This window comes from Burkholderia sp. NLJ2, from assembly GCF_049487195.1.
In the GTDB taxonomy this organism is placed as follows: domain Bacteria; phylum Pseudomonadota; class Gammaproteobacteria; order Burkholderiales; family Burkholderiaceae; genus Burkholderia; species Burkholderia pyrrocinia.
Genome location: NZ_CP137808.1, coordinates 799124 through 856794, shown reverse-complemented (window position 1 = coordinate 856794; position 57671 = coordinate 799124). Strand labels below are relative to the sequence as shown.

The window sequence follows — 57671 nt, the reverse complement described above, 5'->3', positions numbered from 1 at the left end:
TGCTCGGGCTGATCGGTCAGCACGAGCAGGATCGGGCGGCGATACACGCGCGCGATCGACAGTGCGGCCATGCCGGGCGCAGACACGATCAGCGGCGCGTGTGCGGCACGCATCGCCCAGTCGGTATCAACGCCGGTCCAGCCGTCGTGCCCGGCGTAGCCCTCGCCGACGCGGTGTGCCGCGAGCCCCGCGTCGCGCATACCGGCCGACAGCGCATCGGCGAGCGCGACATCGCGAAAGTGCGGATTCAGATAAACAGCGGCGGCAGCCAGCTCCGATGCCGGCAGTTCGGCGACGACCGGCACCGGCGTCGGCAACCGGCAATGCCCGCGCGGTCGCTGCGCATCGTCGGCCACCTCGTACGCAAAGTCGTGTTCGATGCAGCACAGCGCCGAATCGATCTGCCAGTCGACGATCCGCGCAAACGCACGCGCCAGCGCGCGCGGCAACCGTGCGTCGAAATTCTCCGTCAGCGCACGGCGCAGGCTGCCGCCGTACACATGAACGATGCGGCGGCGCCAGCCCGGCACCGCGCCCATGAACAGCAGCGCCGGATGAAACGAATCGTTGATCACGAGATCGGCATCGCGAACGATCGCACGCAGCCGCGCGATGTCGCGCAGCATGCGCGTCGGCGTGAATACGTAGTGCGCGACATTGCGATCGGTCGCGTCGCGCAGCATGTTCTGCCGCGCGTCGAACTGCACCGCGTAGTGACGGGACAGCACGGGAGCGTCGATGCCGAACGCGGACAGGAATGCCTGCCCCGCATCGGACGTCGTCAGCACATCGACGTCCGCGTCGGCCTTGCGCAACGCATGCACGAGCAGTTGCGCGCGCATCAGGTGGCCGCGCGCGTCGGCCGTCGCGAGATAGACGATCCGCGGCATCATGCGCGCGGACGAAGCGACTGGATCCATCCGGCCGCGTACATCGCCAGCGCACCCGTCACGCCGAAACCGGCGTCGATTGCACGGATCTCGTCCAGCAACGCAGCGAGATGCGCCGCCTCGGATGGCGCGACGAGACGGCGCAGCGTGTCCGAACAGAGCCGGACGTGCCGCGTCTCGTCGGCGAGCACGCGCGCGAGCAGCGGATATAGCGGATGCGCGTCGCCGATCGTCGCGCAGTGGCGCGCGAGCACGCGCATCGCCATCTGTTCCGCGCACAGGCCCGTCGCATAGGCCGGCACGAGCACGCCTTGCGCGAAATGCGGCGCGTAGCGCTGCGCGAGCCGGCGCCATCGCACAATCTTGCGCCGGCTCAGCCAGTCGGGTTCGTGCGGCTTCGTGGAAGCCGCGACACCGCGCACGTGTAGCGCGTCGGCAAACGCGGCCGCATGGCGTCGCTCGTCCGCGAGGTGCTGCTCGATCCGCGGCGCGAGCCAGTCCGGCGGCTGTCCGGCCCAGTCCTCGTGCAGCGCGCACTCGGTCGCTTCTTCGCCGATCAGGTACATGCGCAGCATCCAGCGCTCGCCATGCGTGCTGCGATGAAGCTGCCGGATCGCCGCCCGCTTGATGCGATCGACGAGATACGCACGTACTCGCGCCGCGCCGTGCGGCACGGGCGCATCGAGACAGTCGAAGCGCTCGCCGTGCGTCGCCTGCGGCGACGCGGGCAGTTCGCCTGCCGCGGTCATGCCGGCACGCCTCGTGCGGACGCGGATTTCGTCGCGGATGCCGCAGCGGCAGCCGGATCGCGACGCCAGCCGAGGATCAGGCCGACGAAGCTTTCCTGCATGAACGCATGCGCGGACGCGGCCGCCCCCGCGAATGCCTCCTCGCGGCCGTTCACGCGCAGATAGCCGTTGCCGTCGCGCGCACCGAACTCGATCCGGTCGTTCTTCCTGAAGCCGCGCTCGCGCACCTCCTTCAACAGCGCGCTGCCGTCGAGACCGAACAGGAACAGCTCGCGCTGCGCGACCCACACCGGAATGTGATTGCTCAGTGTATCGAAACGAATGGACCACGTGCCGGCCGCGAGTGCGCGATCGACGTCCGCATCGTGCGGCGCGTTCGACGTGAAGCTCGCGCGCGCGACCGACTTCGTCAGGCCGCCGACGCCGAGCGCGATCGTGATGTCGTCGGCCGATGGCTGCTTCGGATCGGTCGCGCGCACCTTCACCAGATGCCGCGCGAGCCGCGATGCCAGCGACGGATGCGCGAACAGCGCAAGCGTTTCATCCGGCGTGAGGATGTCGCGCTCGCCGTCGCCCTCCTTCACGCGCACGCGATACGGATCGATCCGGACATCGGTGAACTTGCCATGCACGGGCGCATGGACGTACACGTCGCGATCCCATTTCGCACCGTCGCGACGCAGCAGCACGTGCACGCTCAACGGCACGCGCCGGCCGTCGCCGTCGACGCCCGTGCCCTGCAGCAGCACGTCGCCGAGCACGTCCTTCGTGCGGCGATTCGCGTCGCTCGAAAAGACGATCGCGTGCGCGTCGGTATCGATGCTCGCGTGAACTTCGGGCGCATCGAGCGCGACGCGATTGCAGTCCGTTGCGGCCGCGTTCGCGAACGGGCAGCCGCTTTGCGACGCGAAGTGGACGATCCCGCGCCCCGCGTGATCGACCGGCGCGGCATGGGCGCCGGCGCTGGCGGCAAACAGGGCGAGGCAGGCAACACGGGTGGCGAATGAGGGCATGGTCGTCGTCGGGATGGTGTCGGGGTGTCGGGGTGTCGGGGTGTCGGGGTGTCGGGGTGTCGGGGTGTCGGGGTGTCGGGGTGTCGGGGTGTCGGGGTGTCGGGGTGTCGGGGTGTCGTGGCGGCGTCGCGAAGCGCGGCGCCGTTTCAATGACGGTGATAGGACAGCGCTTCGAGATCGCGTCGGGCCGATGCACGTCCCGCGAGCCCGAAACCACGCGCGAGCGCGCCCAGCGTATCGACGGCGGACGCGGCGATCGTGACGCCGACGGCCGCGAGATAGCGAGCGGCGCCAAGCTGCGGCAGTTGCTGGCGATTGAGCGCGCGCAGGCTGTAGCCGAGCCGCATCGCCATCACGCAGAACGGGCCGAGCGGGCCGCTGCGGCCGAGCCACTGCCATTGACGCGGCAGGTATGCATTCACGAGATACGGCGTCAGCCCGACGCTGTCCTCGCCGCGCATCCAGCGCAGCTTCAGCGATTCGCGATGCGTGTCCGGCAGCCGATGCTCGGTGTGCGCGGCCGGCGCGAACTCGACGGCCACGCCGGCCGCCTGCATCCGCAGCCCCATCACCTGGCAATGCGCGCGATAGACGCCGTCGAGCGGCTCGTAGCGGAATTGCGCGAACACGTCGCGCCGGAACGCGACGTTGTTCGCGTAGAAGTTGCGCGTCGCGCCGTCGCGCAGCGGGCTCGGGAAATACATGAAATCGATCGACGTCAGCGCGATGCCGAGCACGTTCGGCGCATAGCTGGTCCGCCCCGCCACCGCGACGGGCACGTCGTCCGTATCGCGCGCGAACGGCGCGAGCAGATGCTCGAGCCAGTCGTCGGCCGGCCGGCAATCGGCATCGGCGAACACAACGACGTCGCAACGCGCCGCGTCGACGCGATCGAAACCGTCGTTCTTCGCATCGTAGTAGCCGGTGCTCGCGCCGATCTCGACGAAGTCGATCGGGCGGCCGGCCAGCGCGGCGATCTGCGCGCACGCATCGGCAGGCAGGCCGTCGTGCGTGATGATCCATTGCGCGAGTGCCGCGGGCGGCACGGTCTGCTTCGACAGCGCCGACACGAGGCGCTTCAGGCTGTCGACGGCCTGTGCGAGGCCGGCGCCGCCGCGCAGGTTGTTCGTCTCCAGCACGAGCGCGGCCTTGGCCGCCACGGCACGGGCGGCCAAGGCCGACCTCGTGCGCGGTGTGGTTTCCATGATGTCTGTCATCCTGAATATCTCCATCGTCATGCGCAGCGGCATGGATGAAACGAAAGGACGGGGAGCATGCGGCGCGCCGGCGAATGCGGGGCGCCGCGGATGTCGTCGCGAACCGGGCGCCCCCGGCGGGCGCCCGTCCCGCGTGCCGTTACTCCTGGACGGACGTCGCGGAATCGGCGTCGGTGTAACGCGGCTTCGCGTTCTGCAGGTCGCGCGTGTTCTTCTGCACGGCCACCGCGCCGAACAGCGCGAGCACGAACGACATCGCGTAGAAGCCCTTCTCGCTCAACTGCAGCGTCGCGTTGAAGAGGCCGACAACCAGCAGCGCGATCGACAGCAGCAGTGCGATCCAGCTGATGCCGTAGTAGATACCGGTGACGGGAATGCCTTCCGCGCGATCGCGGACGCTTTTCTGCAGCGAGATCGCCGCATAGAGGCCGAACACCAGCACGGTGAAGTAGTAGCCCTTCTCGTTGAGCTGCATGCCGGCGTTCCAGAGACCGATCAGGAATGCCGCGAAACCTGCGATCAGTGCGGCCCACGATGCCGCCACGAACGCGAACGACGGCTGCTGGATGGTGGTCTGGTTCATTGCTTTGCCCTCTCTTTCTTCTTGTTCGAAATCGTTTTAGTTGAACTGCGTTTCGCGCATGGTAGCAGCTTTGGCGCGCGCCAAGACGGCCGCGCTTGCAGTCTTACATGCCGCGCTGCGCGCGCCGCCAGCGCCCGGGTGTGGTGCCGAGCACCGCGCGAAACGCCTTGCCGAAGGCCGCCTCGGACTGATAGCCGACCGCCTGGCCGATCTCCGCCTGGCCGCGCTGCGTGTCCTGCAGCAGCGCGCATGCGTGCATCATCCGGATCTGCGCGACGAACGCGCCGACGCTCATCCCGGCCTTCTCGCGGAAATGCCGCGCATAGGTCGCGCGCGACATCGCCGCTGCGTCGCCGAGCGACTCGACCGTCCACGGCTGCTCCGGCGCCTGCAGCACGGCCTGAACCGACGGGCCGAGCCGCGTATCCGCTGCGAGCGCAAGCCAGCCGGACGGCACGCGCGCGTCGCGGCCGTATGCGCGCAACGCATACGCGAGCAGCGCCTGGCCGAGCGCATTCACGATCGCACCGGCACCCGGCTGCACGTTCGACGCCTCGGTGCGCAGCACGCTCGTCAACAGTTGCAGCGGCGCGAACCCCGACACCTCGCGCAACCCGACGTGCAGCACCTGCGGCAGCGTGCGCATCAGCAGTTCGCCTGCGCCGCGCGCATAGACGAAACGTCCGCACAGCAGGTCCACGCTCGCGCTGCCCGGTTCGGCCGGATCGAGATTCGACTTGACCGGCAGCACCGCGCCGCCGGCGGCACCCGATTCGCGCAGCGGTGCGGCCGGCCGCGACCGGCCGGCCCCCGCGTCGAGCAGGTCGTGCGCACTGCCGGCGGGCAACAGCACGAAATCGCCGTCGGCGAGCTGCAGCGTGCGCCCGTCGGCGGTACGCAGCCGGCACGTTCCGGCCAGCAGCAGGTGGAACGCCGCCTCGCCGGGCGGCAACGGGTCGTGCGGCATCGCGAACGGCCCGTCGAGCAGGCAGCGCACGTCGAGTTCGACATGGCTACGGCCCAGCGACAGCAGTTGACTCAATGCATCCATGAGACGATCGCGCTAAAAATTGACACTCTAGCGTATCGAAACCCTCAGCGCGAGCGATCAGAATAGCCCTGCATCGCCCGAGATCGCGGCGTCCGCCGCCCTCCTGACCTCTTCTCGAAAAGGACGCATCATGCTGAACTGGAACGAATACCGGAAGGAACTCTCGACGCGCATCGGCGATATCGCCAAGCTGTCGCCCGATACGCTGTCCGGCTACCAGGCGCTGGCCGGCGCCGGCGCCAAGACGGGCCATCTCGACGCGAAGACGCGCGAACTGATCGCGCTCGCGGTGGCCGTCACGACGCGTTGCGACGGCTGTATCGCCGTTCACACGGCCGAAGCGACGAAGCATGGCGCAACCCGGGAAGAAGTGGCGGAAGCGCTCGGCGTCGCGATTGCGCTGAATGCGGGCGCGGCGCTCGTCTATTCGGCGCGCGTGATGGACGCGCTCGGCGACTGAGCGTGACGGCCGCGGCGGCGCCGTCGCGGGCCGCCGCGCTGCGTGGCGCCCGGCCACCTGGCCGGGCGGTTGCGCATCGCACGTACGGATGCGGCACGTATGAGGATTGGGCGGCGTGCCCGCCCGGGCGACCGCCCCGGCACGCGCAGGCGCGAGCGCCCTGCGAAGTCGGCTACCATGCGCGAACGATCCATCGTGAAGGAGCGCACCATGTGCCGCTGGCTCGCCTATACGGGTAATCCGATCCATCTCGAGACCGTGCTGTTCCGCGCGAAGCATTCGCTGATCGACCAGAGCCTGCATTCGGAACTCGGCGCCACGACCACCAATGGCGACGGGTTCGGCATCGGCTGGTACGGGCACCCCGACGAACTGCCGTTCCGCTACCGCTCCGTGCATCCCGCGTGGAACGACCGCAACCTGCGCGAAGCCGCGCGCGCGATCCGCTCGCGGATGTTCATCGCGCATATCCGCGCGGCGACCGACACGCCCGTGCAGGAAACCAACTGCCACCCGTTTCGCCACGGCCGCTGGCTGTTCGCGCACAACGGGCTGATCCGCGATTTCCACAAGCTGCGCCGCGACCTGACGATGACGGTCGATCCCGCACTGTTCCCGACGCTCGAAGGCTCGACCGACTCCGAGCTGATGTTCCGCCTCGCGCTGACGTACGGCCTCGAGCAGACGCCGCTGCCGGCGCTCGAGCGGATGGTCGGCGTGGTCGAGGAAACCGCCGCGCGCCATCGCGTGGCCAACCCGCTCAACATGACGATCTGCGCGACCGACGGCGAACGGATCATCGCGGTGCGCTACTCCAGCGAACGGCAATCTCGCTCGCTGTTCCACAGCACGTCGTTCAAGCACCTGCACGAGCTGTATCCGCATAACCCGCGCATCACAGAAGCGGGAAACGACGCGTTCATGGTCGTGTCCGAACCGCTCGTCGACCTGCGCGGCGCGTGGGAGGAAGTGCCGGAGGGCATGGCGATCGTCGCGCACGGGGCGGACGTGCAGCAGCGGCCGTTCGGGCCGCGGCGGAAGTAGCCGCACGCACAGTGACGCGCCGTCAGGCGCGGCGCGTGAACCGCATCCGGACCGAATCGAGTTCGGCGGGCAGCCGGCCCGAGCGGGCGCGCGGCCGCGGCAGTGCGGCGAACCCGAGGCGTTCGTACAGTGCGCGGGCGCGCACGTTGCGGGTCAGCACGTCGAGCACGATGTCGCGGCTGCCGTCGGCCGGCAGTGCGCCGGTGTCCAGCGCGTCGCGGAACAGCGCGCTGAAGATGCCCGTGCCGCGCTGGCGCGCGTCGGTCGCGCAATGCGCGACGAGGATCTGCGAACGCTTCGGCGCCGGAATTTCCGTTTCGAGGATCAGCCCGCGCAGCAACTGGCCGATCGTGCGGCGCACGCCGAAGAAGCGCGCGAGCGCCCACACGACATGCACGTCGTCGAACATCGTCCGCTGCCCGTCGTGAATCGCCATCACGGCGAGCACGGCGCCGTCTTCACCGACCGCGACGCGATGCCGGCGCCACGAGAAGCGGCCATGACGCGACCGGAACGCCTGCTGCAGGAAAGCGATGCAGCGCGCTTCGTTTTCCCCGAGAAAGAAGCCGAATTCGGCCACGCCGGACGCAAACACGAGCGGCGCGCACGACGCCGCGTCGTCCGCATCGGCCGCGCGAAACCGCGCGTGGCCGTCGGCACGCGGGGCCGCTTGCGCGAACGCGGCGGCCTGCGTCACGCGGTACGTCCCGCGAGTCGCGACAACACCGCAACCGTCCGGCTGATCTGCTCCGGCTCATGCGTCGAGCAGATGAAGAAGCGCAGGCGCGCGGCCTTTTCCTCGACGGCCGGATAGAAGATCGGCTGCACGTTGATCCCTTCGTCGAACATCGCATTCGCCCACTGCGCGGCCTTCAGCGAGCTCCCGGTGATCACCGGCACGACCGCATACCCGGCACTCGTGCCCGTATTCAGCCCGGCGGCCCGCGCCTCGGTCAGGAACTGCCGCCCGCGTGCCTGCAATCGCGCAACGCGCTCCGGCTCGGCCTGCAGGCGTTCGAGCGCGGCCAGCGACGCTTCGGCGAGCGTCGGCGCGAGCCCGACGCTGTACAGGAAACCCGGTGCCAGATGGCGCAGCATGTCGACGAGCGGCTGGCAGCCGGCGATGAAGCCGCCGCAACCGGCCAGCGTCTTGCTCATCGTGCCCATCCACATGTCGACCTGGTCGGGCGCGACGCCGCAATGCTCGCGGATGCCCTTGCCGGTCGCGCCGAGCACGCCGAGCGAATGCGCCTCGTCGACCAGCAGGAATGCGCCATGGCGCGTCTTCACGTCGACGAAGCGCTGCAGGTCGGGGAAATCGCCGTCCATGCTGTACAGCCCTTCGATCGCGATCAGCACGTGCCGGTACTCGCGGCGCACGCGCGAAAGCAGTTCGTCGAGCGCCTGCCAGTCGTTATGCGCGAAGCTCAGCCGCTTCGCACCGCTCAGTTGCGCGCCCTGCACGATGCTGTTGTGCGCGAGCGCGTCGTGGACGATCAGATCGCCCGGGCCGAACAACGCGCCGATCACGGTCACGTTGGTCGCATGGCCGCTCACGAACGCGACGCAGTCGTCGGTTTCGTAGAACGCGGCCAGCGCGCGCTCGAGATCGCGCTGCACCGGGCGCTCGCCCGCGACCATCCGGCTCGCGGATGCCGACGTGCCGTAGCGGTCGATCGCGGCTTTCGCGCGCGCGGACACGGCCGGATCGCCGGCGAGCCCGAGGTAGTTGTAGTTCGCGAAGTTCAGGTACTCGCGACCGCCGATCTGCGTCGTCGCACCGGCCACGCCGTCATGCACGCGGAAGAACGGCGAGTCGACGCGCAGCTTCTCGCCCATCTCGCGCATGATCCGGACCTGCTGATACTGCGGCATCGATTCGAAGCGGCTGCGCGCCGATGCGGTCTGCGCAGCCGGCGTGCCGGGCACGCCAGGCGCCGCGGCGGCATCCGTCGCGCGCTCCAGTTGCCGTTTCAGCGCTTTCGCCGCCAGTTGCTGGCGAAGATGCTCTCCCAGTGCCATTGCTTCCTTCGCTTTATCTCGAAAAGGCGCTATGTTACGCCGCGAATTTTTAAAAGGCGTGGTGTCACGCGTCGGAAAACTCGGCCCACTGCCAGGCGTCGGTGTCGGCCAGCAACGCATCGACCAGCCTGAAATTCATCTCGTGGCTCGGCCGCAACGCACTCACGCGCGCCAGCAGCGGCGCGCCGGCAAGCGCGAGATCGCCGACCAGGTCGAGCACGCGATGCCGGACGAACTCCTCCGGCAGCCGCATCCCGCCCAGCACGCGATTGCCGACGATGGACGCGGTGCACGACGGCCGCGCGCCGCGCAGGATCGGCACGCCGCGCAGATAACCGGCGACGATCGCCGGCACGGCCCACTTCACCCGCCCGTACGAGCGCGACGGCGCGATTTCGGTCGCGAATGCGGCCGGCGTCAGCGCACCGTCCCAGTGCATGTCGCCGAAGCCGCGCAGGTCGTTGCGCACGCTCAGCTCGTAGCGCGACGCCGGCTCGATCCGCATTTCGCGCCGCTGGTCGCCGTCGCCGTCCGTGACGACGACGGGCCGCAGCACGCGGATGAAGCGCTTCGGCGCATCGAGCGCCACGCGGCCGCATGCGCGGATCGCGTCCACCCACGGCGTTGCGCTGCCGTCGAGAATCGGCACTTCCTCCGCATCGAGCTCGACGATCGCGTGATCGATCTCGCACGCGAGCAACGCGGCAAGCAGATGTTCGATCGTGCGAACGCCGACGCCGTCGGCGTTGCGCAGCATCGTGCAGAGCGGCTGTGCGCGGCGCAGCGCGGGGTCGACCGGCAGCGTCGCAAGCGCGCGCCCTTGCTCGACGCGACGGAACGCGATGCCCGTCACGCCGTCTTCCGGACGCGCAGGCAGGATTCGCACGCTCACCCGGCGCCCCGTGTGCAACCCGTGACCGTCGATCGTCAGCGTGCGTGCCAACGTACCCTGGCGCGTTGCCCAGCCGGTCGGCGCGCTCATCGGGCGACTTCCAGCGTCGACGATGCATCGCCCGCAACGGGCGCCGGCCGGCTGTCGAGCATCGCGCGCGCTTCGCCTTCGATCGCATGCTTCGCCGCGAGCGCCGCGACCGCCTCGTGTGCCGCATCGGTCGCCGAGCCGGCGTCGGCATCGGCCGACGCGCCGATCGAATCGACGATGCGCCCGGCCAGCGTCGTCACGGACGCGCCCTCGGCGATCGCCATCACCGACAGCTTGACCTCGAACGCTTCCTCGACCGCGAGGCCAAGCTCCATCCCCATCAGCGAATCCATGCCCATGTCGAGCACCGACTTGTCGAGCGCGATGCGATCGGGCGTCATGTGCAGGATGCGCGCGATCTGCGCCTGCAGCGTCCCGGCAACGAGCGCGATCGCTTCGTCGCGCGGCAACGCGAGCACCTCTTCCCGCAGTTGCGTGCCCCCGTCGCGCGCATCGCCGCCCACCGCATGCGATTGCAGCAGCGCATACCGGCGCGCCTTCGCGGCCGGCATCCCGCGCGCCACGGCGTGCCAGTCGAGCCGGACCACGGCTTCGCCGGCCGCGCCCGCGACCAGCGCCCGCTCGAGCGCAACCATCGCCTCGTCGGACGTGATCGACGCACCGCCGATCCGCGACTGCAGCGCTTCGCGCGTATCCGCATGGCGCGCGAGGAAGCCGACGTCCTCGAGCGGCCCCCAGGCCATGAACGTGCCGGGCAAGCCTGCCTCGCGGCGATGTTCGACGAGCGCCTCGAGGAAGCTGTTGGCCGCGACATAGTTCGACTGCCCCGGATTGCCGAGATAGGTCGTCGCCGACGAATAGACCACGAACAGGTCGAGCGGCAGCGCCCGCGTCGCGCGATGCAGGTTCCACGCGCCGGCCACCTTCGGGGCGAGCACCGCGGCCATGCGCGCGTCGTCGAGATTACGCACGAGGCCGTCGTCGATCGACATCGCCGAATGCAGTACGCCCTTCAGCGGAACATCGCGCCGGACGATCGCGGCAATCATCGCGTCGACCGCCACGGCGTCGGTCACATCGCACGAGACGACGTCGACCGTCACACCAAGCGTTGCATGCCAGCGCTCGACTTCGTCGCGCGCCGCGGCCGCGAGTTCGCCGGAACGGCTCGCCAGCGTCAGCCGGCGTGCACCGCGCTCGACCATCCAGCGCGCGCTCGCGAAGCCGAGCCCGCCCGTACCGCCGACCACCAGATACGCGCCATGCGGATCGAGCGCGAGCGAACCCGCACCGGTGACGCCGCGCGTCGGCGCCGGCGTGCCGGACGGATAGGTCACGAGCACCTTGCCGATCTGGCGCGCCTGCTGCATGTAGCGGAACGCGTCCTCGGCCCGTTCGGCGGGGAACGCGCGATACGGCAGCGGATGCAGCGACGCAGCCGCGAACAGCGCCATCACTTCGCCGAACAGGCGTGCCGTCAGCTCCGGCAACGCGCCCATCAACTGATCGGCATCGATGCCGAAATAGCTGATGTTGTTGCGGAACGGCCTGAGCCCGATATGGCTGTTTTCGTAGAAGTCGCGCTTGCCGAGTTCGAGGAAACGACCGAACGGACGCAGCGTATCGATGCTGCGCACCATCGCCTCGCCGGCGAGCGAATTCAGCACGATGTCGATGCCCTGGCCGCCCGTCATTGCGCGAATCTCGTCCGCGAACGCAAGGCTGCGCGAATCGAGCACGTGGTCGGCACCGAGCAGGCGCACGAACTCGCGCTTCTCGTCGCTGCCGGCCGTCGCGAACACTTCCGCGCCGAAGTGGCGCGCGAGCTGGATCGCGGCGATCCCGACGCCGCCCGCGCCGCCGTGCACGAGCACGCGCTCGCCGCGGCGCAGCCGCGCGAGTTCGACAAGCGCGTAATACGCGGTGAAGAACGTGGTCGGCACCGTCGCCGCTTCCTCGAACGACAGGCGCTCGGGTTTCTGCGCGATGGCTTGCGCGCGCGTCCGGACACGTGTCGCGAACGAGGCCGGCGCGAACCCGAGGACGGCGTCGCCCGGCGCGAATGCCGTCACGCTGGCGCCCACCCGGGTGACGCGGCCGGACAGTTCCATGCCGATCGTCGCGCCCGCGAAGCCGGTCTCGACCGCTTCATCGGACAGCAGCCCCATCGCATACATCACGTCGCGGAAATTGAGGCCGGTTGCAACGGGCTCGATTTCCACCTCGTCCGCGCCCAGCGCGCGTTCGGGCAACGCAAACCATTCGAGATTGCGCAACGAACCCGGCGCATCGAACGCGAGCACGGCCGCGCGCGCGATCGCGCCATCGTTGCGGGCCGCGGCCTGCGCAGCCGTCAGCATGCGCGGCACCAGCCGCCCGTGTGCGGTCAGGATCACTTCTTCCTCGACCGCCGCGCCGGTCAGCTCTCGAATCAGCGCGTCGGGAATCCGGTCCGCCGCTTGATCGACGTCGATCAGGCGGGACGCGAGTTCGGGATGCTCGTTCGCCAGCACGCGCCCGAGGCCCCACAGCGTCGCCTGTTCCGGATGCGCATTCGCGGCTCCGGCGAATGGCGCGCCGCCACGCGTGACGATGGTCAGCCGCGTGGCCGCGTTCGGCTGCGCGCCGAGCTCGCGGACCAGTGCCGCCAGCGCGATCGCGCCGTTGCGCTGCGCGGCCATCAGGCTATCGCCCGTCGCCGTTTCGGCCAGCGGCGTTTCCGGCGCGCAGAACACGACATGGGCCGGCTGCCCGGCCGGCAACGACGCGATCGCATCGGCCGCGTGCGCGATGTCCACGATATCGGCCGGAAAACCCGCTTGCGCCAGCGCATCGGCCAGCCGCCCGCCGAAACTGCCGGCGGCATCCGGCGCGTGCACCACGAGCCATTGTTCAGTGCGTGCAAGCGTATCGAGATCGCTCTGGCCGTCGCCGCGTTGCGCGGCAACGGCGCTCGCAGGGTTGCGCGCGATCACGAACGTCGGTGTGCCGTCCAGATCGAGCGACTGCTCGACATGCCGCACGATGTCGACGTAGCCGGCGCGGTCGAGCGCCGCATCCAGATCCGCCGGTGCCAGCTGCACGGGCGCGTCGGCTTCCGTCGACGACGCCTGCGGGCCGAACACGATGTCGGAGAAACGGCCGCGGCGCGACTCGGCCAGCAGCAGCACTCCGCCCGGCGCCAGCCACGACCGGATCGCGTTCAGCGCATCGGCCACATCGCGACGGCCGCTCAAGGCCCGATTCGCGACGATCAGGTCGTAAGGCCCGGCTTCGTCGGCCGACAGCGACAGCCGCTCGCCCGGCTGCAGCGCAACCGTGCGCACCGCCGACTCCGCATCCGCGTCGAACCCGGCCAGTTGGCCCGCCGTCGCGGCGATCGTGTGATCGCAGCGCGCGGCCGCGAGATGCAGGCCGAGCGTTTGCAGCACGTCGCCATCCGTCGCGCCCAGTTCGAGCACGCGCAACCGGCGCGCCGGGCGCCATGCATCGACCGCCTGCTCGACGCTCGCCGTCTGCAGCGCGTGCACGTGCTGCCACGTCGGCGATGCGGCAAGGAGTTGCTCGACCAGGCTGTGCCCGGTCGGCGACAGCAAACGTGCGCCATCCTTCGCTCCGCTCAGCACGTCGGGCAACGCCGCGCCGCAATGCGCGAGCAGCGTCAGCTCGGCCACGTGCCCCGGCGATTCGGCCAGCAGCCCGCGCCACAGCTCGTCGAGCGGCGGCAACGCCGCGCACGCGGCATCGTCGCGTACGAGACCCGCGCCGTCTCGATGGGCAAGACCGTCCTCGACGAGCATGTCGGCAAGACGTGCCGCCAGCGCCGCACGCTCCGGCTGCGGCTGCCAGGTGCCGTCGAATGCGCCGAGCGCATCGAATGCCCGCAGCGCGTAGAGGCTCGCCAGCACGTCGAGCAGCGGCAGAATTTCGGTCAGATGCTGCGTACGGCGGCCGTCGTCTTCGGCGCCATCGAGCCGCGCGACGGCTTGCGCGAGCAACGCGTCGGGCGCTGGCAAACCGGCTGCGTCGACTTCGTTCGGCAGCGGTACCTCTTCGAGGCGGTAGACGAAGCGCGCGGGCAGGTTCTGCCGGCGGCCGACGAGATCGACGCGCCGGAACCGGCAAGCGCCGAGCCGTGCGACGATCGCCCCCTGCGCATCGAGGAATTCGAAATGCGCGACGATCGAATGCGGGCTGCGCCGGTCGACTCGTGCGAGCACGCGTTCGACCGTGTCGCCCCGCAGATAGTCGACCCGGCCGATCTGCACCGGCACGTAAGCCGGATGCTCGCCGTCGCGTGCGTGCGCGGCAAGCAACGCGAACAGCGGATGAAACCCGCTGTCCATCAGCGCCGGATGCAGCAGATACGCGGACAGCGCCCGTGCGTCCCCGCATGCGGCAGGCGCGGCGATGTCAGCCAGCGCCGCGTCGTCGTCCACGGCGACCCGCACGGTGCGGACCCAGCGGAACGCCGGCCCGTAGCCGAGGCCGATGGCCGCCGTATTCGCGTACAGCGTATCGCCGTCGGCAGCCGGCAGCGCGAGCAGGCGATCGAGCGTGTCGGACGGCACGACGCTCGCGGCGCCGAGCGCGGTGCCGCTTTCCAGCATCCGGCCCGTCACGTTCAGCGTCCATGCGCCTTCGGACATCCGGTCGCGCGTCTCGATCGTGAAGGTCGCGGTGCGCGGCTCGATCACGAGCCGGAACAGCTTCGCCTGCTGCGGCTGGAAGACGACCGGCGTGCGAATCTCGACGTTTTCGAGCGCCGCATCCGGCGTATCGAAGAAGGCGCGCGCCGCGGCGAGCGCCATTTCCACGTATCCCGCCCCCGGGAACGCAACGCCGCCATCGACGACGTGATCGGCCAGCATCGGCAGCTTCGCCGGATCGAGCTGGTTTTCCCACGCGAATGCGTGTTCGTGCAGGCGATAGCCGAGCAGCGGATGCTCGCGGCGGCGATTGACGAGGCCGTAGCCTTCGACGGTCGGCGTCAGCCAAAAGCGTTCGCGCTGCCACGGATAGGACGGCAATGCCGCTCGCGACGTGCCCGGCGCGAAGCGGTCGGGATCGACGTTCGCGCCATGTGCGATCGCCGCGAGAATCGCCTGCCGCAGCGTCGCCGCGCTGCCGTGATCGCGCTTGAGCGTCGGCAGCGCCACGCCGGTCGCGCCGGCCGCGGCGAACGCCTGCTTCACGTACGTGCGCAGGATCGAATGCGGCGAAACCTCGACGAACAGCCGGACGCCCTGCTCGATCAGATGCGCGATGCCGTCGCCGAAGCGCACGGGCTCGCGGATATTGCGCCACCAGTAGCGCGCATCGAGCTCGCTGCCGGCGAACGCGCCGCCGGTCACCGTCGACACGAACGTGCCGTTGCCCGGTTGCGGCCGCAGGCTGGCCAGTTCGGCCAGCACGACCGGCTCGATGCGATCCATGTGGCTGCTGTGGAACGCATAGTCGAGATCCAGCATCTGGAAGAACTTGCCGCTGCCGCGCAGCGCAGCCTCCAGTGCCTGCAATCCCTGCAGTTCGCCCGCGAGCGTCACCGCATCGGGGCTGTTGATGCCGGCGATCTCGACGCGTCGCGCGAGCCCATGGCGCGCGATCAGTTCGCGTGCCGCCGCCTCGCCGATGCCGACCGCCGCCATCCGGCCGCTGCCGCGCGTCATCGCCTGCGCGCGGCTGCGAATCTTGATCACGCGAACCGCGTCGGCGAGCGACAGCGCGCCCGTCACCCACGCTGCAGCAATCTCGCCGACGCTATGGCCGATCGCCGCGTCGTAGCGCATGCCGCGCGCGTCGATCACGCGGATCATGCCGACCTGGATCGCGAACAGCAGCGGCTGCGCGTTTTCCGTCGCGGCGAGCCATTCGGCACCCGCGCCGGCCAGCCATTCCGCGCCCGGGCCGCCGCGCATCACGTCGACCAGCGACGGGCTGCCGTCGGCGCACCACAGCGCATCGACTTCGTCGAGCGCCGCACGGAAGACCGCATTCTCGGCATAGAGCTCGTTGCCCATCCCGACCCACTGGCAACCGTTGCCCGAGAAGACGAGCGCGGTGCGCAACGCGTCGGCGGGTGCCTGGCCAGTCGCCACGCACGCCGGCAGCCCTTCCGGCGCTGGCTGGGCCAGCACCGCGAGCGCCGCGCGGCCTTCGGCCACATCGGCCGGCGCGATAATCGCGCGATGCTCGAGCCATTGGCGGCGACGTGCGGCCGCGGCGGCAAGCGCCTGCCAGTCGCCGCCGTTATCGAGCACCGCCAGATAGCGGCTCGCGAGCGCGCCGAGCGCATTCGCGCTGCGCGCAGTCAGCACGAGCGGAGACGGCGCGCCAGCCGATTCCACCGCAGCCGTCGACGTTGCCTGCGCAACCGCAACCGACACCGGCGCCTCGGTCAGCACGACGTGTGCGTTCGTTCCGCCGAAGCCGAACGAGTTGACGCCGACCGTCAGCGGCGCGTCGCCCGCGTCGAGCGGCATGTAGCGATCGACGACGCGCAGACGCCCGCCGTCGAAATCGATGCCCGGATTCGGCGTGACGAAATGCAGCGAGCGCGGCACCGCGCGATGCTTCAGGCACAGCACGGCCTTCAGCAGGCCGGCCATGCCGGACGCCGTTTCGAGATGGCCGATGTTGGTCTTCACCGAACCGATGAGCAGCGGACGGTCCGCCGGGCGCCCGCCCGACACCACGTCGATCAGCGCGCGCGCTTCGATCGGATCGCCGACTGCCGTGCCGGTGCCGTGCGCCTCGAGGTACGCCAGCGACTGCGGATCGATGCCCGCGCGCGCGTAGACACTGCGCAGCAGCGACGCTTGCGCGGCCGCGCCCGGCACGCTGATGCCGCCCGGCGAGTGGCCGACCGAGTTCACGCCGGAACCGGCGATCACCGCATGGATCGTGTCGCCGTCGGCGAGCGCGCGCTCGAGCGGCTTGAGCAGCACGAACGCGCCGCCTTCCGAGCGGACGTAACCGTCGCCGGTCGCATCGAACGCGCGGCAACGGCCGCGCGGCGACAGCATCGACGCCTTGGAGAAGCTGACGAAGCCGAACGGGTGCAGCAGCAGGTTGACGCCGCCGGCGAGCGCCATGTCGGCTTCGCCGGACTGCAGTGCCTTGACGGCCTGATGGAGTGCGACGAGCGACGACGAGCAGGCCGTGTCGACGGACATGCTCGGGCCGCGCAGATCGAACAAGTAGGACACGCGGTTCGACGCGATGCTCAGCGTGTTACCGGTCGCCGAATACGGATCGATCACGTTCAGATCGTCCATGTTGCGGTTGCCGTAGTCCATGCTGGCGGCACCGACGAACACGCCGCAGTTGCTGCCGCGCATGTCGGCCGGGCGCACGCCCGCATCCTCGAATGCTTCCCACGCGAGTTCGAGCAGCAGGCGCTGCTGGGGGTCCATCTGGGCCGCTTCGCGCGGGGAAATGCCGAAGAACGCGGCGTCGAAGCCGGCGACGTTGTCGACGACGCCGGCCGAGAACGTGTAGCTCTTGCCCGGTTCGCGTTTGGACGGGTGCTGGTAGAAGTCGGTGCCGAAGCGGTCGGCGGGGATTTCGGTCACTGCGTCGCGTTCGTCGCGCAGCAGGCGCCAGAAGTCGCCCAGATTGTTTGCGCTCCCGGGAAACCGACAAGCGATCCCAACTATTGCAATCTTACTGTTCATCTTTTATGTCGCTTTCTCGGATGCGCACGGCCCTTCCGCACGATGTCCGTCCTCTTGTACCACGCGCAGCAATGCCGCCCCTAACTCCTCGGCGGCCAGATTCCGGTATTCAGGAGTCGCTGCGCCGTAATTCCGCCAAATGAAGTAGTCGCTGTGTTGCGGATTAACACCCAGCTTATGAAAGACATGAGGCAGAGCGGGAACGTGGTCGCCGTAGAAACAAACAACCGTTTCACGATTGCTGGTGCGCAAATAATCGACCAGGCGCCCGATCATTGCGTCCGCATTTTCAATGTGCCGCAGATAGGCAGTCAGATCGCGCCAGGATGCTTGCTCGCCCAGAGTATGCCGTGAAGACGATTCTCCAGGCAAAACCTGCTCCAGATGCAACGGGCCGTGGTTCTCCATTGTCATTGCAAACACGAAGCGCGGGCGGTCGCCACCCGCCGCCTCAAGTTCTGCAATGATCGCCTCGGCGACCGCGGCATCCGCCACGTAAGGCCCCGCACGGCGCGCCGACGCAAAGTGACGGATATCGAGAAAGCGCGTAAAGCCGAGCAACGGAAATACCCGGTCGCGTCCGAAGAAATCGGCGTAATAGGGATGAATCGCGACTGTGTCGTAGCCGCAACGGCCGAGCCAGGACGCGAGTGACGCGATTTTATTTCTTACAAATGCATAGGGATAGAAACGCGCATACCCGAGCGAAAAGGATTCCGTGCCGGTCAACACCGCGAATTCCGTGCGCATGGTGTTTGCGCCCCAGGCAGGCACCGTCATCTCGCCATGCCAGACAGCCTCGCGACGCGTGTCGTCGAAGCGCCTGAAGATTTCCGGCGCGACTGCCTCGCCGAGCCGGCGCGCGTCGAAGAACGATTCGCTCTGGATCAGGATTACGTCAGGGTGCCGCGTCGGTTCACCGGTTGCGAACGGCCCGGTCGCCACAGCCTCGCGAAACCGCCGGAACGTCGCAGGACGCAGGCCGTTGAGCAGATAAGCAACGAACACGGCAAAAAAACCGTGGCGACACTGGTCGACGTACGGATCGAGCGTGAGAGGCAAGCGCGCGGCGACGGGAAAGGCAAGCGCGAACGGCAGCGCCGCCACGAGCCAGGCCAACACGCGGGAGCCTGGAAACACGGGCCGCTCGACGATGAAACCCGCGATCACGAGCACGATGCCCGCGCCGATCGCAACAACCTTGCCGACGCTCAGGAACGGCAGGTATAGACGAGGATGCGAAAACAACTGGCTGAAAAGGCTCAGATCGGTAAATACGAACGGCTCGCGCAGCGACTCGTACTTCGCATTGCTGACGGCGGCGACAAGGCCGACGAGCGCGAGCGACGCGCAGGCCGAAAATAGCGGCCGCGACGTGACGGCGAACATCAAGTCGAACAAGAAGAGTACGGAAAGAATGTGAAGCACTGACGACAGCATTGGCCGCCTCAGCGGCGCGCGCGGGACAGCGACCGCATCGACCGCGAACGACAGCGCAACGGTGGCGGCCAGCGTCACGACAAGACGCGCACTCAATTGACCCGATCCTTCGACGGCAGATAAGACAGACGGTCGAGGATCGCGTCGGCAACCGCGGCGGGCAGAAGCGGCAGGAGGCGCATGCCAAACGCGAGCAATCCGGGAAATGCGATCTCGTTTCGTCCCGCATCGAGCCGCCGGCGAATGTATGCGGCCGAGCGCTCGGCACTCCAGAGGAACGGCTTGTCGCCGGGAAACACGTCACTCATCGCCGTCTTCACGAAGCCGGGCAGAATGACGGTCACACCTACACCGTCGCGCGCCAGCAGCGGCCGCACGGAATCACCATAGGCCTTGATCGCGGCCTTGCTCGCGCAATAGGCCGGGGAGATCGCCATGCCCCGCAGCGCCGCGATCGAACTGACCATCGCGATTCGGCCGCGCCTGCGCTCACGCATCCGGTCGACGACCGGCAGGACCGTATGCAAAGCACCGTAGAGATTCGTGTCGATGACGCGAGCCGTGCGCTCAAGGTCTTCCCAGTCGCTCACGTCGGCGATCGTGCTGGCCACGCCAGCGTTCGCGATCAGCAGGTCGATCGGGTGACGGGTGTCGAAATCGGCCAGCCACGCGGCAGTCGACTCGGCGTCGCGCACGTCGATCGTGCCCGTGTCGACCATGGCGCCCCGCGCACGGCAGGCCCCCGCCGTTATATCGACTTCGGCGGTATTGCGCCCGACAATGCCGAGCGTCGTGCCCGGTCGGGCATAGGCGAGCGCAAGCGCGCGGCCGAGACCGGCACTGGCGCCGGTGATGACGATGCACCGCTGCAGTTGATCAGGCATCCGCGCGATCCAGGCGCTCGACCGCACCCGCGACCGCCATCTCGATACCGGTTCGGGTGTAGAAATCGCCGTTGATTTGCGTGTGATGCATCACGTAGTCCAGGAAGGCGTGATAGAGGTGCATGTCCGGCAGCTCGCCACCGTGCCAGAAATCGTCGAGTTTTCCCTGCCAGGTCAAGCCGGCCATATTATAAATGGCGGTCCCGAGTGCCACTAGCGGGCGTTCATGGTGCAGCGCCGACAATCCGACCGTGCTGTTCACCACGACTACGCCGCTCGCATGCTCGAGTAGCGTCGGCAAGTGGCCCGAGTTGATGAAACGGATTCGATCCCCGATGCCGGCCTCGCGCGCGATCGACAACGCGAAACGATGATATTCGATCATGCCGGTGTCGAGCGGGTGGTTCTTGATCAGCAGCACCGCATCGCTCGGCGCATGCCGGGCGAACGAGCACACCACGTAGTTGATCGCATCGCGTACACCTTCAAAGGGCGAATGCACGACGATCTGCGCATCTGAGTTGAGCTGAAGCGGAAACAGGTAATAGGGCCGGCCGGTGTCGAGCAATTCGCGCGCGACTGCCTCTGCCTGACGGTGATGGCGCCCCTGCAACAGCGCACGAAACGCAAGTCCTGTGTATTCGACGACCCCGTTGCGCGGCCGGTGACTGCAATAGTGGGGATAGCGCCACGCAAGCAGCGCGTTGGCAACGCGATACGTGATGTCGTGAAAGACGCGCTCGTAGAGATTGTAGCCGGTCGGCTGACCGGGTTGAGCGGACGGGACGAGAGCCTGCTGACGCAGATATTCGGCTGGATCCGTCGGCATCAACGAGCGGCCATTGACACCGTAGCGTTCGAGCGTGATCCAGTGAGGACGGACATAGCCCTCTTCAAACGCATGCACGCGCAAACCCAGCGACTCCGTTATCGGATGTATATGCCGGTGAATCTCTCTGCAATCGCCAAACATGATGACGTCGGTGATGTGCTCGCGGCGCACGAGATCGGCGTACCAAGCAGGCAGATCCGAGGGCTTGCCGCCGTAGCTCACGCTGGGGCTGCGCCCGTCATAGAACCAATCCCCCCCGCAGAAATTGATTCGACGAACGACGTGTCCACGCGCGCGAAGCGCGTCGGAAAGCCGAGCAAAGAAAGACGACGCCGTGCCTTGCAGCACAAGAAATGAGCGAGGCATGGTATGGGTGACGCGGATTTATTCGAAAAATTGGCCTGCTCTTGTGGATCCTGACCGTGCGCGCACATCGGCGCCAGGCCGTGCCGCCGCCTCCCGGCGACAGTCGACAAATATATCACTACGAATGTGACAAACCTATCGACAGTTCGCGGAAATCGCTCGGGCCGATGCGGAATGCGAGCAGCAATACCCTGCCAATCGCTTCCTTGTCTTGATCCTGCAGAACGCCCATGGGCCAGCCGCAGTCATATGCACAGTAACTGCTAACGAGCCGGTGGCAGCGACCAGCCGCCGCATTTCCACCGCGACAGCGCAGGGATTGAAAGGACAACATGAAAACAGGGAACGAACAATATCGACGTATCGCCATTGCGTCAAGCAAAAGCTCAAAAAAATTCACGCTACCAACACCGATTAACATAGAAACGATAATCGATCGAATCCTTATATTTCCTCGGTTAACAGCAAGAGTCACTCTTCGGAATGAAGAAAAAAATCGCGAATTTGATGCCAATAAATACCATCAATCCACCGCACTCGCCTGGCTACTGGGACTCGGCCTCGCAGGCTGCAGTTGTTTGGCACCGTCATACGCGGATGATCTCGCCTCTCATCTCGAAAAAAAACCAAATACCGCCAACTTCGATTCGGCTCGAGTATTTCAGTTACCGGCCGCTGGAAGTGTTCCCCGCTCAATAATCGATAAATTGTCTGATAGCGACAACGTGTTCGATTTCATGTCGCCAGCACAGATCGCCGATGTCAAAGCCGGTACCGCCAGCACCGATGTATCGAAAGCCATCCAGGCCTGCATTGACTACCAATCGAGCAAGCGACGCGGGGGCACCTGCGATCTGCCATCAGGTGTATACCTCGTCAAGTCGACACTCCGAGAAACCCGCTCCCACATCAGATTGCGCGGTGCCGGGAAATCCGCGACCGTCATCGCCACGAATTCCGACATCGTCGATATCCTCGTCGGTACGAACCCGGTCACTGCCCTGGTCGGCAACGACATCATCGATATCGGTTTTTTTCACAACAACGCCGTCGTCAAAACGAAACCACATGTAGTCTTGCTGTCTCCCATTCAGTCCACGATTCGTGCGTCGTTTACAAATGGAGCGTACGGAATATTTCTGTATGGCGGACAGGGTATAAAGCTGGATCAAATCGTTGCACCAGGGAATTATGACCCGGAGACGGGCCCGACACACAATTCACATACGTCCATTTCGTTGCTTCCCTTGAGTTCCGCTTCAGGATACAAAGCATCGACCGGCGCCGTCGATTTGCCAACCGAAGTTGAAATCTCAAGCCCCTATATCAACGGTCCGTTATTGAAGGGCTGGCAATATGGCATTTCCATCTTTGCAGGAGAACATGTCACCCTCGACGGCACCTACTATGTCGGACAATCGACGGTCGATAACGTGCACATCGAACAGGGTGCCGATAACAAACTGATACTGGAGCCCACTCTAGCGCCGGGTGGGTACATCGACGGGGCCGGTCGCGCAGGAGTATGGGTCGGTGGGCCATCGGGTAACGGCTCTCAGTATATCGGCCAGTTATCAATCTATTCGACGATCAAAGGCCAGTCGGGCTCGGGCCTCGATGGCATTGTCATTGACGGCACGAATCGCGGAGGCGCTTATTCACAGGCCGTTATCAATGCCACCTTGTCACCGGCACAAGTGAGCGGATGGCGTCGACACGGAATCAATCTGGCCGGCGGCCAAAACATCAACATCCCTTCGCCCAATGTGTTCGGAAACAGTTTCGTGAAGGTTGGTGAGGGCAACGGTATCGACATCGGCCAGCATGCCGCTGGCGTTCGCATATCCGGCGGGCGCGCCGGCGGTGACGCTTATGGCAGGGGCATCGGAAACCAGGCGCACGGCATCGCGATCTCCCCCTCCTCCAGAAATGTGACGGTTACCGCCGTGGACTTGAATGGCAATCAGTCTCCTACCAACGGCATCTCGAATGCCAATGCGAGCAACAACCAGATTACCGACTGTCCAGGCTTCAATGGAAATCGAGCCACCATTTCCCCGCCATTTCCGGCATCCGGAGCAGAATTCAAGAACCCTTTGGGCTCGCGCGCGCTCGTGTCGATTCAGGGTGGGAAAATCACCTCGATCGCCCTGAACGGCCACCTGCTTTTCAATTCGGCGCCTGACGCGCCATTTCCGATCGCTCCGGGCGATACCCTGAGAATCACCTATTCGTCGCGCCCTGATTGGACCTGGTGGCCGCAATGAGTCGCCGGATCTGAAATGGAGAGTACGCCGTCAAGTCGATGCCGCGTGCGGGCATCGACCGGGAGACCGCTCGCCATGGCGGGCAACTCAAAAAGCACCGATCAGCGATGAAACGCAGCGGCCAAGCCGTCGGACGTAACTCCGGACGTCACGAAAATTTGCAGGATCCAAGCAGAGACATGCCAAGACCCTGCAACTCTCATCATGTCATGTCGGCCAACGAGCCCCGTAGCGAAGTGCGTAGAACTCCTGAAATCGCTCAAGTTCGACTTGCGGCCGTCAGCGCAACGGAATTTCGCATCAAATACGAGATAGTCAAACCGCTCTGAAATCGACATATCCGAATTTTCTCCACGTCGAGAAATTATCCAATAACGCGTAGAATTCCATGTTAGTCGGCATAAGTCGGCGCAAATGAAGAAGGATATCGAAGCCCAATGTGTCGCGCGTAACCACCGCGTCCGATTTATTTTTTTCCAGCCTCTCGCCGCCTTCCGAATCAGAAATAAAATCACTCACCAGATCCGACCTGACCGCGAACACACCAAATCTAAGCATATTATCAATAATTGCCCGCGCGTCATCCGGAGAATTATCCCTTCCGCCAAGGTAATCGAAATATATATTTGCTACGTTGCGATTAAAAAAATCAGAACCACAGAAATTCACAAACCAATCACTGGGATTGCCACCACCACTCTGCCACTCCTCGACAAAAGGTCGCCATTGCGCTCCCCATGCCTCGTCGTTGTTACGCACCATCGTGAAGGCAAAGTTAAAATACGATATCGCTATATCTATCGGATCGCGGATGGATGTGAAAATTACCCCGACCTCACTCAAATTGATGGTGCGATCGTAAAATTCCAGAGTCCTGTGACCGGAGAAAACAATCCGCCGAGGCCGTGAATTTTCGCGATACATGGCCACAAGCGTTGATATATCAAAGCAGGCATTTCTCAGCAGAGTCGCATCGGTTTCGAGGAGATTGTTTACTGTAGTCCCCGCAGTCTTCGGAATGTGAATGAAAATATCCATCCCATGACTTTCAACCGTCTTGGCATAAACAATCTCACCCATGACCTTATTTTCCTCCGAGAAAATAAGGTCATGAAGCAATTCAAAATCCGCCTTTCGATTCAACTCCGCCGCCGAACCAATTCCCCACACGCTCTCAGGAGGGCGGTCAAAAATAATGCGGTAAAGATTCCTTCGATCCAGCCCCTCGAGAAACCTACCGAGTTCCACATTATTTTTAGCGTGCGCGACCCACGCCTCCTTCCCCACCGCTTCGCTGACGAACGAATTCGAAAGCAATGTAAATAAAGCGAGACGATCCGCTCGATTACTGGATTCACGCCTGTTGATTTTCATATTTTCCCTATACCGGTCTTCTTAGCCTCGGAAGACTCAGGCATGAAGTCTATCGCGCGCATGCCTTTACCCCTTCCTGCTTCGCCTCCACCTGAGGCCTAGACGCAACAGAACCGTAGCGACTGCCAACCGTACGATCGATCTGAACGGCCACCCGCTTTTCAGTCCGGCGCCGAGTCCCCATCCCCCATCAATCCCGAACGCCGTCAGATATGATTGTAAAAATCATAAGCATCGTCGACATCGTCAAAATGATGCAATCTGCCGCCTTCGAGCACGCATGCACGATCACAATACTCTTTCACTGTGACCGCATCATGCGAAACCAGAATCATCGCGCGATCTTTGCGCCTCTCAAACAACTCGTACTTGCACTTCTCGTGAAATCTTCGATCACCCACGGCGATCACTTCATCGATGAGAAAGCAATCAAACTCGACCGCCATCGAAATGGCAAACGCCAGGCGCGCACGCATGCCGCTTGAATACTTCTTCACCGGCTCTCGCAGATACTCTCCTAACTCTGAGAACTCCTCGACAAACGGCAGCGCATTTTCGAAGGATGCCTGATATACCCGGCATACAAATCGCAGATTATCCAATCCAGTCAGACTACCCTGAAATCCGCCGGAAAATGCCAGTGGCCAGGAAACGCTCATGCTCCGGGAAATCCGGCCGGATGACGGTAACTCGGAGCCGCTAATCAGACGAATGATGGTTGACTTGCCCGCCCCATTTCTACCCAATATACCGATGCGCTCGCCAGGATTGATGGTTAAATTCACTCCATCAAGAACCAACCTCTGCCCATTCCGGGTCGAATAGTATTTCCGGACGTCATTGAGCTCAATCATTCTGGCTCCACTCGGCGAGAAGCCGCAGACACGACAAACAAACCAAGGCAGGTCAAAACCAGGTTACACAGAACCACGTACGAGATATCAAAATATGTGCGAACTTCATTTCCGTAGTATCCGTGACGAAACAGCTCGACACAGTTGGCAACCGGAAATTTAAGCACAATATTCCTGGCAGACACGGGCAGCCACGCAGCCATCACGAGCGCTCCGGATACAGGCAGCTGAAAATAAGCAATCGGGTGCCACAGTCTCTCGACAACCTCGCTGAACTCCACCAGCGCGCCCACCAACAGGCCCATCGCGGCCGCATACCAGCACAGCAATGCCCACCCGATGATCATGCTCATGACATCGTTGGGAAACGGAATGAGTCCGATCACCATGAAGAAGGCGAACAGAATCATCATCGACAGTGTAGTACCCAGCAGTTCGAGAAGAATCCGAGCCAGAAAGAAGTCGATGACCCGGACGTTGCGGTGATACAAAAGCGCCGCATTCGGCTCGACAGCCATCACGCATCGCCCGATCGTGTTTCGCCACACCAGGATTGTCGAGTAACCGGTCAACGAATAGGCGATTGCACTGATGTGGTGGCTGGTTCCCTCGTTGTGTGCGACATTCCAAAGAATCACCACACCGATCGAAAACAGCATCGGTTCGGCAAACAGCCATGCAAAACCGATGTTGTGTCGTCCGTAGCGAGTAATAATTTCTCTCATCAAGAGCGCATACAAGACGCGCCCCTGAATTTTCAACGAGCCGGTCAGCTCTCGAAAATGGATATTCAATTTAAGCCACCTCAATCGCGATGCTCTTTGATACTGGCAATGAGTAGCTTCAGCGTACACCAGACGATAAATCCGATCGCGAGAATCGCCAGTACGGTTCTGAGGCGACGCGGCAACAGCGGCTTATCCGGCTCGTTCGGCTGGGAAATACGCTCGAGATACAAGTGTTGACGCTGCGCATCGCTACGTGCCGTCTCAAGCGACATGACCGCGGCCGCCAGCTGCTTGTCGGCAAACTGCTTGTCTAGTTCCAGCCGCTCATAAGCCGGGCTCTTGAACGCCAACGAAGACTGCCCGTTGGTCACATTCTTCGAGGCAGCGTCTACCTGCTCCTGCAGCGACTTGATCTTCACCTCCAGCGCACCGATTTGCGGATTGCTCGGCGACACCGCTTTCAACTGAGCCAGTTGAATCTTGCTCGCCACTAGTTCGCTTTGAAGTTTCGTAACGCTCTGCAGGATCAACGAAGACTGGAGATTCGGATCAAAAACAGCCTGCTTCTCGCGATACTGGGAGAGAGCGGTCGCCGCCTGCTTGAGATTCGACTCCGCCAGCACCACTTCGCGCTGGGCGTAAGTGACGAGATCCTGCTGCGCCCGATCATTCATCTGATTGATGCGCTTCTCGCCGAGTTCGAGCAGGTGTTCGTTCAGATCTCTGGCCTCCGACGCCGAAAACGCATTGACCTCCAGGGTGGAAATCCCGGTATCCGAATCGAACTGGACGTTGGCGTGATCCTGGAAATACTTGAACAGGTCTTCGAACGTGCGCCGCTGGGGAAGCAGGCCGAAACGGCTGAAGATGTCGGCCTTCCCGCCACTATAGGCAGTTTCGTACCGAGTTCCTGCGTTCAGCGAAGCAAGTGCATCGCGCGACGTCAGATAATTGTTGACGGCATAGGTGTCGTCTGACGCACGAGAAATACCCGTGGTCTGCAGCAACTGGCCAACGAAGCCGCTGGACTGATTGCTCTTGCTTGGTGTGCGAATGATGAAGGAAGATTGCGATACGTAGATATCTGACGCCATCAAGCCAAAGTACAGGGCCGACACGACAAATGGCACGATCACACACAGGACGAAGAGCTTGTCCATTCTCTCGAGCAGGTTGCTCGCGGATTTTTGATCCGAATTTGAAACATTCTGAGTAACGGAAGCCCGGTCAGAGACATGCCGCGTGCCACCATCGCCCATCGTTTTCGCAGCACCATGCGGTCGATCAGTGAATCGACTCCGGGGAAACTCCAACATCGGCGCATAGAATTTCGCATACTCCGTGACCCAGCGCTGATAGTCGATCTTGCGTCCGTAGATATCGAACTTCTTGTCAGCCGAAAGCCATGCGAGATTCAAAACCTTTCCGATTCTCGGATGAATCGGCGTTTCCGGCTGCAGGACTTCGGCAAGCGACATCAGCCTTTCCGATTCCGCGCGCTCAACGGCATTCAATTCGAGAAAACTCTCGATCTTTTGAATCAGCAGCCCCAACGATGCGTTCGACGGAAGCGTATGTGAATTAAATAGTTTCTTGTTGGAAAAATTTCCCACCAGATAATCGCGAAAATTCCACCCGCACTCGCTCTGCAATACGCCCCATTGCTCCTTGTCCGACTCAAATGCCGATTCTACTTCGGACTCGCTCAAGCCCTCGCCGCCGATGTACTCGAAGACTTCCTCCTCCGAAACGTCGTCGGATTGCACCAGAGCCTTGAGCTTCGAATCGCCGCGCGTTCCGGCAATCGACGAGCCGGACTGCTGCAACCCACTGTCAAAGCAGTCATAGGGCCACAGGCCGGAACACAGCAGCATCGGCACTTTGACAAGCGAGGTGCCGGCATGCTCCTCGAGGAAATTCGCGATATCGGCGCAAATGCCTCTGCGATTCGGGTTGATCTGCAACACGACCCTGGCGCCCGAGCCAACCAGGGCCTTCACGGAACCAAGACAGCCATCGTCGTTTGTATCGACGAAATGGACATCCGACGCTTCCGAGCGGCTCTTCTCGAAAACCTGCTGAAAGTGGCGATACATGCCAAGTGCCTGTACCTCTCCGACAAATATGACACGATCCGGTCGCGAGAGAGCATCAGTGCGTTTTTCAGAATTACCAATATTCACAGTATTTACCTGGCAGTTATCCAAAACAGTTCAATGCGAAATTTATATTAACTGTTCCACCAACCCGGCCACATCAAGGGGATTGACTGCAAAATCACAATGACCATATGGCAGACGCCGATCGATATCGCGTGCGGACCGGAAACTTTCGCCAAAAACATGATACAGATTGAACCCGCGAAGGCGTCCTATGGTGCCGAGAATTGGCATCATGTAATCTTCATCACAGATACTGACGACGTGTGAATTCTCCTGCGAAAAGCAGGACGCGTACATCCCTGCCCCTTCCGCGCCGATGAGCACTTTCGATTGATTGAACAAATCAATTTCTTCTTCAATCGTCAGCTTCTCCGGCTTGACTTCCTCGAAACGATAGCGATCGACCAGAATTTTCCGTACGGAATCGTAATTGACCATATTCCGCCAGGTCCGGCGGCTTTCACGGCTAATCAGAAGATTTTTTATCGGGCGCCGCTTCGTCTTCACAACTCGCCCCAACAACTCTTCGTAGATGCGAATCGTGAATGACGACATTGCCAATGGCCAGGCTCGCGGCACGATCAGCTCGTCGGCCTTGACGATCACTCCAGGCGGCATTTTCACAATTTGATCGTCGGCAATACCTGCGAGTCGCAACATGGCGAGTTGCTTCGCTCGTAGATTGTGCGGAACGATGATTTTTGCGTTCGGAATGCCAAGCTCCCTCAGAATCAATATCCGAGGAAAACATTGAAGAATGAAATGGGAAAAGAACGTATGTACGTCGGGTGTAAAGGCCAGCGGCATGGCCGGCCCCGTGACATTCAAAATTCGCGCCTGTCGCAACTTCGACGTGACGACGCCGTCCACGTTGATACCGCTTCTGTAAAGCTCGGTCATCTCGGTGCGGGCGATTTCGTTTCCGGCGTCCATCGCAATTTCGCCACTTTCAGCAAAATGCAGATAGGTTGAATCAACCGTACCGCGCTGCGCCGCAATTGAGCCATTCTTGATCGTCACGACATCGTTGAAGAACTGTATCTCCGATGTCATTTTCAAGGTATTTTCCGTTGAAATCGGTGAAAAGCTGATCACTTTCTTGGGCTCAACGGGCTTGAAGAATTCTGTCCCCGCGAAACTTAGATTACGAAAATCCGCGTTGTCACTCGCGGCCGCCGTAGTGAAGCTGCAGTCAAGAATATCGAAACATTCAATCTCGATGTCAGGAAGACCATTCAATCCATCTACCAGGATGATGGCCTTTTCCTCGCGTGCTGCCGATGAATTCAATGTATATTCACGGCTCTGCACGACAACGTGTGGATATTTCTCTTCCAATTTCCGTTTGACATTCTGCAAAACGGATTTTTTACCGCAGAACACATAGGTCGTATTTTCATCGACCCAGCCAGCCAGCGCGGCAAACCTTTCGGAGATCTTCAGTTGATCGACGTCGGCCGGCAAAGACAACGCCACCGCCCCGACTTTTCGACGAATGGACTCGACGAATTGCCCCAGATCGTGGATATTTCGACAATGGATATTCTGGAAGTTGTATTCGATATGAGGGAGATTGCCAGCCCACTCCGGAAGCACCTGCTGAGCCGGGTCACCGAACAACAGGCCGGCCGTTGTACTTGCGTTGGCTACCGCAACGCGAAAGTGACTCTTGGGTGCATCACAGACGAATAATTCGGGGCCGTAGCCGGAAGTGAAGTGTCGGGTCTGAAATTCGAGTTGCAGAACGATCTTGTTGAGTACGGCCGCAAAAAATGCATCGAGATCGGTTTCATGTTGCTCGAACGTGGCGAGCATTGACGTGAAATAATAATCTTCAGCCTCGCCACCAAACACATAATTTTTGACGAATTCCGAGTTCTTGCTCAGAAACTGATCGAACGAGCAATTGAGACCACTCACTTGATAAGCATATTCCAGCGCAGATCTTTTTCGTGACTCGTCACCGCTGTCGGCTGCTCGGAAATTACTTACCAGATAAGAACTATCCATTCGATCACTCCCCAATTTCTATTAGACAGGTAATCCCTGTTCCCCTGCCCTGACATGCCTGTTCGTGCCCGCCACGACGCCGGCTCGACCTCGATTCCTGCGCGCCCGAAAACTACTCCAGACTCGCAACCAGCTCGCCCAGCCGATGCGCGCTCTGCTCCCATGTCAGCGTCGCCATGTTCCCGCTTCTGACGGCGCGATCGCGCTCGAGATCCCGTAGCCAGTGCGCGAGACTCGACGCAATCTCGGCCGGAGACGTCCCGCGGAAGTAGGTTGCGTGCTCGTGCGCAACCTCCCTGAACACGGGTATATCCCGCAAGAACAACGGGATATCGCGCAAGGCAGCCTCGATGATCGGCAAGCCAAATCCCTCAGCCTCCGACGCCATAATCAACCCGTCCGCGCGCTCATACAGCGCCGTCAGGTCGCTGTCGCTGGCATCCGCGATCCAGACGAGGTTGTCCGTGACACCCTGCAGATACTTGATCCGTTCAATCAAAGCATCGACTCTCCACCCCGCCTTGCCGACAATCACCAGCGTTACGTTTATACCATCGCGCCATGCAGACTCGAACGCTGTCAGCATTTCGGCATGTCCCTTGCGCGGCTCGACCGTACCTACCATCAGCACGAGTCGCGACGCTTCCGCTGCCGCGACCACGCCAGCGGATTTCGCAGCGGCGATCGCGGCCGGTTCGCTCGCGTTGAAATCCGCCCCGAGATGAAACCAGTCGATGTGAATTTCGTTACGCTCGAGACTGAACTTGTCCTGAAGCCAGGTATCGATTTCTCCGGCGACCGACTGCGAAATGCAGAACAGCGCATCGGCATGCATCACCAGGGTTTCCAGCCATCGGCGATAGGATTTCGCTGCGACGGGCGTAAACCATTCGGGATGTGCAGCAGGCAGCAGATCGTACACAACGAATGCGCAACGCACCCCGAGTTTGCGCCAGCGACGCAATTCTTTTTGCCTCATGACCAGGGGGCGGCTCGTCAGGTCGAGACCAAGAAACACATCGCCGCGCTGTATGTCGACGAGACTCTCGTCGCCGAGCCCGCTCTGCCCGGTCAGGCGTGCCTGATATTGCCTGGCATATCGATAGGGTTGCTTGCGTGTGGCCCGCACGAGATGGACCGTCATGCCGGCAGGTGGATCCGCCAGCAGGTGCTGTGCGATGGAGCGGACGACTCGCTGAATGCCGGTCCCGGCGTCGCTGATCGCAATGATCGAGACGTCAATGAAAAGATTGCGCTGCGCAGGTCGCTGCGTCGGAGCTTGAGGAAGGGTGTTTGATTTGGCTATTGCGCGACGCATCGCCGTGGCGCCGCCAGGGACCCACCAGAGATCCAGCAACCGCAGAAGACACCGGTGCACCGATTCGTACACGCAAAGACGTATCCTCCGCAATGCGCTCGCCAACCCCTCGTTGCCCAATACGTCCATGTTCCGTAGATAAAACAAGCATTCCATGAGTCAGCAAGCCGGATAATGATGAACGCGCGCCCCTGGGCGCGCGTTCATCAGGCAATGGACCTGAAATCATCCATTGCAATCGCATCCGACCGAAGCGCGTTTACGTCAATCGCGCCGATGCGAGATTTTCCTTGAACCAGCTATAGGTCTTGCCGACACCTTCCTTCAGGCTCGTGTTCGCGGTAAAGCCCGTGTCTCCAAGCCGCGCGACGTCAACCGATCGACGGGGAATCCCCACCGGCTTGTCGGACAACCACTTGATCGGCACCGAGATGCCGGCCGCCGTACACACTGCATCGGCGAGATCGCCCATCGAGCTTTCGATCCCCGATGCAATATTGACCACGCCGGAAGCACGATCGAGCAGATGAATTGCAGCACGTGCGGCGTCGTCGACGTACATGAAATCGCGCGTCGTATCCGGTCGCCCCCAGACTTCAAGCGGCGTACCGTTTGCCACGGCCTGCTCGGCCTTGCGAATCAGCGACGGCACCACATGACCGTTTTCCACATCGAACCGATCGTTCGGCCCATACATGTTGGTGAAAACGCCATAGACGTATTCGATGTCGTTGTATTTCTTCAGCAATTCCAAATAATGGAACGCGTGGATCTTCGAATTTGCGTAACCGTATTCGCCAAAATGCGGCAACCCCTTGAACATATCCTCTTCACGCAACGGAAGACTGATATAGGGAAACGGATACGAAGCCACCGTGCCGGCAAAGAACACCTTTTTGACGGAGCTACCCGCAAGCCCGGCCAGCAGATTTTCATTGATCCGCGTATTCAGCGATAGCGAAGAAAGCTGATTGCGCAAGTTGCCTTGCAGTCCGAAAACCTGCGAGGCGAGATGAATCAGATGGGTCGGCTGTTCGTCCGCGAGAAAGCCCTCGACCGCTTCGCGATCGAGAAGATTCAGCTCCGCGCGACGCGGCGCGACAAACGACGCGCCCGCCATCTCGAGTTGCCGGCAAACCGCCGAGCCAACGAGTCCGTATCCGCCTGTTACGAAATACTTGTCCATGGATGCTCCTAAATAGCCTTTTTCTTCCACAACCACTGGATGGGAGCAGAAATGAATTTAGGTATCTTCACCGAATCGTACAGCTTGACCAGCAACGCGCGCGCAGCGGCCGAATCGACTTGCCTCACGAACGCCATCGGCTCGACGAGTTGGCCCTGCACGACTGCTGCGGCACGAAGATGCTTGTCTACATAATCGAAACCCAAGACGTCACTAAGGATCTCGAATTCGCGCATCAGTTGATCGTGATTGGAAATACGATGGTGGACGACGTAGTACTCGTGATCCTCCACCGTCGCGACACGCACGTCTTCAAAACCCTCTCCGAAGCGCTGATAGGCAATCGACATCAAGCGCTGCCAGAAATACGGGGCATAGGCGAACGTCGCGAAAACCTCGCTCATCGAATCCGTCCGGCGATAGAGCGTCGACGAGCACGAGAACGGAGCGTTCGCGTCCATCATGGAGGTCAGCAGCGTCTGCCGCGTGAACGTCGCACGACCTTCGTGCGGCTTGCCGGTGTTTTCGAGCACGGTAAAACCACCGGCCACGTAGGTCATGTCCGCCGCCGCGTCGAGCTTTTGCCACATCGATTCGACCGTCGGCCAGACCGGACGCTCCCAGGCAGGGACGACCTGGAAGATATCACCCTCAGGCAATGCCTGCAGGATGGCAACGATCTTTTCGACGATCTCGTCGACCGTACCGACGTAGTCCTTCGTATCCCGCTTGAAGCGAATAATTTCCACGCCTGCGCAGGCCTTCCGGATATCGTCTTCGCGCGCAGCCGAACTCGTCTCGGGAATCAATGCGTAGCACTTGGCATTCCGCTTACCGTCCATATGCATCGCATAGGAGCGGATTTTCGACGTAAATGCCGGATTGCACTCGTCCGCGATGAAGATGGTCGACAAAGCGCTACCGATCTCGCCAGTCCCGACGACGTCAAGGTGAGGCCCCGTCGCGAAGATGCGCTTGAAGTTCTCGACGAGACTGAAGCGCTGCTTGTAGATCTCCTGCGCACGGGTCGCCCTTTCAATGGCGAGCTCCGGATTGTCGCGAATCCACTCGACATGCTCTTCGACCTTGCGTGCCACGGTCGCGGCCGGTTCCGTCGTATCGATATAAAAGAGCAAATCGCCGAAATTGTCGCGCGCGAATCGGTTTTGATCGCAGATGATCGGCACGCCGGCAGACAGGCACTCGAACAATCTGCTCGACATCAGCCCGGATTTGATGTGTGCATCCGAAGACAGGACAAGACCGATGCCCGATTGCGCAACACGCTTGATCAGTGTCTTGCCGTCGAACGGAATCGATCCCTGGTACGAAGCATAGCCGTCCCAAACGCGCACATTCTGGAAGACCTCGGGGCCATAGATATCCAGCATGCCGCGTTGATCCAGCAGCTTCATCAGCTCGTGGTGGCGACCGCCGCGACCGCTCAGCGCCTCCCAATTGATGCCGCAATAGAACAGCTTGCCGTGCCCGAGTGCGGGAGGGATCACCGGCTCATGCACTGCGTGGAACAAGGTCAAAAACGGCGCCGTTGCCGCCCGGCCCGAGCCCTTCAGCAGCCGCCGGGCGTGATCGTCGGCTACTTGCGAACCGCACGACAGGAAGGCGTCGTTGGACAACGCGTTTTCCGATTTTTCCCGGTAGCTCCACTGGAAATAAAAATCGAGCGGATTCCACAATGCATAATAGGTAAAAGCGCTCCACGCCTTCGCCGAATCGAAATGCAAGGCGAGTACAAACTCGATCTTCAACTCATCGACATGCGTCAACGCATCATCGACGAGAAAACCGTGACGATTGATCGAAACCGTTTCATAGCCTAATTCTTGAAGCGCCGACTTGATCCGTAAAATGCATTCCGTTTCGGCATTTTCGATGGTGGGCCAATAATCTACAACAGCAACGGTCTTCTTAATTTCCGTCAGAGACATATCTATAATATCCACAATAGCCACACCAGCCGAATTCTGAAAAACATCATCGGAGAGCCGCCGCAACCGATCGCGCGTCCCCACGCGCGAACTGACTCCCGTCCCTAGTGCCCGCCTCGCGTAGCCGCGGGCCTCGACCGGAGTGCAGCGAGCCCGCGATCCGCCTTACGCCCAAACCGGCAACGACAGACGGATCGTCAAGCGCGTCCAGTTTCTCAGAACGAGAAACCGATCTTGTTACGACGCAGATCAGCCTCGACCATCATCTGGCAGAGTTCTTCCAGCGTCGTTTTCGGTTGCCAGTCGAGATCCTGCTTGGCTTTACTCGGGTCGCCGATCAGCAGGTCGACTTCAGCAGCCCGGTAAAACTTGGGATTCACGCGAACGATGGTCTTGCCGGTCTTGCGATCGACAGCCACTTCGTTCTCGTCCTTGCCATGCCACTCGAGGTCGAAATCGCATGCACGGGCTGCGAGCGATACGAAATCGCGCACCGTCGTCGTACGATTCGTGGCAAGCACATAGGTGTCAGGCTGCTCGGCCTGCAACATACGCCACATCCCGTCGACGTATTCCTTGGCGTAACCCCAGTCACGCTGTGCGTTCATGTTGCCGAGTTCGAGGACACTCGCCTTGTCCAAACGAATTTTCGCCAGCGTGTCGGTGATTTTGCGCGTCACGAATTCCTGCCCGCGAAGCGGCGACTCGTGGTTGAACAGAATGCCGCTCGACGCGAAAATATCGTAACTTTCGCGATAGTTGATCGTCATCCAGTGCGCATACAGCTTGGCTACGCCATAGGGGCTGCGCGGATAGAAAGGCGTGGCTTCCGTTTGCGGAATCGATTGCACCTTCCCGAACATTTCTGACGTACTTGCCTGATAGAAGCGAATCTTCGGATTGACGATCCGGATTGCCTCGAGCAAATTCACCGCGCCCAATCCGGTGATATTGGCGGTCGTCAACGGCTGGTCAAATGAAACACCCACAAAGCTAAGCGCCGCAAGGTTATAAACCTCGGTCGCCTCGGTGTTCTGCAGCAAACGAATGCTCGAACCCAGATCGGTCAGATCGTATTCGACCAGATTCAAATTCGGATGATTGAGAATCCCCAGCTCTTCGATACGCCAGAAGTTGACCGAACTGTTCCGACGATATGAACCGTAGACACGATAGCCTTTGTCCAGCAGAAACTCCGCCAGATACGCGCCATCTTGTCCAGTGATACCGGTAATAAGAGCCGTCTTCATATTCTCCCCTAATTCAACGTAAATAATTCGCCAATTACATGCATACGCAGCCCGGACAAACGGTGGCGCTACGTGTCTTCGCCGAAAATCACCAGGAACATCAAGTCGAACGAACCCGGGAGTATCTCAAAAAGCGCTTGCCGGATCCATCCGATTCATATCTTGGCCCACATCGCGGACTTTGTTACTTGAACGACTGAACCCCTGTCACCACGGGGTAGACAACAGTGAAGACCAAATTCAGGACCTTTTGGATTTCGGTGATCGGCGCATTCGAGACGTACAACACGTCCTTGTTGTCCATCATGAAACTCTGGACGGCAAAAAATGCATTCGGGTCACGCAGATCGACCCGATAAATAACCGGCACCTTGCCGTCAGCGGTAGTCCTGACAGGCTGGTCCGGCCAATTCAACGCCTTGGAATCCTCGAGGCGGAAGATGAATACGCCCTTGGCATCCGAACGCGTATCCTGCAGGCCGCCGGATCGCGCGATAGCCTGCGCCAGCGTGATGCCCTGCGCCTCGAAATTGACCTCTTCGTTCTTCCCCGTCGCGCCCAGCGCAAGAAAGCTGTAAGGCTGATACAGCGCCGTGACGACATCGCCCGCCCTCAACGGAACGTTCTGGCGCGGATCGCGAATGACGGATTGCAGCGGCAACGACGCAACTTCATTGCCTCGCGTGATCTGAATCGTGATCTTGTCCACCGACTGGCGCACACCGCCGGCGGCCGCCAGCGCATCGAGCAACCGCTCGCCGCGCGCGCTCAACTCCATTCGCTTGCTGGTCCCCACGTCACCGACCACGGTAATGTAGGACGTCTCGTTGCGCGCCAGTCGCACCAGCACTTGCGGATCATGCGCAATATTCTTCAGCCGCCCGGCGATGTATCGCTGCAGCTGCGTGGGCGTCTGCCCCGACGCCTTCACCGCCCCAACGAAAGGGACGTTAATATTTCCGTCTCCATCGATGACCTGAAGCGGCAGCGTCGTCACCCGCGAACCACTCGGCGCGCTGCTTGCACTGCCTTCGGATATGCCACCGCCGAACAGGGTTGCGGGCGGCGCCTCCCAGATCGACACTTCGACGGAATCCCCTACTCCAAGCTGCTGGCGAAACGACCGATCGTCGCCGAGCAAGGTCGCGAAATCCGCGTGGACGCGCTTGGCGTACAGTTCACGTGCAACAGTATCGGTTACATCGATGATTTGAATGCCTTGCGGGTTGCCTTTCGCTGCCGCCGCATCAACCTGCGAGCGACTTGGTCCGGATGTCGGAATAGCCGAACAGGCCCCCAATCCGATCAAGCCAACGGCTACAATTGCCAACTGCACTCCGCGTTTCACACTTGCCATTTATACAATCCGGTCATCCAAGGATAGAGGCGGCGACGATTGTCGCACGATGCAGAATAAATTTGCGTATACTTGCCATTTATACAATTCGGTCACCGCAAGGGTAAGGCGGCGGCAATTGTCGCACGACGCAGAATAAATTTGCGTACAGTTGACGCAACTTGACGCAATTTCCTACACCCTCCGAATTTCCGCACGGCACACGTGCCGCTATGCATGCCACACGAACATTGCATCCGTGTTAAATATTTGCTTGGATATTACGCGCCTGCTTACTCGTCGTTCGGCGGGCTTGCTGCCCACCGGGGTTGACCGGGTCGGCCTCGCCTACCTCGAACACTATCGCTCCCGTGCCCACGCGGTCATCAGTCAGGCCGGATTCCCCCGGATACTGACGGAAAGAGCATCCTCGCACGCATTTAACCTCTTAACCGGACCGAATCAGCACCGATTCGTCATTCGCAGCGCAATTGCCCGGGCCTACCTCGATCCTCGGCGAGTCCGTGTGGAGCGGGCCGTCCTGCTTCATACGAGTCACAACGGCATGGAGCATGTCCGTTACTACCACGCAATGCGTCAACGCAACGTCCGCGCGGTATTCATGATTCACGACCTCATTCCGCTCACGCACGCGGAGTATTGCCGTCCGGGCGTCGAAGAGGGTCATCGTCGACGCATTCATACCGCGCTGCGCTACGCGGATGGGCTGATTGCAAACTCGGAAGATACCCACGCCGCGATCAAGGAGGAAGCGCGCCGCGCCAGTCTCTCGATGCCGCCGTGCGTCGTCGCACCGCTCGCGGCCGGATATCGCTCGATCGAACCCACGCAACCACCGATTCAAGATCCGTATTTCGTCATGCTCGGCACCATCGAGCCACGCAAGAACCACTGGTTCATGCTTCATGTCTGGCGACGTCTTGTCGAGCAATTGCATGGCGCGGCGCCCAAGCTGGTGATCATCGGGAGGCGAGGCTGGGAATGCGAGAACGTCGTCGACATGCTCGAGCGCTGCGCACCGTTGAAGGACTCGGTGATCGAGCTTCCCGACTGCACCGACGAGCAGTTGCACGCGTGGCTTCAGCACGCCCGCGCGCTGCTGTTTCCGTCGTTCGTCGAAGGCTACGGCATGCCGCTCGTCGAGGCATTGAGCCTGAAAGTGCCTGTTCTCGCCAGCAATCTGTCCGTTTTTCACGAAATCGCGGCGGATATCCCGGACTATCTGGACCCGCTGGACGGCCCCGCCTGGATCGCGCGCATCCTCGCCTACGCACGCCCTGACGGCGTGGAGAGAAACGAACAGGTCGTCCGGATTGCCGGCTTTCGCGAGCCTACGTGGGCGGGCCACTTCGAACGCGTGGACCCATTCATCGATTCGCTGGCCTAATGACATTCCTCACGCGCCGCCGCATCGCTCCAGCCGAAAGCGCCACATCGCAAAGTGCGCCCGACGGCAGGTTCCATGAGCACCGCCGGGAAACAAGGTACGCATTTCGCCGACATTGCGCGAAATATCGTGCGGCGCTCGCGAACACCGGAGTCGTGATCGGCCCCGACCAGGACCATATTTGTGCAGGCCCCGTGCTGTTCGCGTGCAATCGCCATGTCCCGCCACTATCCTGGTTTGCCGTCGAATCCCCCGAAGCCGGCGAGCCCGACCTCGTCGCAACACTCGAGTCGTTGTTGCATGCCGACCGCGGATCCACGGCTCAGTCCCGGACTCAGGAACTGATGGAACGTGTGTTGAAATCCGATGCGTTGCATGTCAGGCCTCGCATTCAGCCACTTCCTGACGCCTGGCATACCGCTACCGGCCGGCAGCGTGTTGTGCTCATCGACGAACGATCGGTATCGCATGCGGATTCGCGTTCGAGCCGGCGACAGCGGCGCCTCGGCTTCGAGTCAATGGTGCAAGCAGCACGAAAGGCTCAACCCGACGCCGATTTCTGGCTATTCCCTTCGGCGGACAACGGCAGCGGACGCTGGTTGTCGAGCCTGACGACGCTGCCTCCCGGAACCAGGCGACTCGAAGTCGAACACTCGCTGCACGAGGTCCTGGCGGCGGCGGATATCGCTTACGTCGTCGCGGCCTCGGAAGGCATGGGTGCCCTCCTCGCAGGAATTGCGCTACATGTATTCGGCTCCCCCTATTACGCGGGATGGGGCCTGACCCATGACCACCTCGAACCATCCCCACGACGGCAATGCGATTCCGTCGACATGCTGTTCGAGACGGTCTTCCTGAAAGCCGCCAGCTACCTCGATCCCGTGACCTACGGCCGAGGAACACTGGATGCAGTCCTGAGCTTCATCGAGCTCCAGCATTCGGTCGCCCGGCGCTTTTCGGATCTGAACACGGTTGCGGGTATCGGCTTTCAGTGGTGGAAACGTCCTTTCGCAACGCCTTATCTGACCGCGGGCGGCGGCAGGCTTCGCTGGGTCAAACGAGCGGCCGACGTCGAGGCCGGGGAAGTCGCCGCGATCTGGGGCGGTCGATCATCCGCTGGTCTGCGTGTCGATACGCGACACGTCAGAATCGAAGACGGCTTCCTACATTCGACAGGACTGGGCTCCGACATGGTTGCGCCGTACAGCCAGGTCATCGATCGTCTCGGCATTTATTTCGATTCCAGCCGTCCTAATGAATTGACGGCAATTCTGAATACCGCCGAATTCACGGAGGTCGAACTGCAACGCGCAGCCGCCTTGCGCGAGGCGATCGCGACATACGGCCTGACAAAATACAATCTAGGGCGACGCAAACCGGATTGGGCCGCTCCTGCCGGAGTGCGGGTCATCCTCGTTTCCGGCCAGGTGGCGGACGACGCGTCGATTCGGCTTGGCACACATGGAATCACGACGGCGGAAGCCCTGCTGGACGAGGTCCGCACGCGCCGCCCCGATGCCTTCATCGTCTACAAACCCCATCCGGACGTGCTGTCCGGCAATCGCATCGGCCATCTTGGAACGACTGCGGTGGCCGACATCGTCGATGCCTCGTCGGACCTGATCTCACTGATCGAAGTAGCCGACGAAGTGCACACGCTCTCGTCGCTTTCCGGCTTCGAGGCCCTGTTGCGCGGCAAGGAAGTGCACACGTACGGCTTGCCGTTTTATGCCGGCTGGGGACTGACAACGGATGCCGTCCCGCAGCGCTGGCGCGAACGGACGCTGACGATCGACATGCTGGTCGCCGCCGTATTGTTGCGATATCCGATTTACTGGGACTGGCGGCTCAAACGCTTCACGTCAGCGGAAGCAGTCGTGAATCAGCTCGCCGCCACCGCGAACCGCCCGCTCGCCGGGATTCGCTCGCGACGAATCCGATTTCTCGTCAAGGCGGTCCGCTGGACCCGCAATGCACTGAACCACCTCGCCTGGAGACTGCGCATGGCTTGAGGCACGGACACGAAAATCAATTCTGAAAAATCGTTACAGCTGTATCCGAATCATTAGAACTGCCGATTCGCCTGCATTCAACGAACGGCGTCGACGTTTATATCTTGGAGCAACGCAATGATTTACCCGGTAATTCTGTGCGGTGGAAGTGGTACGCGTCTTTGGCCGATGTCTCGCGGCGGTTATCCCAAGCAATATCTGAAGCTTGCGGGTGAAGATACGCTGGTCCAGCAAACGGCGCTGCGCGCCAGCCATATTCCGGATGTCGCCAATCCGATCGTCGTCACCAACAACGATCAACGCTTCCTCGTCGCCGAGCAACTGCGCCAGGTCGGCATTACGCCGTCGTCGGTCGTGCTCGAGCCCGTCGGGCGCAACACGGCCCCCGCCATCGCCATCGCAGCACTGCTGGCGCTGCGCGAATCCCCGGATGCCGTGCTGCTCGTACTGCCATCCGATCATGTCGTCCAGAACGAAAAAGCCTTTATCGATGCCGTGCTCGAAGCGGCACCGATCGCGGCGGATCGCCATCTCGTCACGTTCGGCATCACCCCGACCGAGGCTCACACGGGCTACGGCTACATCCGACGCGGCCACGCCGCTGCGGATGGCACGAATGTCTATCGAGTCGACGCATTCGTCGAAAAGCCCGACGCGCAAACCGCCGAGCGCTTCCTTGAGGACGGCAGCTACTACTGGAACAGCGGCATGTTCATGCTGAAGGCCTTGAGCTATATCGACGAACTCAAGCGCCACGCCCCGGAGGTTGCTCACCACGCCGAACTCGCGGTCGAGACATCACGTCAGGATGCGGACTTCATCCGCCTTGATCCCGAAGTGTTTGGCGCCTGCCCGAACATTTCGATCGACTATGCGGTGATGGAAAAGACCGAACTCGCCGCTGTCGTCGAAGCCGCAAACCTGGGCTGGAACGATATCGGATCCTGGACGGCCCTCGCCGACATCGCCGTGCGCGACGCCGACCTCAATGCCAAGATCGGCGATGTGTTCTCTCACGAGACGACCAACTCCTATGTCCGTGCCGATCACCGCATGGTCGCCACCATCGGCGTCGACAATCTGGTCATCGTCGAGACGGCCGACGCCGTTCTCGTCGCACATCGCGACAAGACGCAGGACGTCAAGAAAATCGTCGAATGGCTCAATGCGTCGGGCCGTCATGAATCGATCACGCACCGCCGCGTCGTGCGTCCGTGGGGCGATTACGAAGGTCTCGATCAGGGCGACCGCTTCCAGGTCAAACGTATCGTCGTGAAACCCGGCGCGCAGCTCAGCCTTCAGATGCACCACCATCGCGCCGAGCACTGGATCGTCGTGAAGGGCACTGCACTCGTCACGAACGGCGACAAGGAAATCATGCTGACCGAAAACCAGTCGACCTACATCCCGCTCGGCGCGACACACCGGCTGACGAACCCCGGCAAGATCCCGCTCGAACTGATCGAAGTCCAGTCGGGCGCGTATCTCGGTGAGGACGACATCGTCCGCTTCGAAGACACCTACGGTCGCGCAGCGTCGTAACCACGGCAATTTCCGGTTCACGCGCCGCGCCTGGCCGCGATCCGACGCCCACTGACGGGCAGTACGCACACGCGTCCTGCCCATTTTTCATTACGTCAAGCAATGTAAGGCAGGTTGCCCGTCCCGCACAGGTCAGGTTATAAAAGCGCCACCCGTCCCGGTGCATGCGCCGCCCTTTTACCCTTGACTTCGGAGAACGCATGATCGATCTCGCCACCGCCCAGCAATTCCTGATGACCCGCGGCCTCGACTTCGGCCTCAACCTCCTCGCCGCACTCGTATTGTGGTTCGTCGGCCGCTGGGCGATCCACATCGCCACCCGCCTGCTCGGCAAGGTCGTGCGCCGCAGCGGCAAGGTCGACCCGACGCTCACCGACTACCTGACCTCCGTCGTCGGTGTGCTGCTGACGATCCTGTTGATCCTCGCGATCCTGCAGATCTTCGGCGTACAGACGACCTCGTTCGCTGCACTGCTCGCCGGCCTCGGCCTCGCGATCGGCACCGCCTGGGGCGGCCTGCTCGCGCATTTCGCCGCCGGCGTGTTCATGCAGGTGCTGCGCCCGTTCAAGATCGGCGACGTGATCAACGCGGGCGGCGTCACCGGCACGGTGAAGGAGCTCGGCCTGTTCGGCACGACGATCATCACGCCCGACAACATCGTGACGATCGTCGGCAACAACAAGATCTTTTCGGACAACATCTCGAACTACAGCGCAACGTCGCACCGTCGCGTCGACCTGACCGCGAAGATCGCGAACGGCGTCGATGCGGTCGATGCGATCAACCGCCTGAAGGCGTCGATCCAGCAGATCCCGAACGTGCTGACCAACCCGGCGCCGGACGTCGGCGTATTCCAGTTCACGCCGGAAGGCCCGTTGCTGTTCGTGCGCCCGTCCACGGCGCCCGAAAACTACTGGCAGGTGTACTGCGACACCAACCGCGTGATCCTCGACACGTTCCGCGACGCGCAATACCCGACGCCCGAAACGCCGGTCTCGCATCGCAACGCGTAACGGCGGCGCCGGACGAAAAAAAGCGTGGCAATTCAAATTGCCACGCTTTTTTATTGCACCGAGAAGAAACGAAAGCGCCCCCCGCTCAGCGCCCGCCCGTCTTCTGCGCATGGTCCGACTGTCGCCCGCGCACGAGCTTCCACACCGCGCCGAGCGCGACCGGCACGATCGCCGCGCCGATCCCGACCAGCACGATCACGTTCAGGTACTGGCGGATGAACGGGATGTTGCCGAAGAAATAGCCGAGCAGCACGAGCAGCAGCACCCAGACCAGCGCGCCGATCACGTTGAAGAGCTGGAAGCGCGTGGCGCTCATCGACGACGCACCCGCGACGAACGGCGCGAACGTACGCACGACCGGGATGAAGCGCGCGAGCACGATCGTCTTGCCGCCGTGCTTGTCGTAGAACGAGTGGGTCTTCTGCAGCGCGGCGCGATCGAGGAAGCGCTCGAGCACCGGGATATGGGTATTGAACACCTTCGGGCCGACCCAGCGGCCGATCAGGTAGTTCACGGTGTTGCCGGCGATCGCCGCGACGAGCAACAGCACGATCAGCATGCCGACGTTCATTTCGCCCGTCGCCGCGAACGCGCCGCCGATGAACAGCAGCGAATCGCCGGGCAGGAACGGGAACACGACGAGCCCCGTCTCGCAGAACACGATCAGGAACAGGACGACATAGACCCATGCGCCGTACTGCCGGATGAAATCGCCGAGGAATGCGTCGATATGCAGGACGAGATTGACGAAATGAAGCAGCGTTTCCAAATGCGGTTCCTCGAAGGCGAAAGGGCCGGAACGGCCAGAACAGGCGGAAGCGCCCGCCGGTCAAGGCCGGCGCGCGTGACGGACCCATGATACCGAAACTACCTTAAGGCTCCGTGAAAAAACGTAAGCGCCGGTCGCCCCGGCGCGCATCCGCCGCCTCGCTATAATTCGGCCATGTCCGATATCACTGAAACGGCCGCGGGCGCCGCGCCCGCCCCCGCTCCGCGCCCGCTGCGCGCGATCCAGCCCCTGCCCGACCAGTTGATCAGCCAGATCGCCGCGGGCGAGGTCGTCGAACGCCCGGCGTCGGTCGTCAAGGAGCTGCTCGAGAACGCGATGGACGCCGGCGCGACGACGCTGCGCATCGTGCTGGAAGAAGGCGGCGTCAAGCGCATCTCGATCACCGACGACGGTTGCGGGATTCCGCCCGGCGAGCTGGCGCTCGCGCTGATGCGCCATGCCACCAGCAAGATCCGTTCGCTCGAGGAGCTCGAGGCGGTTGCGACGCTCGGGTTCCGCGGCGAGGCGCTCGCGTCGATCGCGTCGGTGGCCGAGATGTCGATCACGAGCCGGACGGCCGATGCCGCGCATGCGATGAAGATCGATGCGCAGACGGGCGTGCTGTCGCCCGCCGCCGGCTCGACCGGCACGACGATCGAGGTGCGCGAGCTGTACTTCAACACGCCCGCGCGGCGCAAGTTCCTGAAGAGCGAGCAGACGGAGTTCGGCCACTGCCTGGAAATGATCCGCCGCGCGGCGCTCGCGCGGCCGGACGTCGCGATCTCGGTGCTGCACAACGGCAAGGCCGTCGAGCACTGGAACGCGACCGAGCCCGCGCAGCGCGTCGCGAAGATCCTCGGCGACAGCTTCGCGACCGCGCACCTGCCGCTCGACGAGCAGGCCGGCCCACTCGCCGTCTACGGTTGCGCAGGCCTGCCGACCGCAAGCCGCGGGCGCGCCGACCAGCAGTATTTCTTCGTCAACGGCCGCTTCGTGCGCGACAAGCTGTTGACGCACGCGGTGCGCGCGGCCTACGAGGACGTGCTGCACGGCGACCGCTACCCGTCGTACGTGCTGTTCCTCGACCTGCCGCCCGAAGCCGTCGACGTGAACGTGCATCCGTCGAAGATCGAGGTGCGCTTCCGCGATTCGCGCTCGATCCACCAGTACGTGTTCCACGCGGTCCAGCGCGCGCTCGCGCGCCACGCGGGCGCGTCGCCGGAAACCACCGCGGGCGGTCATGCCGCGCATATCGAACCCGCGCCGCGCGGGCCCGTATCGTTCCTGGACACGCCGCTCGGCCAGAGCCACGGCCAGGCCACCGGCGGCAGCGGCTTCTCGTCACCGTCGTCGTCCGCGTCGTCGGCGGGCAACAACTGGATGCGCCAGGCGCGGATGACGCAGGGCACGCTGCCCGTCGCGCAGCCGCTCGCGCTCTACGACGCGCTGTTCGGCCGCAAGGACACCGGCGCGGGCACGCCGGACGGCACGACGAGCCTCGCCCGCGATTCGGCCGACGCACCGGGTGCGCCGCTGCCGGGCTTCGCCGCATCGCCGATCGCCGCCACCGCGCACGACGAGCAGCCGCTCGGCTTCGCGCTCGGCCAGATCCACGGCATCTACGTGCTGGCGCAGAACGCGCACGGTCTCGTGATCGTCGACATGCACGCGGCGCACGAGCGGATCCTGTACGAACAGTTCAAGAACGCGCTCGCCGATCGCTCGGTCGCCGTGCAGTCGCTGCTGCTGCCGGTGTCGATGACGGCCACGCCGGTCGAGATCGGCACGGTCGAGGAAGAACGCGACACGCTCGAATCGCTCGGCTTCGATCTCGCGGTGCTGTCGCCGACGACGCTCGCGATCCGCGCAGTGCCGGCGCTGCTGAAGGATGCCGACCTGCAGTCGCTCGCGCGCGCGGTGCTCGCCGACCTGCACGCGTTCGGCGGCTCGCGCGTGCTCACCGAGCGTCAGCACGAACTGCTCGGCACACTCGCGTGCCACCACGCGGTGCGCGCGAACCGGCGCCTGACGCTCGACGAGATGAACGCGCTGCTGCGCCAGATGGAGGCGACCGAACGCGCGGACCAGTGCAATCACGGCCGGCCGACGTGGTATCAGCTCACGCTGAACGATCTCGACCGCCTGTTCATGCGCGGCCAATGAGCGCGGCACCGCCCTCCACCCCGACGACGATCGCCTGCCTGCTCGGCCCCACCGCTTCGGGCAAGACGGCCGCGGCGCTGGCGCTCGCCGCGCGCCGCCCGATCGAGATCGTCAGCGTCGATTCGGCGCTCGTCTACCGCGACATGGATATCGGCACCGCGAAACCGACTCGCGAAGAGCGCGCCAGCGTGCCGCATCACCTGATCGACATCATCGATCCGGCCGACGCGTATTCGGCCGCGGAATTCCGCGCGGACACGCTGCGCCTGATCGGCGAGATCGCCGCGCGCGGCCGCACGCCGCTGCTCGCGGGCGGCACGATGCTGTACTACAAGGCGCTGACGCAGGGGCTCAACGACCTGCCGGGCGCCGACCCGGACGTGCGCGCGAAGCTCGACGCCGACGCCGCGCGCGACGGCTGGCCCGCGCTGCACGCGCGGCTCGCGCAGGTCGATCCCGGCACGGCCGCGCGGCTCGCACCGAACGATTCGCAGCGGATCCAGCGCGCGCTCGAAATATTCATGCTGAGCGGGCAGCCGATGTCGGCGCTGCTTGCCGCGCCGCGGCGCGCGGACGATGCGGCAGCCGCGTACCGCTTCGTGCCGGTCGCGCTCGAACCGTCGGATCGCGCGGTACTGCACGCGCGGATCGCGCAGCGCTTCGACGCGATGCTCGACGCGGGCTTCATCGACGAAGTCGAACGGCTGCGCCGTCGCGACGATCTCCATCCCGACCTGCCGTCGATGCGCTGCGTCGGCTATCGGCAGGCGTGGGAATTCCTCGACGGCGACACCGACTACCGGACGATGCGCGACAAGGGCATCTTCGCGACGCGCCAGCTTTGCAAGCGCCAGCTCACGTGGTTGCGCGCGATGCCTGAGCGGATCGTCGTCGACTGCATCGCGCCGGATTCGACGGCCCGCGCGCTCGACGCACTCGAACGCGTACTCGACGGCCGCGCACCGGGCTGAGCGGGCCGTCGGCTGCCCGCGTCAGCCGCGCCGGCGCGCTGCCAGATGCGCGCGGGCGCCATCGACGATCAGCGCGACGCCGCGCTCGAACGCTTCGTCGCCGCCGCGCTCGCGCAGCGCGGCCCAGCCCTTCGCGAGCAGCGGATACTCGGCCGCGTCCGGCAGCGGCGCATCGGCTTCGCCGTCCGGCTCCGCTTGTTCTTCCAGCACCCATCCGACCACGAAACGACCGAGCGCATACATCACGTCGACCGCTTGATCCGGCGCGAAGCCCGCGTCGCCGAGCAGCGCAACCTTGCGTTCGATCGAACTGAAATGCAGCGCACGCGGCCGCGTACCGGCATGCAGGCGCGCGCCGTCTCGGTAGGCCAGCAGCGCACGGCGGAAACTGCGCGCATTGTCGACGAGCCACGCATCCCATGCTTCGCCCGGCCGCGGCAGCGACGCGTCGTGCCGTTCGAGCATGATCGCTTCGGCCATCGCGTCGAGCAGCTCGGCCTTGTTCTTGAAATGCCAGTAAAGCGTCGGCGACTGCACGCCGAGCCGCTCGGCGAGCCGCCGCGTGGACAAGCCGTCGATACCGACCTCGTCGAGCAGTTCGAGCGCCGCGCGCAATACCGTGTCGCGCGTCAGTCGCGTACCTGTGTCCTTCATCTCTATCACCGATAGGGAAACTATGGAATAATCACCACTCTATCACCGATAGAGTCACCCCCTTGAATCCGTCCCTGATTGCCATCCTGGCCACGGTCCTGCTCGACGCGATCGGCGTCGGGATCGTGATGCCGATCCTGCCCGGTCTGCTGCGCTCGCTCGCCGGCGCGGGCAGCATCGACACGCACTACGGCGTCCTGCTCGCGCTGTATGCGTTCGCGCAGTTCCTGTGCGCGCCGCTGCTTGGCGCGCTGAGCGACCGTTTCGGCCGCCGGCCGGTATTGCTTGCGTCGCTCGCAGGCGCCGCGCTCGACTACCTGCTGATGGCACTCGCGCCGACGCTCGCCTGGCTTTACGCGGGGCGGCTGATCGCGGGCATCACGGGCGCGAACGTCGCGGTCGCGACCGCGTACGTCACCGACGTCACGGCCGAACCCGACCGCGCACGGCGCTTCGGCCAGCTCGGCGCGATGATGGGCATCGGCTTCATCGCGGGCCCGCTGATCGGCGGGCTGCTCGGCGCGCTGCACCTGCGCGCGCCGTTCGTCGCGGCCGCGCTGCTCAATGCGCTGAATCTCGTGCTCGTGTGGCGCGCGCTGCCGGAATCGCGGCCGCGTTCGGCCCGCGAAGGCCGCGCGGTCGCCGCACTCAACCCGTTCGCGAGCCTGCGCCGGCTGAGCGGCGCACCCGCGCTCGTGCCGCTGATCGGCATCTACGTGATCGTCGCCTTGGTATCTCAGGCGCCCGCGACGCTGTGGATCCTGTATGGCCAGGAGCATTTCGGCTGGTCGACGCCGATCGCGGGGCTGTCGCTCGCGGGTTACGGCGCGTGCCATGCGCTCGCGCAGGCGTTCGCGATCGGGCCGCTGATCGCGCGGCTCGGCGAGCGCCGCGCGCTCGCGCTGGGGCTCGCGGGCGACGCGCTCGGGCTCGCGGCGATCGCGTTCGCGACGTCCGCATGGGTGCCGTTCGCGCTGCTGCCGCTGTTCGCGGCGGGCGGCATGACGCTGCCTGCGCTACAGGCAATGCTCGCGCGGCAAGTCGACGATACGCGCCAGGGTGAACTGCAGGGCACGCTCGCGAGCGTGGCCAGCCTGATCGGCGTCGCGGGCCCGCTGGTCGTCACCGCGACCTATGCGGCAACGCGCGCGACATGGCCGGGGCTCGTATGGGCCGCGGCCGCGCTGCTTTATCTGCTCGTGCCGCCGTTGCTGGCCGGCGCGCGTCCGGCAGGCGCGCCGCGGCCGTCCGCTTGAGCGACGGCGGGCACCGCCGCGCACATCGCCGCGCTCAGTGCGCGAGCGTCACGAGATTCGCATCGCGCACGAGCTGCCAGCGGCCGTCGGCCTTGCGGAAGATCGTCAGCGTATGGCCCGAGCGGCGGATCGTTTCGCCGCCCGGCGGCGTCGCGTCGATCTCGAGGAAATTGCGCATGTACGCCCAGTCGCCAATCACGCGCAGCTCGTCGATCCGGTAGCGGCCGTCGACCTTCGGTGCGTGCTCCGCACCCGCGTTCGCTTCACGCGACGCGGCCGCGAACGCCGCCTTGTCGAACGGCGGCTTGCCGGCCACCATGAAGATCGCGTCGTCGGCGATCAGGTCGAGCACGGTCGCCAGATCGCCGCGCCGGCTCGACACGAACCAGTTCTCCACGAGCTCGCGGATCGCACGTTCGTCTTCGGTCATCGTCGTCCTCCTTCATCAGCGCCGCGCGCGGCGCCCGAAAAAAAAGCCGCCCGGATCGACTCCGGGCGGCTTTCCCTGCTGCATCTGCTGCTGGCGGTGCGTCAGACCACGACCGTCTGCGCCTCGCCTTCGCGGGTCGCACGCACGGTGCCGATCTTCCACACCTGTTCGCCGGCGGCGGTCAGGTCGGCGATCGCTGCGTCGGCATCGGCCGCCGCGACGATCACGGCCATGCCAATCCCGCAGTTGAACACGCGGTGCATTTCCGCGTCGGCAACGCCGCCGTGCTCCTGCAGCCACTTGAACAGCGGCGGCAGCGGCCACGCGTTTTGGTCAAGTTCGGCGGTCAGGCCTTCGCGCAGCACGCGCGGAATGTTCTCGACGAGACCGCCGCCCGTGATGTGCGCCATGCCCTTCACCGACAGCTTCTGCATCAGCGCGAGCAGCGGCTTCACGTAGATGCGGGTCGGCGCCATCAGCGCGTCGGCGAGCGAGCGGCCGTGGAAATCGGCCGACAGGTCGGGGTTCGCGCGCTCGATGATCTTGCGCACGAGCGAGAAGCCGTTCGAATGGATGCCGCTCGATGCGAGGCCCAGCACCACGTCGCCTTCGGCGATCGTGCTGCCGTCGATGATCTTGCTCTTCTCGACCGCGCCGACCGCGAAACCGGCCAGGTCGTATTCGCCGTCCGGGTACATGCCCGGCATTTCGGCCGTTTCGCCGCCGATCAGCGCGCAGCCCGACAGTTCGCAGCCCTGCGCGATGCCCTTGACGACCGTGGCGGCCGTGTCGACGTCGAGCTTGCCGCACGCGAAGTAGTCGAGGAAGAACAGCGGCTCGGCGCCCTGCACGAGGATGTCGTTCACGCTCATCGCGACCAGATCCTGGCCGACGGTGTCGTGTTTGTTCAGATGAAACGCCAGCTTGAGCTTGGTGCCCACGCCGTCGGTGCCCGACACGAGCACGGGCTCGCGATACTTCTTCGGCACTTCGAACAGCGCGCCGAACCCGCCGATGCCGCCGAGCACGCCGTCGCGCAGGGTTTTCTTCGCAAAAGGCTTGATCTTGTCGATGAGAGCGTCGCCTGCGTCGATGTCGACGCCGGCGTCGCGATAGGACAGACCCTGAGCGTCAGGAGCGGATTTCGGAGGATTCATGGGGGAATGCGAGAAGGTCGGTAAAATGCGATTTTACCCGAAGCCGGCCCGTTGGCCGGAATTCCCAGCACCGAATCGTCAGGGATTGCATCTTGGTCAACACGTCCCCGTTTTCAACGCCCAGCGAGCCGCGCCGAAACCCGCGCGCCGCCGTGCGTGCGGTCGCGCGTGCAACCCACGGAGTGGCAGTCCCCGGCGCGTGCCCGGCGTACGGCACGCGTATTTTCAACCGACCCGCATTGTGACTGTGTCCCGTCAACTGACGCTCGATCTCGGCACGCCGCCGCCCGCCACGTTCGACAACTTCATCATGAACGAGGAGAACGACGAGCTCATCTCGCGCCTGCAGAAGCTCGACCTCGCGCTCGCGGCGGGCCCCGTGCCGGACCGTTCGTTCTATATCTGGGGCGAGCCCGGCAGCGGCCGCACCCACCTGCTGCAGGCGCTCGTGAGCGACGCGTCGTACGGCTATGCGCGCTACCTGACGCCGCAGAGCCCGCTCGGCGCGTTCACGTTCGACCCGCGCATCGGCATCTACGCGATCGACGACTGCGACCGGATGACCGACACGCAGCAGGTCGCGCTGTTCAACCTGTTCAACGAAGTGCGCGCGCATCCGTCGAGCGCGTTCGTCGCGGCAGGCCCCGCGGCACCGCTCGCGCTCGACGTGCGCGAGGATCTCCGCACGCGCCTCGGCTGGGGGCTCGTGTTCCACCTGTCGCCGCCGTCCGACGCCGGCAAGATCGCCGTACTCAAGCTCGCGGCAAAGGAGCGCGGGATCGCGCTCACCGACGATATCGCCGCCTACCTGCTGACCCATTTCCGCCGCGACATGCCGAGCCTGATGGCGCTGCTCGACGCGCTCGACCGCTTCTCGCTCGAGCAGAAACGCGCCGTCACGCTGCCGTTGCTGCGCCGGATGCTCGCGCGTCCCGGCGACGACATCACACCACCGGGCACGGGCCCGAACCGCTTCGAGTAAAATGCGCTTCCATGACTAATCTGGCACTCTTTGACCTCGATCACACGCTGATCCCGACCGATAGCGACCACGAATGGGGCCGCTTCATGGTGAAGCTCGGCATCGTCGACGCGGAAAGCTTCTCGCGTCAGAACGATCAGTTCTTCGCCGACTACAAGGCCGGCAAGCTCGACATCCACGCGTACCTCACGGCGATGCTCACGCCGCTCGCGAAGTATTCGCGCGCGCAGCTCGCCGAATGGCACGAGCAGTACATGCACGAGGTGATCCGGCCCGCGATGACGCCCGCCGCGCTCGAACTCGTGCGCCAGCATCTCGATGCGGGCGACCTGTGCTGCGTCGTGACGGCGACCAACGAATTCATCACGCGCCCGATCGCGACCGCGTTCGGCGTCGATACGCTGATCGCGTGCGAGGTCGAAACGACCGACGGGCATCCCGATTCGCCGTACACGGGCCGGCCGACCGGCACGCCGAGCTATCGCGAAGGCAAGATCGTGCGTACCGAAGCATGGCTCGCGTCGCTCGGCAAGCACTGGGACGACTTCGCGCACAGCTACTTCTACAGCGACTCGCACAACGACATCCCGCTGCTCGAGAAAGTCACCGACCCGATCGCGACCAACCCTGACGACACGCTGCGTGCGCATGCAAGCACCCGCGGCTGGCGTATCCTCGATTTATTCTGAACGTCGTGATCAAAAAATTCATCCGCAAGCTGCTCGGCCAGGACGAAGCCCAGCAAACGCCCCCCGAAGCGGCTCCGGCCGACGAAGCGGCCCCTGCTGCCCCGCGCCCCGCGAAAAGCGCACGCGGCGGCGGCGCGAAGAAGCCGCGCAGCAACCATGAGCCGACCGTCGTGCCGGCCAGCGTGCACCAGATCGATCCTTCGCTGATCTCGAGGAATGCCGTGCGCGTGACCGACACGCTGCAGCAGGCAGGTTTTCGCGCGTTCATCGTCGGCGGCGCGGTTCGCGACCTGCTGCTCGGCATCGCGCCGAAGGACTTCGACGTCGCGACCGACGCGACGCCGACCGAGGTGCAGCGCCTGTTCCGCCGCGCGCGCCTGATCGGCCGCCGCTTCCAGATCGTCCACGTGCAGTTCGGCCAGGAACTGATCGAGGTGTCGACGTTCCGCGCGCTGGTCGATGCGCCGCCCGAGGCTCCGGCATCGGCCGAGCCGCCGAAGCGCCTGAAGCGCGACGAACTCGATCGCCGCACGCATGCGGTCGACGCGAGCGGCCGCGTGCTGCGCGACAACGTGTGGGGCGAGCAGCACGAAGATGCGGCGCGCCGCGACTTCACGATCAACGCGATGTACTACGACCCGTCGACGCAGACGGTGCTCGACTACCACGACGGGATGGCCGACATGCGCGCCCGCCTGTTGCGGATGATCGGCGACCCGGCCACGCGCTTCCGCGAGGATCCGGTGCGGATGCTGCGTGTCGTGCGCTTCGCGGCGAAGCTCGGCTTCGAGATCGAGCCGCACACGCGCGAGCCGATCAACGCGCTGGCCGACCTGATCAACAACGTGCCGGCCGCGCGCCTGTTCGACGAAATGCTGAAGCTGCTGCTGTCGGGCCACGCGCTCGCGTGCCTGAAGCAGTTGCGCAAGGAAGGCCTGCACCACGGGCTGCTGCCGCTCCTCGACGTCGTGCTCGAACAGCCGCAGGGCGAGAAGTTCATCACGCTCGCGCTGAACAACACCGACGCGCGCGTGCGCGCCGGCAAGACGGTATCGCCGGGCTTCCTGTTCGCGACGCTGCTGTGGCACGACATGCGCCAGCGCTTCGAGCAATACACGGCCGAAGGCGAGATCCCGGTGCCGGCGCTCCATCGCGCGATGGACGACGTGATCGACATGCAGACCGAGAAACTCGCGATCCACAAGCGCTATTCGGCCGACATGCGCGAGATCTGGGGCCTGCAGCTGCGCCTCGAGAAACGCTCGGGCCGCAGCGCGATGCGGCTGCTGGAACACCAAAGGTTTAGAGCGGGGTATGATTTCCTCCTGTTACGCTGCGAATCCGGCGAGCTCGATGCGGAAGTCGGACAGTGGTGGACGGATTTCATCGAAGGCGACGCGGCTGCCCGCGAGGCATTGCTCACGCAGGGCGGCTCGAAGGAAAAATCGCCCCGCAAGCGGCGCCGCCGCGGCGGTGCGCGAAACCGCAAGCCGGGTGAAGGTGCCGCCGAGCAGGCACCGGACACCGCAGACGGTTCCGACGACTGACGCGCGCGCCGGCGAACGACGTAGGAAGTGATGCCATGACGGTTGCATATATCGGACTGGGGGCGAATCTCGGCGATGCGCGCCAGACCCTGAAGGACGCGGTGGTGTGCCTTGCACAGCAGCGCACCATCTCGATCCTCGGCAAGTCGAGCCTGTATCGCACGGCGCCGTTCGAAGCGGGCGGCGACGATTACTACAACTGCGCCGTCAAGCTCGACACGACGCTGTCTGCCCGCGAGTTGCTCGCGCTCTGCCAGAAGATCGAACATCACTTCGGGCGCGAGCGCCCGTACCGCAACGCGCCGCGCACGCTCGACCTCGACATCCTGCTGTTCGGCGCCGACTCGATCGACGAACCCGACCTGATCGTCCCGCACCCGCGCCTCACCGACCGCGCGTTCGCACTCGTGCCGCTCGTCGAGATCGATCCGGCGCTCGACATCCCCGCGCGCGGCCGCGCCGATGCGTTCCTCGCCGCCGTCGCGGACCAGCGCGTCGAGAAGGTGCAGACCTGCCAGTGCCTGATGCAGAAGGCGCTCGCCGCGGGCGACGACACCGACAAGAACCGCTGCCGATGAACCCGACTCCGCTGACCGTCACCGCGCCCGACCTGCGCGCCCCGCACCGCTATCTCGTGATCGAAGGCCCGATCGGCGTCGGCAAGACGACGCTCGCGCGCCTGCTCGGCGAGCGCTGGTCGATGCAGGCGCTGCTCGAACGCCCGCAGGACAACCCGTTTCTCGAACGCTTCTATCGCGACACCGCGCGCTACGCGCTGCCCGTGCAGCTGTCGTTCGCGCTGCAGCGCGCGCAGCAGGCGCGCGAGCTGATCGGCGCGCTCGAAACCGGTCGCCCCGTCATCGCCGATTTCATGGCGCAGAAGAACGACATCTTCGCGCGGCTGAACCTGCCGGAAGACGAATGGCAGCTTTATCGCTCGATCGCGACGCACGTGGACGTGCCGCAGGCGCCGTCGCCCGACCTCGTCGTCTATCTGCAGGCGAGCCCCGAAGTGCTGTTCTCGCGCATCCAGAAGCGCGCGCTGCCGATGGAGCTGCAGATCAGCGACGCGTACCTGCGCTCGCTCGTCGATGCGTACAACGAATTCTTCTACCACTACGACCGCACGCCGGTGCTGACGGTCGCCGCGGAACACCTGAACCCGCTGGATTCCCCCGAAGATCTTGCGCTGCTGATCGAGCGCATCGAGACGATGCGCGGCCGCAAGGAATTCTTCGTCAAGGGCGAGACGACGCGCTGACGCGTCCCGCCTGCCGTTCTTCACCCATCGAACCGGATTTCCCATGACCTATCTCCAGGAATCGAGCCGGCCTGCCGTGACGGTGCCCAAGCTGCAGGCAATGCGCGACGCCGGCGAGAAGATCGCGATGCTCACGTGCTACGACGCGAGCTTTGCCGCGCTGCTCGATCGCGCGGGCGCCGACGTGCTGCTGATCGGCGATTCGCTCGGCAACGTGCTGCAAGGCCACACGACCACGCTGCCCGTCTCGCTCGACGACATCGCGTATCACACCGCCTGTGTCGCGCGCGCGCAGCCGCGCGCGCTGATCATGGCCGACCTGCCGTTCGGCACCTACGGCACGCCTTCCGAGGCATTCGCGAGCGCCGTCGCGCTGATGCGCGCGGGCGCGCAGATGATCAAGCTCGAAGGCGGCGAATGGCTCGCCGATACGATCCGTTTCCTGGTCGAGCGCGCGGTGCCCGTGTGTGCGCACGTGGGCCTCACGCCGCAATCGGTGCACGCGTTCGGCGGCTTCAAGGTGCAGGGCAAGACCGAGGCCGGCGCTGCGCAACTGCTGCGCGATGCACGCGCGGTCGAAGCGGCCGGCGCGCAGGTCGTCCTGCTCGAGGCCGTGCCGACCCTCGTCGGGGCCGAGGTCACGCACATGCTGCGCGTTCCGACGATCGGCATCGGCGCGGGCACGGACTGCTCGGGGCAGGTGCTCGTGCTGCACGACATGCTCGGGATCTTCCCCGGCAAGCGGCCACGCTTCGTGAAGGATTTCATGCAGGGCCAGCCGAACATCCAGGCGGCCGTCGAAGCATACGTGCGCGCGGTGAAGGACGGTTCGTTCCCCGGTCCGGAGCATTCGTTCTGACGCAAGGCCGGCGGCGAGTTCGCCGGCACCCGGATGTGAAAAAGCGCGGCGCCCTTTGCGGGGCGCCGCGCTTTTTGTTGGTACGGTGCATGAGTGAAGGTTCGCGGCATCGGCACACGCGCGGCGCACGATCCATCACGTCATCGCTTCATCACTTCAATACCGCATCGAGCGCGCCGCGCAGTGCATTGGTCAGCAGCAGCGCCTGCGCGCGTGCAAGATCGTCGCAGGTCACGACGCGCTCCGTCGCACCGAACGCACGGTCTTCGAGCAACACGCCGCGCATCACGCCCGGCAGCACGCCGGACGCCAGCGGCGGCGTCACCCACTGGCCGTCGAGCTTCACGAACAGGTTCGAGCGCCCGCCTTCCGTCACCTCGCCGCGCTCGTTGACGAACAGCATGTCGAAGCCGCCGAGCGCCTCCGCCGCCTGCCACGCGCGATCGTATTCGGCGCGGCGCGTCGTCTTGTGCAGCAGCAGCGCATCGCTCGCGCGGGTCGGTGCGAAACCGTGCGCGGACGCCAGCAGCACGCCAACCGGCCCCGCCGGCAGCGGCTTGAGCGGTGCCGCGACGATCTCGACCGTGCCGTCCTTCGCGAGCGAAAGCTTCATCCGGTAAGCGCCGTCGCCATCGAGCGCCGCGCAGCGCGCGTCGATCTCGCGGCGCAACGCATCGGCGTCGAAGCGAAAACCGAGCGCATCCGCGCTGCGCTGCAACCGTGCGAGATGGCGCTCGAGATGCCGGATGCCGTCCGCACGCGTGGCGGCGGTCGTTTCGAACAACTGGAAGCCGGGATCGGCGTCCGTCAGGAATCGCGCTTTCAATTCGCACTCCGCATATTCGTCGGCCGCAACGCTGTCGAGCACGATGCCCGCGCCGACGCCCATCGTGCCGCGGCGCCGGCCGGCGGTTGACGTTGCCGGATCGCGGGTTTCGGTATCGGCGCCAGCCGCGCCTTCGCCGGCCACGCGTTCACCGGCCGCACCTTCGCCGGCCGCATCGAGCGTCAGCGTGCGGATCGCGACCGACAGGCAGAAATCGCCGCAACCAGCCGCGCGACTGCCGGGCGCATCGGAACCGGTGCGTTCCTGCGGCGCGTCGAGCCAGCCGATCGCGCCCGTATAGAGCCCGCGCGGCGTCGACTCGATCGCGTCGATCAACTGCATCGTCATGTGCTTCGGCGCACCCGTGATCGATCCACACGGAAACAACGCGCGCAGCATCTGTGCGAACGTCGTGCCGTCGCGCCAGCCGGCCTCGACCGTCGACGTCATCTGCCACACCGACGCATACGGCTCGACGGAGAACAGCGCCGGCACGCGAACCGTACCGGTGCGCGCGATCCGCGACAC

Annotated in this window: 44 protein-coding genes (2 of these 44 running past the window's edge); 16 read left to right on the top strand and 28 right to left on the bottom strand. The window is 63.8% G+C overall.

Features of this window, described 5'->3' with window-relative positions; translation table 11 throughout:
• The 6 genes from R9B84_RS03875 to R9B84_RS03850 form a co-directional block, all read right to left on the bottom strand.
• Positions 1–893: the 5' portion of a hypothetical protein gene (locus R9B84_RS03875; protein WP_423759955.1), read on the bottom strand. It extends 265 nt beyond the left edge of the window; only the first 893 of its 1158 coding nucleotides appear in the window; it begins with the start codon at positions 891–893; its stop codon lies off the left edge, out of view.
• Positions 890–1639: a hypothetical protein gene (locus tag R9B84_RS03870; protein WP_423759276.1), complete on the bottom strand. Its 750-nt coding sequence runs from the start codon at positions 1637–1639 to the stop codon at positions 890–892. The genes R9B84_RS03875 and R9B84_RS03870 overlap by 4 nt, the downstream gene beginning before the upstream one ends.
• Positions 1636–2652 (bottom strand): hypothetical protein, encoded by a 1017-nt coding sequence (locus R9B84_RS03865; RefSeq protein ID WP_423759275.1) that lies wholly within the window; start codon positions 2650–2652, stop codon positions 1636–1638. The genes R9B84_RS03870 and R9B84_RS03865 overlap by 4 nt, the downstream gene beginning before the upstream one ends.
• 146 nt (positions 2653–2798) lie before the next feature.
• Positions 2799–3869 carry a glycosyltransferase gene (locus tag R9B84_RS03860; protein ID WP_423759274.1) on the bottom strand — a complete coding sequence of 357 codons (1071 nt, stop codon included), beginning with the start codon at positions 3867–3869 and terminating at the stop codon, positions 2799–2801.
• 139 nt (positions 3870–4008) lie between these two features.
• A complete protein-coding gene (gene yiaA / locus R9B84_RS03855) occupies positions 4009–4452 on the bottom strand; it encodes an inner membrane protein YiaA (RefSeq protein ID WP_047899904.1) in 444 nt (147 codons plus the stop codon).
• A gap of 103 nt (positions 4453–4555) precedes the next feature.
• On the bottom strand, positions 4556–5503 hold the full coding sequence (locus R9B84_RS03850) for a cupin domain-containing protein (RefSeq protein WP_423759273.1): 948 nt from the start codon (positions 5501–5503) through the stop codon (positions 4556–4558).
• 130 nt (positions 5504–5633) lie between these two features.
• On the opposite strand from R9B84_RS03850, the gene R9B84_RS03845 reads away from it, so the two are divergent.
• Together R9B84_RS03845 and R9B84_RS03840 are read left to right on the top strand one after the other, a co-directional pair.
• Positions 5634–5963 carry a carboxymuconolactone decarboxylase family protein gene (locus tag R9B84_RS03845; protein ID WP_423759272.1) on the top strand — a complete coding sequence of 110 codons (330 nt, stop codon included), beginning with the start codon at positions 5634–5636 and terminating at the stop codon, positions 5961–5963.
• Positions 5964–6173: 210 nt separating this feature from the next.
• Complete coding sequence (locus R9B84_RS03840) at positions 6174–7007, top strand: class II glutamine amidotransferase (RefSeq protein WP_423759954.1); 834 nt, start codon at positions 6174–6176, stop codon at positions 7005–7007.
• A gap of 22 nt (positions 7008–7029) precedes the next feature.
• Here R9B84_RS03840 and R9B84_RS03835 read toward each other — a convergent pair whose 3' ends face one another.
• From R9B84_RS03835 to R9B84_RS03805, 7 genes are all read right to left on the bottom strand, one after another.
• Complete coding sequence (locus R9B84_RS03835) at positions 7030–7704, bottom strand: GNAT family N-acetyltransferase (RefSeq protein WP_423759271.1); 675 nt, start codon at positions 7702–7704, stop codon at positions 7030–7032.
• Positions 7701–9029: an aminotransferase class I/II-fold pyridoxal phosphate-dependent enzyme gene (locus R9B84_RS03830; RefSeq protein WP_423759270.1), complete on the bottom strand. Its 1329-nt coding sequence runs from the start codon at positions 9027–9029 to the stop codon at positions 7701–7703. Before R9B84_RS03830 ends, R9B84_RS03835 begins: the two co-directional genes overlap by 4 nt.
• A 64-nt stretch (positions 9030–9093) precedes the next feature.
• Positions 9094–10011: a UDP-3-O-acyl N-acetylglycosamine deacetylase gene (locus R9B84_RS03825; RefSeq protein WP_423759269.1), complete on the bottom strand. Its 918-nt coding sequence runs from the start codon at positions 10009–10011 to the stop codon at positions 9094–9096.
• Entirely contained in the window at positions 10008–17648 is a 7641-nt protein-coding gene (locus R9B84_RS03820; RefSeq protein WP_423759268.1) for an SDR family NAD(P)-dependent oxidoreductase, read from the bottom strand. The genes R9B84_RS03825 and R9B84_RS03820 overlap by 4 nt, the downstream gene beginning before the upstream one ends.
• A gap of 3 nt (positions 17649–17651) precedes the next feature.
• Positions 17652–19184, bottom strand: a complete 1533-nt coding sequence (locus R9B84_RS03815) for an LTA synthase family protein (protein ID WP_423759267.1) — start codon at positions 19182–19184, stop codon at positions 17652–17654.
• A complete protein-coding gene (locus R9B84_RS03810) occupies positions 19181–19972 on the bottom strand; it encodes an SDR family NAD(P)-dependent oxidoreductase (protein ID WP_423759266.1) in 792 nt (263 codons plus the stop codon). Before R9B84_RS03810 ends, R9B84_RS03815 begins: the two co-directional genes overlap by 4 nt.
• On the bottom strand, positions 19965–21170 hold the full coding sequence (locus tag R9B84_RS03805) for a capsule biosynthesis protein (RefSeq protein WP_423759265.1): 1206 nt from the start codon (positions 21168–21170) through the stop codon (positions 19965–19967). The genes R9B84_RS03810 and R9B84_RS03805 overlap by 8 nt, the downstream gene beginning before the upstream one ends.
• A gap of 332 nt (positions 21171–21502) precedes the next feature.
• Here R9B84_RS03805 and R9B84_RS03800 point away from each other — a divergent pair, with 332 nt between their 5' ends.
• Entirely contained in the window at positions 21503–23437 is a 1935-nt protein-coding gene (locus R9B84_RS03800) for a glycosyl hydrolase family 28-related protein (RefSeq protein ID WP_423759264.1), read from the top strand.
• A 315-nt stretch (positions 23438–23752) separates the two neighbouring features.
• Here the strand turns inward: R9B84_RS03800 and R9B84_RS03795 are convergent, their stop codons facing one another.
• The 10 genes from R9B84_RS03795 to R9B84_RS03750 form a co-directional block, all read right to left on the bottom strand.
• A complete protein-coding gene (locus R9B84_RS03795) occupies positions 23753–24811 on the bottom strand; it encodes a hypothetical protein (protein ID WP_423759263.1) in 1059 nt (352 codons plus the stop codon).
• A gap of 206 nt (positions 24812–25017) precedes the next feature.
• The gene (locus R9B84_RS03790; protein ID WP_423759262.1) at positions 25018–25665 is read right to left on the bottom strand and encodes an ABC transporter ATP-binding protein; all 648 of its coding nucleotides are present in this window, start codon (positions 25663–25665) and stop codon (positions 25018–25020) included.
• The gene (locus R9B84_RS03785; RefSeq protein WP_423759261.1) at positions 25662–26459 is read right to left on the bottom strand and encodes an ABC transporter permease; all 798 of its coding nucleotides are present in this window, start codon (positions 26457–26459) and stop codon (positions 25662–25664) included. Before R9B84_RS03785 ends, R9B84_RS03790 begins: the two co-directional genes overlap by 4 nt.
• A gap of 11 nt (positions 26460–26470) precedes the next feature.
• Positions 26471–28576 (bottom strand): hypothetical protein, encoded by a 2106-nt coding sequence (locus R9B84_RS03780; RefSeq protein WP_423759260.1) that lies wholly within the window; start codon positions 28574–28576, stop codon positions 26471–26473.
• A gap of 42 nt (positions 28577–28618) precedes the next feature.
• Positions 28619–30565 (bottom strand): glycosyltransferase family 61 protein, encoded by a 1947-nt coding sequence (locus tag R9B84_RS03775; protein WP_423759259.1) that lies wholly within the window; start codon positions 30563–30565, stop codon positions 28619–28621.
• Between the two features lie 112 nt (positions 30566–30677).
• Positions 30678–31955 carry a glycosyltransferase family 4 protein gene (locus tag R9B84_RS03770; RefSeq protein ID WP_423759258.1) on the bottom strand — a complete coding sequence of 426 codons (1278 nt, stop codon included), beginning with the start codon at positions 31953–31955 and terminating at the stop codon, positions 30678–30680.
• Between the two features lie 187 nt (positions 31956–32142).
• Complete coding sequence (locus tag R9B84_RS03765) at positions 32143–33069, bottom strand: NAD-dependent epimerase/dehydratase family protein (protein WP_423759257.1); 927 nt, start codon at positions 33067–33069, stop codon at positions 32143–32145.
• 8 nt (positions 33070–33077) lie between these two features.
• Entirely contained in the window at positions 33078–35018 is a 1941-nt protein-coding gene (locus tag R9B84_RS03760) for a glycosyltransferase family protein (protein WP_423759256.1), read from the bottom strand.
• A 215-nt stretch (positions 35019–35233) separates the two neighbouring features.
• Positions 35234–36268, bottom strand: coding sequence for a GDP-mannose 4,6-dehydratase (gene gmd / locus R9B84_RS03755; protein WP_423759255.1), 1035 nt, complete (start codon positions 36266–36268; stop codon positions 35234–35236).
• A gap of 184 nt (positions 36269–36452) precedes the next feature.
• Positions 36453–37625 carry a polysaccharide biosynthesis/export family protein gene (locus R9B84_RS03750; RefSeq protein WP_423759254.1) on the bottom strand — a complete coding sequence of 391 codons (1173 nt, stop codon included), beginning with the start codon at positions 37623–37625 and terminating at the stop codon, positions 36453–36455.
• Between the two features lie 238 nt (positions 37626–37863).
• Between R9B84_RS03750 and R9B84_RS03745 the strand changes: the two genes are divergently transcribed.
• From R9B84_RS03745 to R9B84_RS03730, 4 genes are all read left to right on the top strand, one after another.
• Positions 37864–39012 carry a glycosyltransferase family 4 protein gene (locus tag R9B84_RS03745; RefSeq protein WP_423759953.1) on the top strand — a complete coding sequence of 383 codons (1149 nt, stop codon included), beginning with the start codon at positions 37864–37866 and terminating at the stop codon, positions 39010–39012.
• A complete protein-coding gene (locus R9B84_RS03740) occupies positions 39012–41024 on the top strand; it encodes a capsular biosynthesis protein (protein WP_423759253.1) in 2013 nt (670 codons plus the stop codon). The genes R9B84_RS03745 and R9B84_RS03740 overlap by 1 nt, the downstream gene beginning before the upstream one ends.
• A 117-nt stretch (positions 41025–41141) precedes the next feature.
• Entirely contained in the window at positions 41142–42566 is a 1425-nt protein-coding gene (locus R9B84_RS03735; protein WP_423759252.1) for a mannose-1-phosphate guanylyltransferase/mannose-6-phosphate isomerase, read from the top strand.
• A gap of 200 nt (positions 42567–42766) precedes the next feature.
• A complete protein-coding gene (locus R9B84_RS03730; protein WP_423759251.1) occupies positions 42767–43579 on the top strand; it encodes a mechanosensitive ion channel family protein in 813 nt (270 codons plus the stop codon).
• Between the two features lie 85 nt (positions 43580–43664).
• Here R9B84_RS03730 and R9B84_RS03725 read toward each other — a convergent pair whose 3' ends face one another.
• Entirely contained in the window at positions 43665–44348 is a 684-nt protein-coding gene (locus tag R9B84_RS03725; protein ID WP_423759250.1) for a DedA family protein, read from the bottom strand.
• A gap of 174 nt (positions 44349–44522) precedes the next feature.
• On the opposite strand from R9B84_RS03725, the gene mutL reads away from it, so the two are divergent.
• On the top strand, positions 44523–46511 hold the full coding sequence (mutL, locus tag R9B84_RS03720; protein WP_423759249.1) for a DNA mismatch repair endonuclease MutL: 1989 nt from the start codon (positions 44523–44525) through the stop codon (positions 46509–46511).
• Positions 46508–47482 (top strand): tRNA (adenosine(37)-N6)-dimethylallyltransferase MiaA, encoded by a 975-nt coding sequence (gene miaA, locus R9B84_RS03715; protein ID WP_423759248.1) that lies wholly within the window; start codon positions 46508–46510, stop codon positions 47480–47482. Before mutL ends, miaA begins: the two co-directional genes overlap by 4 nt.
• Positions 47483–47503: 21 nt before the next feature.
• Here miaA and tetR read toward each other — a convergent pair whose 3' ends face one another.
• Positions 47504–48136: a tetracycline resistance transcriptional repressor TetR gene (tetR, locus tag R9B84_RS03710; protein ID WP_423759247.1), complete on the bottom strand. Its 633-nt coding sequence runs from the start codon at positions 48134–48136 to the stop codon at positions 47504–47506.
• 62 nt (positions 48137–48198) lie between these two features.
• Between tetR and tet(64) the strand changes: the two genes are divergently transcribed.
• The gene (gene tet(64), locus R9B84_RS03705) at positions 48199–49392 is read left to right on the top strand and encodes a tetracycline efflux MFS transporter Tet(64) (RefSeq protein ID WP_423759246.1); all 1194 of its coding nucleotides are present in this window, start codon (positions 48199–48201) and stop codon (positions 49390–49392) included.
• Positions 49393–49426: 34 nt separating this feature from the next.
• Here tet(64) and R9B84_RS03700 read toward each other — a convergent pair whose 3' ends face one another.
• Positions 49427–49822, bottom strand: coding sequence for a YybH family protein (locus tag R9B84_RS03700; protein ID WP_047899878.1), 396 nt, complete (start codon positions 49820–49822; stop codon positions 49427–49429).
• 101 nt (positions 49823–49923) lie between these two features.
• A complete protein-coding gene (purM, locus tag R9B84_RS03695; protein WP_034182804.1) occupies positions 49924–50979 on the bottom strand; it encodes a phosphoribosylformylglycinamidine cyclo-ligase in 1056 nt (351 codons plus the stop codon).
• Between the two features lie 241 nt (positions 50980–51220).
• Here purM and hda point away from each other — a divergent pair, with 241 nt between their 5' ends.
• The 6 genes from hda to panB are packed head-to-tail and all read left to right on the top strand — an operon-like array spanning position 51221 to position 56317.
• The gene (gene hda / locus R9B84_RS03690; RefSeq protein WP_423759245.1) at positions 51221–51961 is read left to right on the top strand and encodes a DnaA regulatory inactivator Hda; all 741 of its coding nucleotides are present in this window, start codon (positions 51221–51223) and stop codon (positions 51959–51961) included.
• A gap of 11 nt (positions 51962–51972) precedes the next feature.
• Entirely contained in the window at positions 51973–52650 is a 678-nt protein-coding gene (locus tag R9B84_RS03685) for an HAD family hydrolase (RefSeq protein ID WP_047899875.1), read from the top strand.
• A 5-nt stretch (positions 52651–52655) separates the two neighbouring features.
• On the top strand, positions 52656–54197 hold the full coding sequence (pcnB, locus tag R9B84_RS03680) for a polynucleotide adenylyltransferase PcnB (protein ID WP_423759244.1): 1542 nt from the start codon (positions 52656–52658) through the stop codon (positions 54195–54197).
• Positions 54198–54232: 35 nt separating this feature from the next.
• On the top strand, positions 54233–54775 hold the full coding sequence (gene folK, locus R9B84_RS03675; protein WP_047899873.1) for a 2-amino-4-hydroxy-6-hydroxymethyldihydropteridine diphosphokinase: 543 nt from the start codon (positions 54233–54235) through the stop codon (positions 54773–54775).
• The gene (locus R9B84_RS03670; RefSeq protein ID WP_423759243.1) at positions 54772–55458 is read left to right on the top strand and encodes a deoxynucleoside kinase; all 687 of its coding nucleotides are present in this window, start codon (positions 54772–54774) and stop codon (positions 55456–55458) included. The genes folK and R9B84_RS03670 overlap by 4 nt, the downstream gene beginning before the upstream one ends.
• Positions 55459–55501: 43 nt before the next feature.
• On the top strand, positions 55502–56317 hold the full coding sequence (gene panB, locus R9B84_RS03665; protein WP_423759242.1) for a 3-methyl-2-oxobutanoate hydroxymethyltransferase: 816 nt from the start codon (positions 55502–55504) through the stop codon (positions 56315–56317).
• Between the two features lie 151 nt (positions 56318–56468).
• On the opposite strand, the gene R9B84_RS03660 is transcribed toward panB, so the two are convergent.
• On the bottom strand, positions 56469–57671 hold the 3' portion of the coding sequence (locus R9B84_RS03660; RefSeq protein ID WP_423759241.1) for a chorismate-binding protein. 747 nt of this gene lie beyond the right edge of the window; 1203 of the gene's 1950 nt are visible here — the last part of the coding sequence; the start codon falls outside the window, past its right edge — the gene reads right to left on this strand; the stop codon is at positions 56469–56471.

Coding starts and splice junctions, on each gene's coding strand:
- R9B84_RS03870 (WP_423759276.1), bottom strand. CDS start 1,639: ATGACCGCGGCAGGCGAACTGCCCGCGTCGCCGCAGGCGACGCACGGC.
- R9B84_RS03865 (WP_423759275.1), bottom strand. CDS start 2,652: ATGCCCTCATTCGCCACCCGTGTTGCCTGCCTCGCCCTGTTTGCCGCC.
- R9B84_RS03860 (WP_423759274.1), bottom strand. CDS start 3,869: ATGACAGACATCATGGAAACCACACCGCGCACGAGGTCGGCCTTGGCC.
- yiaA (WP_047899904.1), bottom strand. CDS start 4,452: ATGAACCAGACCACCATCCAGCAGCCGTCGTTCGCGTTCGTGGCGGCA.
- R9B84_RS03850 (WP_423759273.1), bottom strand. CDS start 5,503: ATGGATGCATTGAGTCAACTGCTGTCGCTGGGCCGTAGCCATGTCGAA.
- R9B84_RS03845 (WP_423759272.1), top strand. CDS start 5,634: ATGCTGAACTGGAACGAATACCGGAAGGAACTCTCGACGCGCATCGGC.
- R9B84_RS03840 (WP_423759954.1), top strand. CDS start 6,174: ATGTGCCGCTGGCTCGCCTATACGGGTAATCCGATCCATCTCGAGACC.
- R9B84_RS03830 (WP_423759270.1), bottom strand. CDS start 9,029: ATGGCACTGGGAGAGCATCTTCGCCAGCAACTGGCGGCGAAAGCGCTG.
- R9B84_RS03825 (WP_423759269.1), bottom strand. CDS start 10,011: ATGAGCGCGCCGACCGGCTGGGCAACGCGCCAGGGTACGTTGGCACGC.
- R9B84_RS03820 (WP_423759268.1), bottom strand. CDS start 17,648: ATGAACAGTAAGATTGCAATAGTTGGGATCGCTTGTCGGTTTCCCGGG.
- R9B84_RS03810 (WP_423759266.1), bottom strand. CDS start 19,972: ATGCCTGATCAACTGCAGCGGTGCATCGTCATCACCGGCGCCAGTGCC.
- R9B84_RS03805 (WP_423759265.1), bottom strand. CDS start 21,170: ATGCCTCGCTCATTTCTTGTGCTGCAAGGCACGGCGTCGTCTTTCTTT.
- R9B84_RS03800 (WP_423759264.1), top strand. CDS start 21,503: ATGAAAACAGGGAACGAACAATATCGACGTATCGCCATTGCGTCAAGC.
- R9B84_RS03795 (WP_423759263.1), bottom strand. CDS start 24,811: ATGAAAATCAACAGGCGTGAATCCAGTAATCGAGCGGATCGTCTCGCT.
- R9B84_RS03790 (WP_423759262.1), bottom strand. CDS start 25,665: ATGATTGAGCTCAATGACGTCCGGAAATACTATTCGACCCGGAATGGG.
- R9B84_RS03775 (WP_423759259.1), bottom strand. CDS start 30,565: ATGGATAGTTCTTATCTGGTAAGTAATTTCCGAGCAGCCGACAGCGGT.
- R9B84_RS03765 (WP_423759257.1), bottom strand. CDS start 33,069: ATGGACAAGTATTTCGTAACAGGCGGATACGGACTCGTTGGCTCGGCG.
- R9B84_RS03760 (WP_423759256.1), bottom strand. CDS start 35,018: ATGTCTCTGACGGAAATTAAGAAGACCGTTGCTGTTGTAGATTATTGG.
- gmd (WP_423759255.1), bottom strand. CDS start 36,268: ATGAAGACGGCTCTTATTACCGGTATCACTGGACAAGATGGCGCGTAT.
- R9B84_RS03750 (WP_423759254.1), bottom strand. CDS start 37,625: ATGGCAAGTGTGAAACGCGGAGTGCAGTTGGCAATTGTAGCCGTTGGC.
- R9B84_RS03740 (WP_423759253.1), top strand. CDS start 39,012: ATGACATTCCTCACGCGCCGCCGCATCGCTCCAGCCGAAAGCGCCACA.
- R9B84_RS03735 (WP_423759252.1), top strand. CDS start 41,142: ATGATTTACCCGGTAATTCTGTGCGGTGGAAGTGGTACGCGTCTTTGG.
- R9B84_RS03730 (WP_423759251.1), top strand. CDS start 42,767: ATGATCGATCTCGCCACCGCCCAGCAATTCCTGATGACCCGCGGCCTC.
- mutL (WP_423759249.1), top strand. CDS start 44,523: ATGTCCGATATCACTGAAACGGCCGCGGGCGCCGCGCCCGCCCCCGCT.
- miaA (WP_423759248.1), top strand. CDS start 46,508: ATGAGCGCGGCACCGCCCTCCACCCCGACGACGATCGCCTGCCTGCTC.
- tetR (WP_423759247.1), bottom strand. CDS start 48,136: ATGAAGGACACAGGTACGCGACTGACGCGCGACACGGTATTGCGCGCG.
- R9B84_RS03700 (WP_047899878.1), bottom strand. CDS start 49,822: ATGACCGAAGACGAACGTGCGATCCGCGAGCTCGTGGAGAACTGGTTC.
- purM (WP_034182804.1), bottom strand. CDS start 50,979: ATGAATCCTCCGAAATCCGCTCCTGACGCTCAGGGTCTGTCCTATCGC.
- R9B84_RS03685 (WP_047899875.1), top strand. CDS start 51,973: ATGACTAATCTGGCACTCTTTGACCTCGATCACACGCTGATCCCGACC.
- folK (WP_047899873.1), top strand. CDS start 54,233: ATGACGGTTGCATATATCGGACTGGGGGCGAATCTCGGCGATGCGCGC.
- R9B84_RS03670 (WP_423759243.1), top strand. CDS start 54,772: ATGAACCCGACTCCGCTGACCGTCACCGCGCCCGACCTGCGCGCCCCG.
- panB (WP_423759242.1), top strand. CDS start 55,502: ATGACCTATCTCCAGGAATCGAGCCGGCCTGCCGTGACGGTGCCCAAG.